The sequence below is a fragment of the Legionella lytica genome, assembly GCF_023921225.1.
Lineage (GTDB): Bacteria > Pseudomonadota > Gammaproteobacteria > Legionellales > Legionellaceae > Legionella > Legionella lytica.
The window spans coordinates 2,753,754-2,802,500 of sequence record NZ_CP071527.1; the positions used below are offsets into that span (position 1 = coordinate 2,753,754).

Genomic DNA, 48,747 nt, shown 5'->3' on the forward strand with positions numbered 1-48,747 from the left:
CCAACGCCAATAATTACGAAACATTCTATGTGATGTTCAATGCATTAATGCTATCCCACCTCTATCCAAATGCTGATGCACGCAAAGGCTTTAAAGAAGAGCATATGCTTTCAGCGTTGCCCAAAGATGATTTGGAAAGAATACTCACAAAAGGTTATGAGTTTGAAAAAAATGCTCGTATAGCGGTAGTTAATGGGTTAGCAGCCAATGGAAAAAGTGTTATTAACGTTTCAGCATACAAAGTTGAAAAAGAAACTCCAGCTTCGGCTACAGAACGATTCAAATCGTTTGCTGAGCTGAAAAAAGAGCTTGAAGGCATCATCACTGCAGAGTTAGTTTCTAAAGGAAAAGGAACAATTAATGAAGTACAAGCTCGCGCAGCTCAACTTAATTTCCTAGAAAAAATTGGTACTTTAGTGGAGAGTTTGGACATTAAAGATACTGAAAAAACAGCTATCCTTGCAGGAGCTATGTATCTGGTTCGTAAAGAAATTCAAAAAAGCTATGCGGACAGCTTAATTCACTGTATGCGTTCTCCCGATAACTCGGAAATCCACAAAAAACTTGGTGAGCTACTCGGCGCAGAAAGCATATCTCATCTGGATCATGAATCTTTATTGCACGCCGCAAATAATTTTATTCGCTATGCTACCCTGGAAAGCAAAAACCCAGAGCAAAAAACATCAACTGTCAAAGTAATCAATGAGTCCCATCCATTTGTCAAAATTGAGGGATTCAAGTTATCTGAAGTACTGAATTTGTTCTTCGAGGCAATTTGTTCTAGCCGTGACAGCGCATGCAAGCAGATTTTCATTACGATGAAACAAAGTGAAAAAGTGGAACAACCTGAAAATTCAACCTCAGGTTATTCTTGGAATCCTGCTAATTTAATTAAAGGATATTCACTGAGTATATTCGGAGGCAAAAAAGGAGAAACTCCTGATACAGCCCATACTGATAGCTTACCTTTAGATGCTCCCAGCACATCAAGCGTACACAACGGCTAGGCCGTTCGCTTTTGAGTAGTCGCTGTTTTGCGACTACTCATATTTGCTCCTCATTATAGTGCATATTATCCCTTTAGATTAAGTTCTTAAATTTTGTTACAATGTCGTTTCTTTAATATTGTTGTATCTTGCACTAATGAAAATTAAATTAATAATTAAAAATATAATTCCCGCTTTAATGCTTTTTTCCGCCCTACCTACAGTAAGTTTTGCACTACCCTCAATGCAAGCCTCAACTGATGAGCCACAAAAACTAAGCAGCCATAAGGCACCCCATTCAACAACCAAAAAGCTCATCTCAGTTACTATCGATGATTTACCCTTTGTTGGTGAGTATCGAAACTTTCATTTAAATATGATGATTGAAACCATGAGCAAACAGCGAGTTCCGGCAACAGGCTTTATTATTGCCAGCGAGGTACGTAAAGATAACTGGGAAATTCTCCGCAAGTTTCGTGATGCAGGTTTTGGTTTAGGTAATCATACATTGACACATGCCAATCTTGGTCGACTTGGTACCAAAGAGGCAATTCGTGAAATTGGCGAAGCTGATGCAATTTTATCCCCTGTATTAACAGAGCCCAAATATTTTCGTTATCCTTATTTATCAATGAATTCAGGACAAAAGAAAGATGCGCTCCTTTGTTTTCTTGCAAAAAAGAATTATCAAGTTGCGCCCATCACTGTAGATTCTAAAGACTTTGTCTTCAACCAAAGACTACTCGCCGTTCCTGAACTCAAGCGACGTGCTTACCTTGAGGAATTAAAGCCTTTTTATTTAGATTTTATTTGGCAACAAACTCTGCGAGCAGAAGAGCAACACAACAGCCAACAAGCCCAAATTTTATTAATCCACGCCAATCTGCTTAATGCCTATGTGTTACCAGATATAATTAAGTTATATAAAGAAAATGGCTATACCTTTGTCAGCCTGGAAAAAGCGTTAAAAACATTTAAGTCATCAGCTCACTGTTCCAAGCCACAGCTTCATCCGCAACCACAGCCTAAACTGGGGAAAAATACTAAAGATATTGAAGCCTTTGTCGCCTGGGATTAATTTGTCACTCGTTGCGATTTCCCCAATGTAGGCTGGGCTGTAAAGCCCAGCGCCGGCCTCTGGGGTCGCACGAGTACTGTTTAGCAGGCTTACAGCAAACATAAATTTAATTACCCTAAAGACCCCATCTATGGTACAATTACCCATATTTTATTCACATTGACCTCTTAAAACACGATTTGAGCTCCATCTCCATTTTTATTTAAGGAAATACCATGAGTTTTACATCCTTAGGTTTAATCGAACCTTTACTACGCGCCGTTAATGAATCAGGATACACCGAGCCCTCCCCTATTCAAGCACAATCCATTCCTGCCATTTTACGTGGCCATGACATTCTTGCCTCGGCACAAACGGGAACGGGTAAAACTGCAAGTTTCGTATTGCCTATTTTACAAAAACTCCACGAACAACCTCGCGCCAAAGGCAATCATGCTAAAGTATTAATTCTCACTCCTACCCGTGAACTAGCGGCTCAAGTGTATGACAGCGTGAAACAATACGGCGGCTATACACCTTTACGTTCAACCGTAGTTTTTGGTGGCGTAAAAATTAATCCACAAATGATGAAGCTCCGAAGCGGTGTTGAGATTTTAGTGGCAACTCCCGGACGCTTATTAGACCTACACCAGCAACGAGCTATTCAATTCAATGAAATTAACACCCTGGTTTTAGATGAAGCGGACCGCATGTTGGACATGGGCTTTATCCATGACATCAAACGTATCATTAGCATGCTGCCCAGACATCGTCAGAATTTATTATTTTCCGCAACCTTTTCTGATGGCATTCGTACTTTAGCGAAAGGATTATTAAACAATCCTGTTGAAATCGATGTATCGCCTCGAAATACAACCGCCATTAAAATCAAACAAACCGTACATCCTGTAGATAAAAGCCGTAAGGCAGCTTTGTTAAGCCATTTAATTCATAAAAATAAATGGGGACAAACTTTGGTTTTTGCAAAAACCAAACACGGCGCTAATAAACTGGTAAAACAATTGTCTGAAGAGCATATTTATGCTGCAGCCATTCATGGCAATAAATCACAATCACAACGTACTAAAGCCCTGGCTGATTTTAAATCAGGGGAATTGCATATCCTAGTCGCTACAGACATTGCTGCTCGCGGAATTGATATTGACCAACTGCCTTGCGTTGTTAATTTTGATTTGCCACAAGTAGCAGAAGATTACGTGCATCGTATTGGTCGTACAGGTCGCGCAGGCGCCTCTGGTTTGGCGGTTTCTCTAGTTTGCGCTGATGAAGTTGGCCAATTACAAGCGATTGAAAAATTAATTAAACGCAAATTAGATCGCATGGAAATTGATGACTTTGAACCTAATCATCGCCTTCCCAGTTCCTCATTGCCAACTCAAGTGAAGAAAGGTCCTCCGAAAAATAGAAAGCCATCGCCAGAAAACAAGAAAAAGGCAGAAAACAAGCGATTCGGAAAAAATAAGATCAAAGTAATGGATAAAAAGTGACTCTTGTGGTAAAATTCGCGCCTTTTTAACCATATCTTATTGATAAAAGGCGCTTTTTATGCAATCCAAATTAGATGATTTTTTTACCACGCCACCAAATGAAGAGGATAGATTTCGTTCAAATAACTCAACTAAGATAACTCGCGACTTCGTGTATTCAATTCATTCGCTAGCAACTTTAGGAACGTTATTAACAGAAAAAAAACAAGGTAAAGAAGTTCCTGACTTACGCTATCTGGTTGATGTAAATGGAGTGGCATGGTTTGCTAGAGAAACACACAATGATGCCCCAATCGCTCCTGCTCATTATAAAATGACAGGCTCTCCTCGAAACGCTGCTTATTGTAAAACAGCAGGTAATCTCTTTTTTAGTGAAGACTATTCTACATTGATCAGAATTAATCATAAAAGTGGCGACTTCCGCCCATCATTTGATTCTATTAAATGGATTTTAGCAATTTTTGTTGCTAATGAAGACCGACTTCCATTTAAATTACCGGAAATTCTAATTATTGATGAATTAAACCATACAGGTAAAGTAATACAAAGTCACCAATGCTCAATTGCCGACATTAAAAAATGGTTAACAACTTTTGCACTAACTTTAAAATTAGAAGCGCAATACTCTGAAACTAAAGAAGTGTCCTACAAAAAAGAGGGGGCTAGCCGCTTGGCTGATATTAAGAAAGAGGGCTTTGTTCAAATACCAAGAAGGCTAGCATTTGGAGACGATGATAAAGAAAACTCTGTTCCTTTTGATGACAATAAAGTATCCAGAAAATTAGCATTTGAAGACGATGTTGAGCCCGAGGCGCCAAGCATGCCAGCTCTATTAGACCTGCCCGTGAGAACCGCGAATACTTATAGGGCATTAAAAAATTCGTCATTACCAATGTTTGGCACCAAGAGGCTGACTCACCCAGGAGTTAGCCAGCCACAACTGACCCCGCTGTTCTCTGGACAAGAAGTACCAACACCACTCTATGGTGAGGAATCTGGCCCAGGCACCCCACCACCACTGAAAAAAAGAAAGCCGAGACAACCTAGGCATATTGACTTCGTGAGTTCATTAGCCGAGTCCAGTGAATCAAAGCAGGGAGCGGAAACAAGCACTCCAGAATCATCGCTTAAAGGGTATTTTGATTAAGCCTTTAGATACTAGCTACGTTATTCTGAGCGCAGAGAAAGTTCTCCTGAATATGGCATAAGTTTTATGAAATAGTATAATGCCTCATTCAGGAGATCATTCATCTTAAACGCATTTGGGTGACGTAGTTTTTCCCCGGATCTAGAGGGTAATTTGGATTCACAAAAAACATCAGGCTTTACTTTAATCGAACTATTAATCGTATTATTCATCATAGCAAGCTTTGCCATAATGGCTTATCCCTCCTATGCATCTTTTCTCCTAAAAACCCACCGCGTAGATGCTTTGACCAGCTTAACTCAAGAACAAATGCTACTAGAGACATGTTATGCACAAAACCATTCCTATGCTAAGAACTGTGAACACTTAGTCCGCTACCCACATAATTCTCCTCAAGGCTATTATCTTCTTAATCTAATAAAACCAAGCAAATCGACATATACTCTTAAAGCAATAGCAACAGGAGCCCAAACAAAAGACTCGCATTGTACTGAGTTTTTAATTGATCAAAACAATAGAAAAATAGCTGTAGACGGTGATGGTGCAATACAAAATGATTGCTGGTTACTGTAAATAAAATTTCCTTTACAGGCACTTCCTAATTTCCTACTATGCATGCTGGAGAGTCCAACACTGAAATTTAAATGGAAATTTTTTGCTTTTTCCTTGGCGTACTATATACCTACACCTTTCATCTTTATTTACCTGCAACTACCTTACTGCTGTTTTACATTACCCCTAGGTACCCCATTATTCTCTTTTTTCTTTTGGGTTTTTGCCTAGCGTGGGGGCATCAATGGTTTATCATGCCCAGAGGCCTTCCCAATAGTTCCGTCATTCAACATGCCACCATTCAGGGACGAATTGCATCGATTCCCCAGCAAAATCCACATAAAACACAATTCGTCTTTGAGTTAGAACAATTCAATCATCACCCGGCTCAAGGCTTAGTGCAATTAGCTTGGTACACTAAAGCCCCGAAATTACAAGCTGGGCAACATTGGCAATTTTCAGTAAAGCTCAAAAAGCCACGCAATTTCCTCAATCCCGGCAGTGCCGACTATGTAACCTCTCTTAACAAGCGTCACATTATATGGACCGGGTATATTCGTACTCGGGGTGCACAATTAATTAAAGAAAAGAACACCAACTTTGATTGGGTCGAATTACGAGCCTCTCTAGGGGATAAATTGACTCAATTAGCTCCGAATCAGCCTACTGCAGGAATTATTGAGGCATTGACCTTAAATTTAACCCGACACATTAGCCAAGAATCCTGGGAGCTCTTCCGACGCACAGGTACCACTCATTTATTTGGAATCTCAGGTGAACATATTGCTCTCATCTCCGGACTTGTTTATTGGCTTAGTCGCTGGTTATGGTCGCGCAGCTCCAAAGCCTGTCTCTATATACCCGCTCCCTATATTGCCAGTAGCTGTGGTTTATTTATCGCCTTATTTTATGCTTTTTTAGCCGGGTTCGAACCACCCGTGCAACGCGCGTTAATCGGCTGCTTCTTTTACGCCATTTGCAGCCTGGGTAAACAACGTTTTACCCCTTGGCAAATATGGCGTTATGCCCTCTTCGTGGTGCTTTGTATCGAGCCACATGCAGTATTTATGCAAGGATTTTATTTTTCATTCATCGCGGTAGCGTGCTTATTTTTAACCCAACAACGTTGGCGACTCAAAAGCTATAAAAGTAGCCTTGCCATACAATTAAGTTGTTTAATCGGTTTAATGCCGCTTACCTTGCATTGGTATTCTTATGGGTCCATTAATGGGTTTTTGGCTAATTTATTTGCTATCCCCTTAGTGGGTTTTGTTATTGTCCCTCTAGCCTTAGTAACCATGCTGATTAACACTTCTTCTTGGGCAGCATTGGTCATGCATCCATTGTCTTGGTCCATCAGTTTTTTATTACAGGGATTGCATTGGACTGAGCAACTAGCTGCAGTTAATATCAGTTATTCATTGCATTCCATTGAATTCACCCTAGCCTTAATGGGCGCTTTACTCATGTGGGTTTTATTACCCATCAATCCTTTTCGCTGGTTCGCGTGTTTATGGTTGTTACTTCCTCTATTTCCCCCTCGTCCCAATATTCAGCCCGGGGAGGCATGGGTTAATGTTTTAGACGTAGGTCAAGGACTCGCTGTGAGTATTCGTACTCAAAATCATACATTGCTCTATGATACCGGAGATCGATTTTTTCAAGGCAGCGACCTAGGAAAAATGGTCGTTTTACCCTATCTTGACACGTTAAACATCAAAAGCCTCGATGCCATTGTTATCAGCCATCCAGACAAAGACCATCGCGGTGGGCTGCAATCAATCGAAGCAGCAATTCCAGTAAAACAACTATTGGTGAATGAACCACGCTACTACCACCATGGGATAAAATGTCATAACTACCCTGAATGGCAATGGGATCAAGTACGTTTTCGTTTTTTGCCCATTCATGCCCACTTTAAAAACAAAAATAATAATTCCTGCATCCTGCAAGTCGCAAGTGCCAATGGGCGTGTATTATTAGTTGGGGATGTCGAAAAAGAAGCAGAAGATTATTTAGTAAAAACTTATGGTACTCAGCTTGCATCAGAAGTCTTAATCGTTCCACATCATGGCAGTAAAACTTCATCCTCCTATCGTTTTTTATTGGAAATTGCCCCTCGTTATGCAGTCGCCTCCCTCGGCTTTGACAATCGTTTCCACTTTCCTCACAGCAAAACCTTAATCAGTATGAACACCTTAAACATTCCTTTATACCGAACCGATGAATGTGGCATGACCCAATTTATCTTACCTGCTCAAGGGGACATGAAGCCTCCACAGTGCTTTAGTGGCATCCATGCAAAATAAAGCGATTTTGGCCATGAAAGTAGAAATGTAAATAAACCCTGGACTATAATTTTTAAAACAAATATCTAGGACCTAATGATATGCCTCCAAGCGCTGATGATACGCTAACTAAACCAGAGCTGAATATCTCTTCTTCGTCTTATCCTAAATCGGATCATTGCGATGGTAAGCTTTTTTTCAATCCTGGACTCAAAACGACCAAAAGTTGGGGACAAGTATGGAAAATGCTTAGAGAGCGTAAAGGTAAAAACCCATGGCCCAGTTTTGTAGAAAATAAGGCTATCCCAGAGCTTGCAGATCAATTAAAAACCGACGAGGTATCAATTACTTATGTCAATCATGCCAGTCATCTAATTCAATTACATAATATGAATATTTTGACTGATCCTGTTTTTGCCAAAAGAGCAGGTCCAATGTCATTATTAGGCCCCAAAAGAGTTCGTAAACCTGGTATTGAATTAGATGAGTTACCAGCAGTTGATGTAATACTTATTAGTCATAATCATTACGACCATATGGATTTAGTTGCACTCAAGAAATTACAACAGAAATTTCAACCCTTATTTATTGTTCCCTTGGGTAATCGCAAGTACCTAAAAACAAAATACTTTCCTAAAGTAATTGAGCTGGATTGGTGGCAAACCCAAACATTAACCAAGATGCATTCGATTACTTTAGTTCCTGCACAGCATTGGTCCATGCGCGGATTTAAAGATACCAATACAGCACTTTGGGGTGGTTTTTGGATTCAATGTGATGCATTAAAGGTTTATTTCTGTGGTGATTCAGGTTATGGTTCTCACTTCAAATTGATTCAAGAACGCTTAGGTGCTCCAGACATTAGCATATTGCCCATAGGATCTTATGAACCACGCTGGTTTATGCAAGAGCATCATATGAATCCTGAAGAGGCGATTTTAGCCAGCATCGATTTACAAAGTAGTTTAAGCATCGCAACGCATCATCAAACGTTTCGATTGTCTATGGAAAAAATTAATGATCCTGTAATTAACCTAAACCGCCGTCTGATTGCTCACGGACTCACCACAAAAGAATTCATAGCACCTGAAACAGGCGAAACAATTACGTACTGCAAAAGCCTTAAACTTGATCCGACAAGCCCGATAAACACGTAGGATTTATTGCATCACATAACACGGCTACGAAACTTAATTCAAGATCGCCCCCAGATTGCGCCACGCTCCATCCAGGCTACATTTCCCCTTGTTATATCCTGAACCTGGTGAGGGCTCTCTGAGAGATCCCTCACTACGTTCGAGACATTAACTTGCTACTTCTACGTTCGCGCTATTTAAATTCCCCGTATTTCTTTTTAACTCAAAAATACGGTATAAATTTAACGGCAATAGCAGTGAATGCAAAAGAAAAATAGGATGCAAGTCACTCCCAAGAGCATAGAGAATAAATGCAACATTGGAGCTAATTGCAATTAAACGTAATGTTAAAATTTTCTTAACATAAAACGTTGCAAAAACTAAGAAAGAAGCAACATATCCTATCAGTTCGATCATTGAGTCCATTTCAATACCCTCACTCTTAGAATCCTCACTGTTCAACATACACCTAGTATGATAAGCCTGCAAGCGCTTCACCAGATTATGGTTCTCAAATCTTCCATTTCAGACAACTCTAAATCAAATCGCCAAAAGATTGTTATATTTTTGGCTGGAAATTGGCTCAAAGCTCTTTTCTTATTTCCCCAAGAAAGAACCGAAATTAAAACACATAGTCTATATTTAAATCATAACAAGAGGATTAAAGGTTTAGGGAATAAATGTTAACGCCAATAAAATCTAGTGGATCATTCTTCAGTTCCAAACGATTACAAATAGATAAAGTTAATGAGTTCGTTCGGAAAATTAATAAGCACTATAAGTCAGATCCACAAAAGGCATTAGATTATGCGCAAGAACTTGATGACTTTTATCAGAAAAGACTGCAGAAGGATGATTTAACACCCACCCTTGAAGTATGGTTTATCGAAAACCCGATAGAAAATATACAAAAGAAAATTCATCATCAAATAAGCAATAACCAATTACGCGACAAAATTTTGGACCTGACTACCCAAGTACAATTACCCACTATTTATGATAGTTATACAGGAAAAGACAGCTTTAGGACTCTCATGGAAGATGAGCTTGGCAAAGTCGATGATGGTTTTAAAGTAGTCTCAATAAAAAGTAATAATAATCCTATTGTACAAGTCAATCATCAAGATAATAGTTTTGTGGTCCGATTTTTAAGAATGGATAAAAATGACGAGGACTCAGGAGTTTCTCCTCGTCTTATTCGAGAACAAATCCAAGATTTACCGCAAATCCCCCAGCCTTATTTATTAGAATTTGTTGCCGCAGATCAACAAGAAATAACGTATCTAGAATACAGTGAATTTTATGCATCAGGTAATTTACAACAACATTTTGATACGTTAAGACACAAAAGAGACTTAAAATACATCCCCACTGCTGATATTGAAAGAGAACTGTTTGGTTATGCCAAAAAACTAGTTGAGTTTTTTATTGCCGTTAATGAAAAAGAAATTTGGTATACCGATTTAAAACCTGGGAATGTATTATTAAATAAGGAACAAGGCATTGTTATTAGTGACATCAAAGGATTAATTGCATCTTCAGAACTTGAAGTCCACAGCAACCGCACAAGCACAAGCCAAGCCTATTTTCAATCCAGCGTCTTCAATAAAAATAAGATCGACCTAAAAATGCTCCAATGCCAAACATTAGCCACAACACTTTTTGAGTTGGCTTGTGGCGAACTACCAATGCAATTTTCAACCCCCAACGGCGGCTGGCGTAATATTTATAATTTTAATCAACCATTTTTTCATAGTGAACAAGGTAAAGAGTTCCAACAGTTGATTAAAGACTTATTGTCTAAAGATCCCCCCTCCATGCAAGAAGCATTAGAATTCATCAACAAGCATGAGTTAAGTATCAACCCAACATTACTGGAAAATACATTGACTACAGAGACGGAGAGTTCGGAGGATTCAGTGAGCATGATCGAACTGTCTGCTTCGGAGGAAGCAAACTCTTATGCTCCCAAAATGTAACCTGCGAGAAATGAAAAACTACATAGCCCGTATTAGCACAGCATATACGGGCTATATCCGCAATAGAGCTCCTTGCTTAAGCAAGCGCACGCTCTGGCAAAAACGTAATCGCTTCGCGCTCAAAAGAGGTCTTAATTGCCGTCAATAATTCATCACGTACCAGTGCTAAATCAGTTTTTGACCAATATAACACTTTCAATTCAACTCCCTTATCTAGCATTTGCGATAATAAAATTTTAGTCCCCGGCTTAGGTAAAATATGGACACACTCATCACAAATATCTCTAAGCAGCATTTTAATGTTGCTAATATTGTGAATCGAATCAATTCGTAACACAATTTCATCCCGTTTTTGCGGGTAGATACTCAGGTTAGTAATTTCCGATTTTATTAAAGCTTCATTAGGTATACGAATCAAACGATTGTCACTGGTTTTAATCTTAGTGGATAACCAATCAATGGTTTCAACAGTTCCTTTAATGTCTTTAATCGAAATAACATCCCCTACTTTAAAGGGACGTTCAAAAAGCAGAAAAACCCCGCTAATAAGATTTGATGCGGCAGTTTGGGATGCAAAACTTAGAGCAACGGTAAATAACCCGGCCGTGCCTAATAAAATAGTGAGTTTAAACCCCATTTCATGCAGAGCAGAAACCAAAAACAATAAAAATAACCCATAATAAACAACACGGCTAAAAAGCATTGCGTGGTGTTTGGAAAATTTATTTTCAATGAATTTTCCAACTAAGGCACTGATTTTTTTTGCAAAAAAATAACCAAAAAAAAGGAGCATTAAAGAAAAAGCAATGTGATCCCACTTTAAATGCTTCAAGTATTCTAATGTATTTTCCATAATATCTCGATGTAATCAATAAAATGCACAATAATACCACAAAAACGAGAGGCTGGGTGACTTGTAGATTGTGCCCCTAGCCCAATCTACTCTTGATAGAAGTATTTTTGCTGTATGAATAAATTAAAAAACCGTGAAGAAACAGCTCACGGTTTTTTACATTTACTTGCCGGATTAGTAACAGGATTCTTGCAACCAACAATGGCCATAGCGGTTACATACGCGAACAGTTTGGCATCCGGAGTCATAGTAATAGCCGCCAGGAACACCAATGACTACACCAGGTCCCCACCAACCACCACCTCCATTATAGTATCCATGCCAACCACCACCGTGCCAGCCACCGCCACCACCGTGCCAGCCACCGCCACCACCGTGCCAGCCGCCGCCACCACCGTGCCAGCCGCCGCCACCACCGTGTGCGCTACATGCCGCACTAGCAAATAGGCCTAGAGCAAAAATCGCAGTACGCATAACATTACTCATCGTATTTCCACTCATGATACATCCCCATTTTTATTTCTTCTTTAATTTTATTATAGCTCAAATTGCCTTTAATAATAACATTATGTACAGGATGAAATAGCCTTTTATTGTTTGGTTCCAAGGCGCAGGTGTGTAATAATGCGGGCCCATTTTTCCATATTAATCTTGCTCTTAAAGAGGGACCTGCCAATGGCTTTTGCAAAGGAAATTCATGTTTCCAAGAATACTCTGAATCCGAAACGACTGCCCTTGCATCGAATCGAGCACGCATGCAAACAATTAGGCACATTGCAACAAGACCTTGAAGCCGCAATTGATTCATTTATTGACAATAAGAGCCTCCTTTCTCGTGCAGCAGCATATTGGGGACAATCGCCGCTATGGATACAAATCAGCGGTGGCTTATTATTGACATTCTCACTATTACTATTCAGTATGGCAATCAGCCTGGTGGCTTTAGTCTGCTATACCGCGGTTACGTTCTTACTAAATGAGCATCACAGCTTATTTAGGCATAACACCCAGAAATTTAAAATCATCATGCAAAATCTTACGACCTTGCTGGGCACTCTGATTGATTTAATCAATAACGTTCATGAGCAATTCAGCAATGTAATAGAAAACATACAAGAAAAAAATCAACATTATCAGCAAACTATTGGCACATTAAATGAGAAGGTTTCAACCTTAACCGAACAAATAAATGAATTAACTGAAACACAACAAAAATTACAACTCATTGTAAACACCCATGAATTAACAATCGACCATTTAAAAGAAGCAAACCAAGAGCAATCTGATTTATTTCAAACCACTCAAAACCAATTGACTCAAGTCACTGAGCAATCAGAAGAAATCCAGACCCAGCTGTCTGAAAAAATAGTTCTATTAGAAAAAGTGCGCCTCCAAATGGAATCAGAACATGAACAAATGATTCGCACAGTATCTACACTTAAAAACACGGTCATTTCGTTATCAAACCCTATATTAGCCAATGAAGAGCATCAAGAACTACTGAAACAAAAATTGCAGGACTTTATTACTAGTCAAGAAAAAGATCTTTCCCAATTTGCTGTTAGCATCTCTCAAATAAATCTGGATCTTGATATTACGCAAAAACAGTTGCACGAATCGCTACAACAACAAGTAAAATTAAAAAAAGACCTAGAAAACCAAATAAGAGAATTTGAGCAACTAATAGCATTCTATGAACAACCGGAAAATAAAACCGTTCGGGATGATCAATCATCCTTAGAAGCCTTTAAAAAGCTTAGCTTCCTGATGCAACATCAAACTACTTCGTCATTGATCCCTATCGTGTCCAATGAGAGTAATTTAAAGTTATAATAAACCGTGTTAAAAATTGCATTTGAAATGTAACTTTATTATCATTAGATCCAATCTAGAAAATTAGTAACTTTCCAATACACGCCCCACAACATGTGTCCTCTATATTGTTGAAGTTACACCAGTTGGCAGTAGATTATGACTACACTGACCAAAGCACATATTGAGACACTCGTAACTCACTTTTATCAAAAAGTACAAGCCGATGCGATGCTTGGACCGGTCTTTAATGACATAGCCCAAGTCAATTGGGATGAGCATATTCCCCTACTGTGCCAATTTTGGAATAGTGTCATGTTAAAAACCAATGAATATCACGGTAGCGCCTACCAAAAACATGTTGAACTCAAAGGACTCACTCAGATTCAAGAAACTCACTTTATCCGTTGGCTAAATTTATTCCAACAAGAGGCGGTAAATCATTTACCCCAAGAAGCTGCTGAAGAAATAACTCAAAGAGCTAACCTAATCGCCGAATCATTAAAGTTTGGTATGTTAAAAAAGGAGGAGTGATGCAATGATAAAACCACTAACTCGTGATATCTTATTGACTTTAATAGTAAAATTTTCTTTGTTGTTCGTGCTGTGGGCTGTCTGTTTCAAAAACGTAGAAAAACCAAATAAAAATACGGAGCAATGGTTATTAGGCAGCACCTATGCCAAAGAACCATCTAAAGCTCCAAAATAGTTTTCTATTTATGCGACTCTGATCCGGATTCGCTTTTTACAAGTGAGGTGAACCATGATACCTGGAAGTGACCTTGTAGATCTTTCCCGTCTACAATTTGCTTTAACCGCTCTTTATCATTTTCTATTTGTCCCGCTGACCTTAGGCCTGTCGTTAATCCTGGCTATTATGGAAACAGTTTATGTCATGACTGGGCGGGATATATGGCGAAAAATGGTTAAATACTGGGGCATGCTGTTTGGAATTAATTTTGTTCTTGGGGTGGCAACAGGGTTAACAATGGAGTTTCAATTCGGAACAAATTGGGCCTATTACTCCCATTATGTCGGCGATGTCTTCGGCGCCCCATTAGCGCTAGAAGGAATCATGGCATTCTTTTTGGAAGCAACATTTGTTGGTTTGTTTTTCTTTGGCTGGGACAGATTAAGTCGCGTACAACATATGTGCTGTACCTGGATGTTGGCTTTAGGCACAAATCTCTCTGCTTTATGGATTTTAATTGCCAATGGCTGGATGCAAAACCCTGTAGGTGCTGAATTTAACTTCGAAACCATGCGTATGGAGGTTACCGACTTTGCTGCGGTTATCTTTAATCCAGTGGCTCAAGCGAAATTCGTACATACAATTAGCGCAGGTTATGTAACTGGATCTATTTTCGTGTTATCTATCAGCGCCTATTTCTTATTAAGAGGCCGTAACCTTGCCTTTGCGAAACGCTCCATGACGGTAGCAACAAGCTTTGGACTGGCTTCTGCCTTAGCCGTGGTAGTCTTAGGCGATGAAAGTGGGCATTTTGATTATGACGTCCAGCAAATGAAATTCGCAGCAATTGAAGCGATATGGCATACCGAAAAGGCTCCGGCGGGACTCACCTTAATTGGCCTTCCCAATGAAAAAACAATGACAACGGATTTTGCAATCGAAATCCCTTATGTATTAGGTATAATTGCCACTCGCAGCTTTAATCAGCCACTCGAAGGTATTACCGAACTCATTGCCCAAGGTAAAGATCGTATCAAAGAAGGAATGCTTGCTTATGAAGCCTTAACCAGGCTACAAAAGGATCATAACGATCTCCAAGCGAAAGCTGACTTTTTAGCGCATAACGCCCATTTAGGTTATGGATTGCTATTGAAAAAGTATACAGAAAATGTCGTGGATGCCACTGAAGAGCAAATTGATAAAGCAGCCCATGATCTCAAACCTAATGTTGTTCCACTATTCTTTTCATTCCGCATTATGGTTGCCTGTGGGTTCTTCTTTATTTTACTCTTTGCGGTAGGCTTCTACCTGTCTGCAAAACATAAATTACATACTTCTCGCTGGTACCATCGTATCGCGTTCTGTGCACTTCCCTTGCCTTGGCTTGCTGCTGAATTAGGCTGGGTTGTTGCGGAATATGGTCGCCAACCTTGGGCGGTACAGGGGGTATTACCTACGATGATGGGAACTTCTTCTGTCAGTACGACCCAAGTACTTACATCAATCTCCGGTTTTGTGCTCTTTTACAGCGTGCTGGCCGTGGTTGAAGTTTACTTGATGGTTAAATACATCCGTCTTGGCCCCGATAATATGGCTCACTAGGAGAAGATGATGCCTTTAGATTATGAAACATTACGTGTTATATGGTGGGTACTGCTTGGTGTATTACTCATTGGTTTTGCTGTATTTGATGGCTTTGATTTAGGGGTAGCGATGTGGCTGCCCTGGCTTTCTAAAACCAATATGGAACGCCGGATTATGATTAACAGCATTGCGCCGACCTGGGAGGGAAATCAAGTTTGGTTTATTCTCGGCGGGGGTGCTATTTTTGCAGCCTGGCCAGCCTTATATGCCCTGTCGTTCTCCGGGTTTTATTTAGCTATGTTTTTGATCTTACTTGCATTAATTTTACGTCCAGTAGGATTTAAATATCGCTCTAAAGTTAATAATCCACTATGGCGTACAGTTTGGGACTATGCGTTATTTATTGGTGGCTTTGTCCCGGCACTTATCTTTGGGGTAGCGATAGGTAATGTATTACAAGGTGTACCGTTCCACTTTGATGCGCAATTACGTCCATTTTATACGGGAACGTTTTGGGCTCTGCTTAACCCCTTTGCCTTAGTTTGTGGGCTTTTATCGGTATTCATGTTAGCCATGCACGGGGCTTTTTTCCTTAATGTTAAAACAGAAGGCCATATACAACGGCGTGCTGTTCGCGCAGGAAGAGTTTGCGCCCTACTTTCAATCATTGTTTTTGTTGCAGCAGGATTTTGGTTGCATTATGGCATCGATGGCTATGCGTTAACCGCTGCTGTACCTCATGATGGCCCCTCTAATCCGCTTTATAAAACCGCAGCCCTACAAGCGGATGCCTGGTTTAATAATTATCGGAATATGCCAATCACATTAATTGTGCCTGCTATGGGAATATTGGCCGCGCTTTGCGCCTTGCTCACCACACGTTGGGCGAAGCTTGCCTTTGTATGCAGCGCCCTGTCAGTGATTGGGATTATTGCCACTGTAGGTGTGAGCATGTTTCCATTCATACTCCCCTCCTCCACCAACCCTGAGCAGAGTTTAATCGTTTGGGACAGTTCCTCAAGCCAATTAACTCTGTTTATTATGCTGATCGGAGTTGCCATATTCCTGCCCATTGTTTTAGCCTATACCGCATGGGTTTATCGAGTTTTGCGTGGGAAAGTAACTGAAGAAACGATTACTAAGAATCAAGAAACAGCCTATTAGGAGGTTATTTTATGTGGTATTTTTCCTGGATTTTAGGCACTGGATTGGCCTGTGCTTTTGCAATATTAAATGCGATGTGGGTTGAACTGCGTGATAGTGATAAACGCCTAGATGAGGCGCAGTCCTGATACAAAACAGAAGAACTCGCTACACTATCATCCAGGCTACATTTAGAAGTAGCCTGGATGCTTGCAACCGGGAAGTCATGAGCGTAGCGAATTCCTTAAATAAGCAGCAGCCAGTCCACACAAATAATTACAATCCAACCCAGCGTATAAATTGATTAGAAGCATTTAAACTAATTGTTGGTCTTCCTTCAAAAGAAATAGTAAAACTAGTTCCCTGAGTGCCGTTTGGCTTAACTTCTTTGATCTTGCCTAAATTAACCATCTGCATTTGCGTTTCAAAATAACCACCACGGACTTCTTTCATCGTGGGAATCACAAAGTAAATTGAACTTAGATCAGCGGCATGATTATTTGCTAAATAATTCAGCTCAGAAGTACTTAAAGCTATATATTCCGCATTATTGATTTGCCGCCTTAACATGCGTTTTAGGGGTGCAGTAGTGTGAAATATACGCTGATAAACATCAGCAGAAATCACCGCTACAGGGTTAGTTTCAGCCGGTTTACCTCGATAACCACTACTAACAAATAGAATCGCCTCACGCTGATCGTCAGGGGCCGTAGCAGGCATACTCAAAGTCATTTGGTTGGTAAGATGAGATGCTATATCTTTATCACAATTTAAAAATCTTGATTTGCTAAACCAGTTATCGCTGGGGTAATAAATTACCAATAAAGATTTATCTTTAATCGTATTAATAATAGCTTTAGAGTTTTCTAAAGGTAAGGCTGGACATCCCCAACTACGGCCTGGGCGCCCGTATTTTTTAATAAAGCTCTCTTCAACATACCAGCCTGAGTGCATCACCACAGAGCGATTTGACGCATTGTCATTAAAACTACGGTCTAAACCATCCAGACGCAATGACAGTCCATCACGTCCATAATAGGACTGTAGTGTTTGATAGACCCCGATACTGCTGGCTTTGCTATTGTATTGATTGGAAAAATAATTGGAAACTAAGGCACCTGATTTAATACCATGAGACACATAGGTGTGAAATAATAATTTCCTATCCTTTAAATCAAAAACCCACAAGCGCTTTTCATTTGAAGGCATTGAATAATCAATAATAGTGAGAATATGGTTGTGATCCACATTATAGTCATTTGCGCATTTTAAAGTCATTAATACTTTATTAATAACTTGTTGATTTAAATGAGGTGCTTCATTATGAAGCATGAAATCCAAATCATTAATCGCTTGAACACTGGCATGGCCTGCGGAACAAACAGGCACTAATCCACGAATAAAGCGAATATCCTCATTCACCTGTTTTTGCTGCTGCTCAATAAACTGTACTGGTAATGGCGGCAAATAGGATGACACGGCTAAAGCCAATAGCAGAAGGGCGCTCATGACATGTCCTTTTATTATTATTATTAAGTCCTGTACTGTTTAATATAGCTCAAATTTAACGGAGTGATGGTGGAAAAGTTAGATTCAGGAAATGAATTTGGATGTGAGATAGAATGAGTAAATTGGCTCAAGCAATATTGAGCTAAACTAAACTCGATGTGGGCCGGAGCCCAACAAATCAGGGTACAATTGGCAGTGAAGGCCTAGCTCTAAGGTTTGATTTGCAAATTATCTAAGACTAGGGCGAGGGGTTTCTTCATGTGCCTGCTCATAAGAACCTGATGCAAGAGCACCTACTAGATTGACGCTATGTAATACCACATCAGCGACTTCAGCAACCCCAAATACTCCTTGGCTAGTCGCATCAGCATAAATAGCACCTAATCTAGCACAATTCGCTCCAGAGGTAGCTAAGCGCCCCCAGAAATTATCTTTATTTTTAAATGCCAGTATTGTTAAACCGTGAGTAGCAAGATCAAAACCAAAACGGAATGAAGTGCTTGGGTCCATTATCATTTGAACTGCAGCTAAAGTAAGAGCTCCAGCATTTAAAATCTGCATCGTTTTATCAAAGCTGCTCTCTTGGCTAAACAAAGTAAACATACGAATTTTCCTTATCATCATTTATTATTGGGCAAATTTTAAACAAAAAGAAAAGATAAAACAAGCACTTTTTTAGCCAATTAGAAACTAGGCATTTCAATAGACACGTTTTCAATATCTTCATCTATATCCAAAACTAGTTGCATCGGTTGAGGATTAGTAGCAAATAAACGCTCCAAATTTTTGACCAATAAACGAGTGGAACGCTCGCCAACTGCACGATAGTGCGGTTCAACCCGTCTGCTCTCCATCTCCACATCAAACTGTTTTTTTAACTGCTTTTTGATACTCACATCAACATTTTCATCTTGTTCAATTTTCTTAAGAGAACTATCGACAGCTTCCTGATATTTGGCATTTAACTTATCAAGCTTGTATTTACATTGAGTGACAGTATCTACCATTCGTGCAGCATCGCTTTTAAATAACCAGCAAATTTGTGCGAAAAAGTTGGAAAGCTTAACCCAAAAGTTATTATGCACCTGGAGAAACTGCTCCAAGATTTCTGCATCCGCTTGATATTTATGAAGAAAATCTTGATTCTCTTTCACAGAACGCAATAAACTACGATATACATGCACCGCATGTTCTGCGAGCATCACCGTGTGCTGTAACTGCAGAAGCCCCCCATCGGATTCGCTTAAAACCAGACGTTTTAAATCATCATCCTGCTGGAATATCTTATTATTAATAAGGGTAATTTCTTCTTGTTGGATTTGAATAATACCATTGAGCCCGGTAATGGTATCCATTAACACTTGTTTTAACGCCTCTTTGCATTCACTATCCCAAGTAGATGGCATCCACTTTAAAGCCGCATCTTGTATTTTGTATGGAAGGTAGCGATAACCATGCGTTACCGGCACAACGAGCCAGCTAAGACCATAGGACATTTGCTGCGACAGATTTTTTTCCTCGGTGGCGGTGGTCAATTGCTTTACCTTCGTCTCGAAATCAGTTTTTTGCTCCTCTGACAAGGTGTCCAACAAGATCTGGTAGGCCGCTGCGTTTTTACCAATCAAATCTAAAAAATACATACGCCCAGAAACACAACGCTCATTTTCGATTACCACCTTAAGAAAGGCTTTTAGTGATTTAATTCTTAATCTAAGCTCCTGGTTACTGCTTCGTAATGTCATTAAACGCAAAAGACCGGCAGAAGCCTGGCCCATTGTTTCTTCAACTACCGCCAGCCTCTTGTAAACCTCAAGCTCGTCAACGTTTCTGGCCTGCTTATTAAGAGGTTCTGCGGTAAGCAATGAGAGACAATGTTGATTGAGACTCAATTGAGCAAGCTCAACAACATTCAACTCTTCTTCTCCATCTGGTTTAGGCACAAGAATCGCAGCCTTTGCTTCTGCCTTTTGCAGTAACTTATCAATATTTTCGCGTATCTCGGTTATAGGAATAACCCAAGATACCATTTTTAAAGTCCAGCCTCTCAACGATTGCAGGGTGGGCTCTCCCAAATTAAGGATAAGATACAGGGTAAAGAGTAAATTTGCCGTCAGTGCTTTATCTGTAAATACGGAGTCATCTAAATCCAAGATAGTGTTTACTATCTGCAGTAATTTCCTCACATCTTCTGTTAAGGGTATTTTAGTATTAAAAAGATGCCCAGTAATGTCACTTAAATCCTGTAGTGCATTACATAAATCTTCATTTCCAGCAGGCTGTAGTTGCTCTAGGGCTTCATCAACAGTCAATTTAGCAAATAATACGGCGCCTCGCTCCCGAGCATCGTAAATATCCAAACGAAGAAATAACTCGGAGTTGAAGCTATTTGCGAACGCCTCTTTAATCGCCCCCAAATTATTAACTGATTGAACGTAATTATCCATTAACAGGGCGGTTTGTAATTTTGCTTGCCCAGACTCAGTGTCTGCTTTAGTACCTAGCCACTGTTTGCCACGCTCTTCTTTACTTTGCATAGCCCCTCTGAATTCCAACCAGCTTAAAATTTTTATTCTATCCGAATAAAGAACAAAACAAAAGCCAAGTGTCCCAAATTAATCCAAAAATCACCTAGAAATCAACTATTATTATATAGAAGAATCTCTAAGGAAAATAAATAATGACCACTAAAAAAGGAATCTATATTTTTGCCCTAATCGGCCTACTCCTTGGATTTTCATTGGATTACGCGTACCGCCTACACGAGTCAGCATGGGCTAGCTCATCAATCAATAATGGATTCTCGATTTTATTTTCGTGCATCTACATTATTACCTTCTCAACCATTTTCGCACTGCTCTATACCCTAGCTTATAATGAAACTCATCGTCTGCGCTTACTCGTCACCAGTGTCATTGGGGCGCTGATTCTGTCTTTCTGTTTCCTCGGTAAAACAGGAGATGACTTGACTGAGCATCTACTTATATTTGCCTGGGCGTTCCCAGTATATGTTTATATTGGGTTCTCCTTTCATTATGCCATCCATCATGATAATACTTGGAAAATAAACTACTCTACGTTATTCGCTGCCGTATGGAACATGTTCATTCTCTTATGTATCGCCGGACTATTTACCAGTCTGGCTAATTTACTTGTTTTACTAGCCGCCCTACTCTTTTCTACCTTAGGTTATGAATATTTATGGAACTTATATTCCAATGACATCCATTTTACTTTAATTTTAAACTCTACCTTATTCTTTATTGGTTTAGGGGTTGGTCAACAGAATATAAATATTATTTACAACTTACGTTTTTTATTGCTACGCATGATGTATTACCTCTTACCCTTCTTCGCATTAACCAGTATCGTCTATTTTATTCTCTATCAAATAGGCCCTGCTGCCGCTCAAACCTTACCCGATTACATTAACCCTTTGCCCATTCTCATCACGCTCGTATTTATAGGTATTTTATTTTTTAATGCCTACTACCAGGACGGAGATGTAGAAAAAGAAACCGCAGCTCCTATATGGTTAAAATGGCTACTCAAAATTTACCGAGTAATTTTATTGTTCTTAATTCTAATGATGCTGCTAGAAATTTATCGTAAGAATGCATATATGGATATCAATGGAATTATTTGCTTACTGGCCGTCTTTTTCTATGGCCTCCTGTATGCACTAAGTGTCTTTGTTTCTGCTGAGCGAGAAAGAACCTGGATTCAATCAGGCAATATTGCCATTGCCTTATTTTTTATGGCCTCGCTCTTTGTATTAAATCTTCCCTACATCCCCCTAGCATTTGATGTGGGAAAGAAACCGGCACATATCACACCAATATTCAGTTTGTCTGAACCACAGAAAAATAATGCATTATCAGAAGGAGAAAACAATGGTTAGTCAAGGAAGCAGTCGTGGGGATTTTCGCACAGTTTATCAAGGAAAATCTGTAGATGATCTCATCATTGAATACATGGAACAACATGCGATTCCTGGAATGTCCCTTGCCATTGTGCAGGCTCCATATATTACGCGGGTCGTTGGCTATGGATTAGCAGATACCCAATCTAAACGCTTGGTTTCAACCCGTACTCTGTTTAATATTGGACAAATAACTACTGCATTTACGGCAGTAGCGATTATGCAGCTCCAAGAAGACGGAAAATTACACTTGGATGATTCCATAATAGGTTATCTACCATCCTCGGTACCACAAGCATGGGAAAAAACCAGTATTCGCCATTTACTAACACACAGTTCCGGAATACCTGATTACACCGTCTGCGAAGGCTTTTCTTACCACCAGCAATACCCTGCTGCAGAGATTATTAACTTTATTAAAGAACAGGCGTTATTATTCCCATCAGGAACTGAAACCCAAACTAGTGCCTCTAATTTTTATCTACTCGGACTCATTGTAGAACAAGCCAGTGGTATGAGTTATGAAGCTCATGTGACTAAAAATCAAATAGAACGTATGGGTTTACAACGAACCGTTTTTATCAATAGCTTATCATCTGTGGAAAATGAAATGGGCAATGGTACAAACCCATTTAAACATAGCGAATTTTTAAAAAATCCAATTTTTGTTGATCCTACAGAACATGCCATTGGATATTCAGCGGACAATGCAACCGCTCGCGAAGTAACCTGGAGCTCTTCTTTTGCCAATAGCGGCATCCTCGCATCTGCCGAAGATATTAGCATTTGGGATATTGGTCTTGCGGGTGGCATTCTCATTAAAAATGTTGAAAATAGAAACTTCTTATATCAAAGCCCTCTGTTAGATAATCAACAAAAAATTTCTGGAAATGCAGGTTGGTCGTTTCCAGGCCACCCTGGACTGATGCACATTAAGGGAAATATTTCCGGGTTTTCCGCTTTTTTGAGCCGTTTTACCGCAGCAAATGAATTAGTCTGCGTGACACTTTTAGCCAATAAAGAAAACTTAGCGGATCTAGATATTTTAGCCCGTAAAATTGCTGCAGCCTTTGACATTAACTTAGCGGCAATGAATGGTGGTTTAAAGGCAGAAACATTACAAAGTCCCTATTCAGTACAACAGACTATTGAGCGATTAAGCTCTATAGTAACCAAACAAGGGGGTAAAGTTTTTGCCCATATCGATCACAGTGCCGAAGCCCGTAAAGTCAATCAATCCTTATTACCTACCGAGGTTCTTATTATAGGAAATCCCGCGAAAGGAACTGCCTTAATGCAAGAAAATCCGGCCATCGCTCTAGATCTGCCGTTAAGGATCATGGTTACCGAGGATCAAAATGGCGAAGTTTGGCTAAGCTTTGCTGATCCAATAAAATTACAAGAGGAATATCATTTGAATGGCAATGAAGCGAAACAAATAGCCCTCGCCTTACGCAATTTATGTGAAAAAGCGGTTTCAATTCAAAGTAAATTTTAGCAATTATTGCATGCTTAATAGAAATCTCCGAAAATGAGATTTCTATTAAGCATGCAACTAAGGAACGAACAATGGCCAATATCCTGTGCATCGCACAATTTATCTCCAAACCAGGCAGGGAAGAGGAGCTATATAAAGCACTATTAACCCTGCTGGAGCCAACTCGAGCAGAGCCTGGATGCATCAGCTACAATCTGCATCAAAATGTGGAAAATTCAAGTATATTCACGATGACCGAATGCTTTGAATCCAAAGAAGCATTTGATTTCCATTCAACCCAGCCTTATTTGCAATATTTCAGAGAACAAGCAAAAAACGCGATTGAATCGGTGTCCTTAACGCTGGGTACAAAACTGTAGCCATTGTAGATTGGCCCCCTGGCCCACCAATACCTCTATCAAACGAGAACTCGATGTTGGACCACGGGCCAACCTGCAGATCAGTGTAATAATGAGGCCCCTTCCTCCTGAATAAATACATCCCTTTTTTTTCCAAAAATTAATTGGTACACTCTAGCGAAAATAGCCCTCTGTCGGATATAAAATTGACTCTCGATGCAAATAAATCTGATGCTCTTGATGCGCACATGGATGCGTTTTTAACCAAGGAAAAAGTGGTTGTCATTATTCCGACATACAACGAAGCCTCGGTCATTGAAACCACCATAGAACAAGTCTTTGCGGCAACCAGTTCTATTCCTAATTATGAGCTACACATATTAATATTTGATAGCGCCTCTACTGATAACACCCAAATCATTGTTCAGTCACTACAAACGCGCTACCCAAGATTGCATTTATGTTCCGAATCAGCCAAATCAGGACTAGGCTCTGCTTACTTGCAAGCGATGAACTATGCACTCAATGAAATGAATGCAGATATTGTCTTCGAATTTGATGCTGATTTATCTCACCAACCTAAGTATATTGGCCCTATTTTAGAACAATTAGAACACTGCGATTGTGTTGTGGGCAGTCGCTATGTCCCAGGTGGAAGTATTCCTAAAGACTGGGCTTTTCATCGTAAATTATTTTCCGTTTTAGGTAACTACATTGCCAGAGTAGTACTTACGCCTAAATATAAAGATTTTACTAGCGGCTTTCGTGCAACACGCCGTCAGCACTTATTAAAAATCCTTCCGCAACGATTTTTAACCAATCATTATGCTTATAAATTACAGTTACTATGGTTACTTCACAAAAATAAAGCGCAAATCCGCGAGTTTCCCATTGAATTTATTGATAGGGATTTAGGAGACAGTAAACTACCTAAAAATAGCATTTCTGACTCTTTACGGGTTGTATTTACCCTTCGCTATTACGAACTCAGGCGCTATTTAAAAATGTGTCTAGTGGGATCTATGGGCATGGTTGTGCAATTTGGAATTTATAATCTATTGCGTAATTACCTACATCTTTCACCATTTAGTGCCTCACAGCTTGCCGTATTTGCAGCCATTATTAATAACTTTATTTTGAATAATAAAATTACTTTTCGCGCACGCTACTCCGTTTCGCGTGCACTAAAAATGCAACGGCTAGCCCTTTTTTCAATTTATTCGATTAGTATCATTTACCTACAAAGCTATTGGCTACGCTTAGGCGTCCTCTGTTTTGGTGATGGAGCACTGCAAGAAAATATAATTATGGGGGTTGGTATTGGTTTAATGTCCCTTTTAAATTATTTCACATATTCTCGCCATATCTGGGGAGACAAGCTTGCACTTAATAATTAGAGGCGGCAGCTAATTCCATGACCGATAAACATGCTACCTGGCTTCTTATTGCACTCTACTTTGTGGTGCTATTAGGATTGGCCCCTATCAATTTATTATCATTTGATACCTATTATTATTGGGAATGGAGTCGCCATCTCGCCTTATCTTATTACGATGGCTCCCCGATGATCGCCTATCTCATCAAACTATCCACCTTAGCTTTCGGCCAGACACTTTTTGCATTGAGCCTCGTAGGCATTGCGATTACCGCACTGACCAGCTGGATTATCTATAAAACTGCGCGTTTTTTCTTATCAAAAGAGGCCAGCTATATTGCCACACTATCTTGGCTATTTTCCCCACTAGTCACACTGGATATATTAAAACAAACTACCTATGACACTCCACTAACCTTATTTTGGGCCCTAACCCTTTATTACACGGTAAAATTCTTAAAAACAAACAACCATAAAGAACTCTATCTGATAGGAGCTAGCGCCGGCTTAATGATGCTTTCAAAATATTCAGGCATCGTATTAATCTTTTCCCTACTCATCTTCTTAATTTCCAGCCCCTATCGCTCGATTTTTAAAAACAAACACTTTTACTTAGCCTTATTACTATCCATCGCTATATTTAGTCCCGTCATTATTTGGAATTACCAAAACCAATGGCAATCGTTTATTTATCAACTCACCACCCATCAGCTCAAAACAGAGGTTAATCCATTCGTTAATGCAGGCAAAACCTTCCTCACCCAATTTCTTCCTTGTTTAAATGTGATGCTTCTTCTTCCATTTTTATGGGGAACAAAAAAATTGGATGCTAATAATGAGTTAATCGTAAAATTATGTCGGATTGTAAGCATTACCTTTCTGTGTTTTTATTTATACACAGCAAGTAAAGCAGAAATTCGCGAATATTGGCTAGCACCGTACCTAATCAGCAGCGCCTTATTGCTAGGATATTGTTTTGAAATTTTTCCCTATCGTAAATTAGCCAGTGCGTTGATTGGAGTCTATGCCCTAATAAGCTTTTTTATTGTTATCGATAATACGCATACTTATCCTATCGTTAAAGCGAAAAAGCTTATTCCTTATCACCTAATCCAACAATTCAACGAGGATTATCCTCAACTAACTAGTCCTGTTTTGACTTCAGGTTGGTTTGCCGCCCGCATGTTATTTTTCCTTAAAAATAATCCCCCGGTTTATACCTTAGGTTGCGACACACAACAAAATCAATATGCTGAATGGAGTGCCGCGATTAATAAAAAAATTAGCGACAAAACCTTAAAGGAGGCCTTATATATTGATATTTATGACCGTAGTGCGTGTTTAGCGCAACATTTTACTCAATGCGAAAGAATACCTACACGAACCTATGCACTCAAACATAATGAGCATGAGCTTTATGTTTACCGTTGTATTAATCCCTGACCTGGCATCGAAGTGTGAATGCTTATATAACTTACAGAGACTCAAATTATCGCGCCTTAACCAGGCACCAACCTATTAAAGGAACGAGTTTAATTTTCGCTCTTCTGTATTTTGATTGGGAGATGACGCCTTAATTTCTTTTATAAATTGATTCAATAATAGATAGAGACTATTATTTTTTGCACTGGACTCAACAAAACCAGGTATTAATCCAATCGTTTTTGTTCTCGACACAATACCCTCCTTAATGCTCTCAAATAGCGTTATGAGTTCATCTGAAGATCTACCGGGATCGCTACTCAATTGCTCAATCAAATCATCAACCCGTTTGGCGATAAATTCATGTTCCAAACAATAGCTCTTCAATCGCTCAATAAATAAACTTATGTTTTCTGGTAATTCTGGTTTTTTTGATTGCTCGACTGCATACTCAGGAGCAAACACCGCCAAAAGCTCGAGGAATTCTTGTAACTCTTGCTCCGCTTGCTTCAATATTAAATGGAAACGGCTGCTTGGCGAAGAATAGAAAGAAAAAGAATGAACTGCGCTGTATCCAGAACGGATTTTTGTTCCTTCTCGTTGAAAACATTCTATAAGTTCAGCTAATGATGTCTGGGGATTACGAAGTTTTTTTAATAAATTATTAATAGCCTCTAGATGCTGTTCGTTACAGCATTCATAAGTATATTCCTCCAACTCCTTTATAAGAGATGAAATTTTTTGCATTTTCGATTGCATTAATTCATCAGAAGAATCCACAAATGAAATGCCATCCAGTTGGTTTAGCACTAGTGACTTCTCTTCTTTGTTTAAATTAGAAGCTATATCTTGGAATTCCATAAATGAGCCAATAAATACACTGAAATTAACCGCAGAAAGAGCTTGTCGTCTAGATGTAAAGGGAAGAAGCTCAAACCACTGACAAAATAATTCTTTATGATTAATTAAATGAGCAAATCCACCTAAAATTTCACTCCTATCATCTAAGTGTTCAAATAACATAAGTAAATGCTCGCTATCCCTGACCCACATTGTTAGGGAGCCTTTGCAATGCTCGAGGATAGCCTGATGCATTAAAAATTTATCTTTCCATTGCTGCAAAAATTTTAGCAGCCCACCAAAAGATAAGAGGACTTGGCTATGCTCGCAATACCGCTTAAGAAAATAAAGTTTGCTCGTCGTATCCCAATGTTGCTCCCACCTTACATAGGTATGAGGATTAAACCAGTGACTTAATTGTTCAAAAAGACCATCAATTATCAATTGTTGATGTCCTTTAATTCGATATGTAAAGAGCTGCGCAAAATCAAAGCCCTTAAATAGTTCATGGAGTCTGGGTTGTAAATAAGTAAACAGAGCTGCAAGCTGATTCGCATTTAACAAAGTCATCACCAATAGACTTTGCTCAGCAGATTGGACTCCATCACCCAAACAATTTAAGTAGGATTGATCAAAATTAGCCTGCAAGGTTGGCCTTAATGCATTGTAAATCGCAAAATAGTATTCCATGTTTTCACGGATAAGTTTATTAAGCTCCTCAGAACGAGCCTGGATAATAATTTGCTGATTTTCTGCAGAAAAGTAACGTAACACCTCATGTATTTCTTGCACATCAAAATCAAGCTGACCTAATCGCGTATGGATACAGCTCACCACGGCCGCAAATAATTTGGGATTTATAAGTATTAACGGCAGTAAATCATCCATCTGCTGAACTTCTGGAGCGATTAGTTGAGCAAGAGACTGTACTGAATAACCTGAAAATGTCATTAATACGACCACCTGACTCCACAACTTACTATCATCTTGCCCAAGACTTTGAGCACGTATTGTTAAAGCCTCTAACGCTTCATCACGTAATCTCTTTAAATTGGGGAGCGCTTGAACTTCATCCAGCCCATTAATCTGAATCGCATACAACTCTTTATGCTGGGTTAAATATTCATCAAGTGACTCTGAAATTTGCTGTGCACAAGGAAAAATATCTGCTTCATCGTGCAGACGTACTTCCTCATCAGTCAGCTCACATCCTAAACATCGTGCAAAAAGGGTTAAAAAATAGCATTCTAAAGACGCATTAGCATAACCATAATGCTGCAACGTCAAAGGTGCTACTTGTGCTTTAATATTTTCAGGCAAGGCTCTCCATAGAGTATAAAAATTATGAATGGGAGTAGCGAGTACCTCATTATCCGCAACAAGCTCTGTTCCAGCATCACCCACGGCCCCCCGTTTCAAGTCCTGAATCAGTTTTCTAATAGCAAAGCCAATGCTCTGATCATCAAATTGCCGGTTATGGCTTTCTCTTAACGCCCGCATGTATCGAAAACTAGCCTCCCCACCTATTTGTTCTAGAGTCAAAAAATCATGTCCCCCTAATTTGTAGCGAAGCGTTGTTAAATGCTCCTGAAAATCAGGAAAAAGTACATTAGTATTCACCTCAGCACTATTAAAAATTTCTGCTACTGGAATTAACTTCGTCTGAGTTTGATCTAAAGCATAAAACTCAAGAGGAAAATGCCCATCCTCTTCTGTATCTTCTTTAAATGAAAACATCAAAGGTCGGCATAATTGCTCAACGGATGGCATTAAAATCGCCCAGACCGATTCATCAGGCTTTGCAATGGCCTCTGCAACTTTAAGACAAAGCTGATTAATGGGTAAAAAAGGATGGTTCAAATAGGCAATACTGCTGTTTTCTCCTAATAAAGCTCCTCGCTCACTTAAATACCCTCTAATGCGCTCTTCGAGCTTTTCTAGATCCGTTTCAAAATTAAATTGCTCAGCCAAATTCTTAAAAAAATCAAAGCCAGCTTTAGTTTCTAACCTCATCCAATATGTTTCTTTTTCAATTAAAGAGGATGAAAAAACAAGGGGTAACTTTTGGCATTCATCAATAAGTTGAAGCAACTGAGCTTTTGATAACATGAACCTCTCCTAAAAATGGAGGTCAATTATACCAGCATTTTGTCTATAAAATAAACAAACAGGGGTAAATACGATGAACATGAACCATGATTAGGTTGCGTTACATCAACGCAAGGTTATTTATTTTCCCAGGCAGCTAGAACCCAGCCAGCAATAGAACCTACCCCCAAAACCAACAGGATTGCTGCCAATGACCACTGCCCATAACCTTTAACCGCAGCAATAATGCCACTCGTTAATGCAGCAGTTAAATCTTGCAGGCTGGAATACAATGCAGCTACAGTGCCCGCCATATGTGGAAAAGGATTAAACGCCCCCGCAAAGGCATTAATAAAAGTAAAACCGGCCCCCATACAAAATATGGCAACTGGAAGTATAATGCTCCAGATCGTCGTGATACCGAAAAAGGCTAATCCCAACATACAAGCCCCACCGACCATCATAAGTAATGCCCCAATAAAGACCATGTAAGGGATACCTTTACGCATCACTAATTGGCTATTAATAATGCCACTAAAACAAATACCTGCAGCAATAAAAATGGTTAATTGACCAAACTCCATAGGACTATATCCTAAAACATCCTGAAAGAAAAAAGGGGCAATGATTAGATAGGACACAATGCCCGCACAAGCAAAACAAGAACAGAGGGTATAGCCTAGAAATACTTTAGAGCGTAATAAAATAAAAAAATTTGCTCGCATTACCCTCAACTTTGTCGCATCGGGATTAAGATTTTTATTCGTTTCAGGCAGGGCCCACAACGCGAGCACCCAAATTACTAATCCAAAGCATAATAAAAATAAGAAATTAGCGCGCCACCCAAATCGCTCTTGAATGTATCCGCCTAAGATCGGTGAGGCAACGATAATAAAAACACTAACAATCCCAACATAAGACCCAATTTTTGCCAAAGTTTTTCCGGTAAATAAATCGCGGACTAAGGAGCGACCGACCGAACTGCAACAACCAATTCCAAACCCCTGTAAAAAACGCCCCAGAATCAACATCCAAACTGACGTAGCAAGAAAACAGCATAAACTACCTAAAATACTTAATCCAATCCCAAACATTAATGGTGGTTTGCGGCCAATTTTATCAGATAAAGGCCCATAAAATACATGAGAAATTCCTAGACCCAGCATAAATAACGACAACGTCATTTGGATTGCTGCCTCACTACTATTAAAAGCTTTGGTAATCGCAGGTAGCGATGGAACGTATTGATCCGTGGTTGTTTGCATTAAAACCATGAGCAATAACACAACAAAAACTAAAAAAGGTGAGACTATCCGGCGATCGTGTTTGAGCATTAAATGATCCTTGATGTTCATCAAGTCGCAATCAAAAATCACGACTGAAAGTCAAATTACATCATGCAAGAGAACAAAATAGCAAGACAACTCGTACATAAAACAACAGGAACGCTAATTAACCCCTGCTGATACGTGCATCACGGAATACATCCTCAACCAGAGTATTAGTACGATAAATCGTAGACAGAGCAATATCATCCAAACTTGCCTCATCAAGTGCTGATAATTTCTCCATCAGCCTTTCACTGTAATTTAGCGCATCCACAATAGTACATCGTTTCTCAATATCCTTATTTATTAAAGCCTGTACCAACTTGATAATCGCCTTGTGCTGAAGTAAAGCTGAATGAAGATTAACTAGTATCTGCGATGAGTCTGCAACAAAATTTGCGGCAAATAAATCAGGAAAGAGCACGGCAATAATGAGCCCCATGCCATAAGTGTCATTTAAAAAACCTGTTCGATGCACTGGGTCTCGATAAAGTTCTGTATACATCGTCTTTTTAGTAGAGCCTTGCTTAAACACTGAACCAAAATCAATTAATCTCATTGCTTGCCCCGGCACATCAAGAATAAAATTCAACGGTTTAATATCATTATAAGTGCGATAACGAGAATGCAACTGATTCAGATCGCTCAATGCAGTAATAATACATTTTAAACGTGTGTCAAAAGACAAACTGCTCAGTTGCTCTCGAGAAAAACGCCCTAATGCCTGTCCTGGCTGCCAAGAAGAAACAACAAAGGCTGCCTCACCTTCAGAAAAGTAAAGACTGGTTCTTGAAAATAGCCTATGGCATTTGGCCTCACGTCGCGCAGCCTCTTTTAAATTGGCGACAATACCTGAGTGTATCTGCTTAACACAATAAGCAGGCTCCACATCGTTAGGCGATAAATAAGCCTGCTGAATGGTTCCTTGCCCGCCTCGAGCAAAGAGCGTATTGTCACTACGAAACCAAAAACTATGGTTATCATTTAATATAATCTGGGTTTTTGATGGGGTATGAGATCTCTTTGTCGCAATGCTCACTTCAGAAGGAGCAACAGCTTTGTATTGTATTCGCTGCAGTGCAGCTATCAATGAATGCATATTAAATAACTTATGTTTTGCCAAATTATCGACTAGCATGCTAACTCGTTTTACATTATTTTCTGATAACAGGCATAATTGCTGAATAATATCCGAACTTAACATTTGAGCATCATAGTGATGCAAGAAGCTGATTAACATACATCGAAGCTCGAAAGACACACTTACCTTTTTTTCAAGTAATTTTTTATCGTGAGTCTCATAAGGTTGATCCTTGGAAAACTGCTCCAGCAACTCAATAAAATCCCTTACGTGACTGTGCCTGCCAACGTTGTATAAATGAGCTAACTCAGTAACAGAAATGCCCAATTTTCCGGCGTTCCATAGCTCTTTTAATAGATAATTCCTACCCATTATTACAGCACAGGTAGCCGGGGTATACCCGGCCTTATTCTTGAGTGCATTGAAGGAACATTGTTTTTCATTCAACAACCAAAAAACAACGTGAGAAAAACCATTCATTGCCGCAAGGTGTAACACGGTATCTCCATCCGCATCGACACAGTCTAAACTATAGCCTTTTAGATCCAGTAATTGGAGAATATCTAAATAACCAAACTTGGCAGCTAACCAAACCGGGTTTTGTTGCACATTACCTTTCGCATCGCTCAATGTCCTCTCATCGCCGCATATTGAGCCAAGGTTAGCTTATATTTTGGATCTTTGGGGCCTGAACAACTAATGAAAGTCATTGTAAACGGAGTCAGCGAATCCAAATCACCGCGATCTATATTTTGAAAAATTTCCTCGATGTCTTTTGCAGATAATTCGTATTTATTGACCACCGTAGTATTAGAAATTTTGTTTTGCTTATCAAACATGTAAATACAATCCTTGCATTATAAAATAAACATAGTGGTCGGCGGCTGATATTCAAAATAACGCGATAAAGGAGAAGTTATATTGATGCCAATCAACGGCAATAATATTACATCGTGGGCAAAATGAACTCAACAACTTAACCCTTTACCTCCGCAATGGTTCTGCTATGATAAGTTCCAATAAATAGGCGATTATATTTAAAGGATTAACACCATGACGCATGACGATCATAAAAAAAAATCTAAGGGACACATAGTCCTCTCCTCTCATCCCTCAGTGCACTCTGCACCATCACTAAAAATTAAATGGGGTGCTCCCACCGCTAAAGAGCGTGGGCCAATTATTGCCTCTTTAACTAATATTCGTAATCGTAATGCCGTGGGCACTCATTCTGGTTCTTATTCAGTGTATCGTGCCCTAGCCGTGGCAGCTGGTGTTTTAGATCCAGAGCATGTTCCCGATCTGACTGACACAACCCCACCTGTAACTATTGGCCCACATGCGCAATGGAGTAATCCACAAAAAATTATTTCATTAGCTCCCTGGGGGCACATGGTTGCCACAGAATTTGCGGAAGAGATTCAGGCCGGTTATGACATCAGACCAACCATTGCCGTGACCAGAGCCCATATTAATCTCCCCGAATTGCATACCGCCATGCAAAAAGGACGGCTCAAACCCGATGGAAAAATATTAAAAGAGTCAGGCGATGTAACCGTCACTAAAGCAGCAATCGAACCAGTTTGGTATTTACCAGGAATTGCTGAGCGTTTTCAAGTTTCAGAATCCGCCCTACGCCGCACTCTATTCGAACAAACTGCGGGTATGTTTCCAGAGTTAGTAACCCGTACCGACCTTGATGTCTTTTTACCCCCGATTGGAGGTCTTACCGCCTATTTCTTTGGTGATGTGACAACTATCCATGACCCTAAAGTGGAACTAACCTGCCGTATTCACGATGAATGTAACGGTTCTGACGTCTTTGGTTCAGACATTTGTACCTGTAGACCTTATTTAACTCACGGCATTGAGCTATGTATTGAATCAGCGCAAAAAGGTGGGGCAGGACTTATTGTTTATAACCGCAAAGAAGGTAGAGCCTTAGGAGAGGTCACTAAGTTTTTAGTATATAACGCTCGTAAACGCCAAAAGGGTGGTGACACGGCCGCTAAATACTTTGAGCGTACCGAGTGCGTTGCTGGAGTGCAAGACATGCGTTTCCAAGAACTGATGTCTGATGTGCTGCACTGGCTGGGTATTACTAAAATCCACCGCTTTGTTTCGATGTCCAATATGAAATACGATGCCCTCATCAAGTCGGGAATCGAAGTTCTTGAGCGCGTCACCATCCCTGATGAATTGGTCCCTCCTGATGCCCAAGTAGAGATGAACGCAAAACGTGCTGCCGGCTATTATTCACCAGAGCGTATCGTTGACATTAACGAATTGGCAGAAACAAAAGGACGTGAGCTTCATGAATAAGGAACAAAAAAAACAAGATCCAGTATTAGCAATGCTTCGTGACCCGCGTACCATACGTAATCGTGCTCATGCTATTTTAGAGCTTGCCAAACAAAACAAACTCAATCACTTTAGCTTGCAGCCAGAACAAATGGCTGCTACTGCTTCGTTTGTTACTGAAGTAATTCAAGAACAATACCCTAATTTAGATATCCCCTATCACAGTCGCTGGCGTCATTTTGAAGCCGGAGGCATTGATCGTATTCAAAAAATGCAAGAACAGCTCAGCTCACTTAGTCCTGCAGAGCGAGGTAAAGTTCTTTATGAATTGGTAATTATCAGTGTGTTTCTGGATGCAGGAGCAGGTCCTTCCTGGCGCTATAAAGAGCAAGCCTCTGGAAAAGAATTTTCACGTTCAGAAGGACTGGCTATAGCCAGCCTGGACCTTTATCAAAGTGGTGGTTTTAGCGCTCATCCTCAGGAGCCATTCCGCGTAGATGCTCAACGCTTAGCCGAATTTAGTGAACAGGATCTACAACAGGGCTTTCAAGTCAGTAGCAACAATCCTCTTGAGGGGGTTTCAGGTCGCGTCGCTTTATTAAACCGCCTAGGTAACGCGATACAAGAAAATACTGAATATTTTGGCCAAGCAGGACGTCTGGGTGATTTCTATACCTATGTCAGTTCTATGGCAACACACGGCCAATTGGAAGCTGCACAAATTTTTCAAGCAGTACTTGGCGCCTTTAATACGATATGGCCTGCGCGACTGAGCTATCAAGGTGTAGGCTTAGGTGATGTGTGGCTACATAGTGCATTAAAAAACCAGGCTCCAGGTTCTGAATATGTTCCATTCCATAAATTATCACAATGGCTCACCTACTCACTTATGGAACCCTTAGAACAGGCAGGAATTCAAGTGACACAACTTGAAACATTAACCGGCTTACCCGAGTATCGTAATGGGGGCTTATTGATTGATACTGGTTTGCTTCAGGTAAAAGATCAAAATGCCCTACGACAAGCTCATGATCCTAGTTCTGAACTCGTAGTGGAATGGCGAGCCCTAACCGTAGCATTACTGGATGAGCTGGCTGATTTAATCAGAGAAAACCTACAAAAAAGTACTCAAGAGCTACCACTCGCAAAAATCTTGCAAGGAGGTACCTGGGAAGCAGGACGGCGTATTGCCAGGGAAAAACGTAATCAAGGTACCCCTCCGCTACAAATTATTAGCGATGGTACTGTATTTTAGGAGTTATCATGCAAAATCAAGAAGTTGTGGTAGTAAATCATCCGTTAATTCAACACAAATTAACGATTATGCGCCAAAAAGAAACCAGCTGCGTAAAGTTTCGTACCTTGATGCATGAAGTGAGTATGTTAATGGCTTACGAAATTACTCGCGATCTGGAAGTAGAATATGCCGAAATTGAAACGCCCATGACGACAATGCAATCCCCTGTCCTCAAAGGTAAAAAAATGGTGTTTGTTTCTATTTTACGTGCCGGAAATGGTTTAGTCGACGGCATGTTGCAGCTTGTACCAACTGCTCGCATTGGTCATATTGGTTTATATCGTGATCCCAAAACATTAGAAGCCATTGAATATTACATTAAATTACCTGAGCACATGCACGATCGTGATGTAATTGTTGTCGATCCAATGCTCGCTACTGGAAACTCAGCCGTCGCTGCGGTTAAAGAAATTAAAGAAAGAGAACCTAAATCCATTAAGTACCTCTGCCTACTTGCTGCTCCCGAAGGCATAGCCACGTTCCATGAAGAACATCCCGACGTCACCATTTTCACTGCCGCGATTGATGAGAAATTGAATGAGAAAGGATACATTATGCCAGGCTTAGGGGATGCTGGAGACAGACTCTACGGAACCAAGCTAGATTATTAGTTCAGGATCATAGCAACTGTCTTGAATTAAAATTCAGGACAGTTGCTACGATGGTTAACAAACCCTTATAACCGGGTTGTCACCAACCCGGTTACATTTTTATCAATGCTTTACAACCCTAACCAATCTGTAGTATTAAAGAAATATCCCAGCATAAAAATATCATCTATGTTGAAAAAATAGGCATATATTGGTAGTATTATGTACAATTAGGGCTTTTTGTATTAGCACCAATAATACAAATCCCATTTTAAGGTAGGATGTATGGCGATAAATGAATCTGTAGCAGTTCCAGTAACAGGAGCAAATCCAAACGCAACGATTTGGGAAAAACAAGATACAGTTTGGATGCTGAGTCTTTATGGTACTGCAGTAGGAGCAGGAACCCTTTTCCTACCTATTGACGCAGGTTTAAATGGCATTTTACCCTTAATTATTATGGCAATATTAGCCTTCCCAATGACATACTTCTCACATCGCGCCTTATGCCGGTTTGTTTTATCTGGCTCCTCTGCGCAAAACAACATTACTGATGTAGTTGAAGAACACTTTGGTACTTTTTCTGGCCGCATTCTAACTGCCTTATATTTTTTTGCGATTTACCCCATCTTGTTAATGTATAGTGTCGCAATTACCAACACGGTAGAGAGTTTTCTGGTGAATCAAGTCGGCGTCACCGCGCCACCTCGAGCTCTTTTAGCAATTATTCTCATTCTTGCCTTAATGGCAATCATCCGTTTTGGTCAAGAATTTATTGTAAAATCAATGTCGCTCATGGTTTACCCCTTCGCGACTATTTTACTATTTCTATCTTTATATTTAATTCCTAATTGGAATAACGCCATTTTACAAAATAGTAATTCCTTACATGCAAATGGTGGGCATGGACTCCTGATGACCCTATGGTTAGTTATTCCCGTCATGGTATTTTCCTTTAATCACTCCCCCATTATTTCTTCGTTTGCGGTCAATCAAAAAGAGCGTCATGGTGCTGAAGCGGATAAACGTTGCACCAAGATAATGAAATACAGCCATTTAATGATGGTTTTTTCAGTCATGTTTTTTGTGTTCAGTTGTGTATTTAGTCTTTCTCCTCAAGACTTAATGCAGGCGAAACAACAAAATATCTCTATTTTGTCTTATCTTGCGAATCATTTTAAAACCCCATTGATCGCATGCATCGCACCAATTATTGCCTTTATCGCCATTTCCAAATCTTTTTTAGGGCACTATCTAGGAGCTAAAGAAGGCTTAAGCAGCATTATTGTTAACTCATTAAAATCATATGGAAAAACGATTGGTAAAGATAAGCTGCAACTGATTATTGAAGTGTTTATGGTTATTACTTGTTGGATCACTGCCACCATTAATCCGAACATACTCAAAATCATTGAAACACTGGGTGGACCCGTAATTGCCGTACTGTTATTCGTTATGCCGATGTATGCTATTGCCAAAGTACCTGCAATGCAAAAATACGCTACCCACAAAATCAGCAATCTGTTCACCATGATCATGGGCGTGATTGCAATTTCTGCAATTATTTACGGATTGCTTTAAATACATATCGTAGGCTGGGCTGTAAAGCCCAGCAAAACAAACTCGCACTACTCCCAAAATGCTGTGTTCATCAGCCCAACCCACATCCTAATAAAGGCTACGTTTCGTGCCTACACTTGCCTCCACACATCAAGATATGAAACAATTGAACAAATTACTCATGCAGTTGCATTAAATGCACAGTGAATTTCATTATTTACCCATAGAAAACATCCAAGCAGGTCACTATCAACCTCGCCAAGACTTCAATTCCGATGCCTTAAAAGAACTAGCTCAATCCATTGCTTCTCAGGGCTTAATCGAACCACTTATAGTACGTTCTATAGCCAAAGAGCGCTATGAAATTATTGCCGGTGAACGGCGTTGGCGTGCCGCGAAAATAGCGGGAATGCAACAAGTACCCTGTTTAGTCGGTAATTACAACGACAAACAAGCCTGCGCCCTTACCTTAGTAGAAAACATTCAACGTGAAGATTTAAACCTTATAGAAGAAGCCAGTGCTTATCGGCGCTTGATGGATGAATTCAACTACCTTCAAGATGAAATCGCCACGTTAGTGGGCAAATCACGCAGTCATATCGCCAATATCTTGCGTCTATTAAGTCTGACTCCTTATGTTAAGGATTATCTGCGTGAGCGAGTTCTATCGCTAGGACATGCCCGCACCTTGATTGGCTTAAGCCCAATCGACCAAGAATATTTAGCTGACCAAGCGGTGCAGGAGCAGTGGTCTGTTCGTCAACTAGAACAGGCTGTGAAAGAACAAAAAAATCAAAACTCAACGCCACTGAAGAATAACAAAAAGGACCGCGACATTGAGCGCTTACAAACTATTTTGGCAGAGCAAGTAGGTGCTCCTGTAGAAATAGTCGACGATAATGGCGATGGCGGCTGGCTTAAAGTGAAATTTTTTAATAATGACACGCTTGCAGGGCTTTTGGAGCGACTGGGCTTACGATATGATTAGGATCTGCTTCCCAAAGCAACCCCTAACCCTAATAAAAACAATTATCCTAGAAAAAGGAACCAACATTGATAAAACGGATGCTAACTGGCTTGTGTTTGCTGGCATTATCGTCAGGCTCTCAAAGCGGCAGTGTACAAAGTGACGTAGACTCATTAATTAAGCGAGTAAACCCTAATGTCAATCTTGGCATAGTCGTTATTGATTTAACGTCTGGGGAAACTTTATATCGCCGTAATGCAGACCGTTTTTATATTCCTGCCAGTAATATGAAACTGTTTTCTGAAGCTGCAGCCTTAATGGTGCTTGGCCCAGATTATCATTTTACCAACCAATTAAGCATCAGCTCTGGAAAAGTACAGCAAGGTGTATTACATGGTGATATTTATCTAAAACTCAGTGGCGATCCTTCCTTCTCTCGTGATGATTTAAAAGAATTACTTTCCGCTTTAAAAAATTGGGACATTCGCGCGATTCAGGGCAACGTTTATATTGATAGCAATTTAGCCAATGTAGATACTTACCCTCCGGGATGGTTGAGCACGGATTTATCTTATAGTTATGGTGCTCCCAATGCTCCCGTAGTGATTGATGCAAACCGTTTAACCGTTACGGTAAACCCAGGAGCGAAAGCTGGAGATCCAGCAATTGTAGAGGCAAACGATGATGGGGCTGCCATTAGCATTAATAATCAAGCAATGACGAAGGCAAGTGCGGAAGGTTGTGGCGTTGGCTTTTCATTAGATCAAGACAACCACCTAACTGCCCGTGGCTGCATAGGGGTAGGTCAAGGAGCAGTGCAACAGCGCATGGCCATAAAAAATCCTCTAGCTTATGCTCAAGGAATGATTCAAAATAATTTAACCCAAGTCAATATTCAACTTAATGGCCATATTCAGTTAGGTAAAACACCTGCTGGAGCATTATTAATTGCTAACCAACGTTCAAAAGCCTTATCGGAGTTGATGGCAGATACACTCAAGCCCTCCGATAATTTATATGCTGACAGTTTATATTTACATGCTGCGACCAAACTCAATGGTGCTCCAGTCAACTGGAAAGAAGCCGAGCCTCTTATCAAAAGCTTTTTACAAGCACAAACTGGAATTGATTTTAGTCGTTCTATATTTACCGATGGCTCGGGATTATCTCGCTATAGTTTGGTTACACCTGAACAAACTATTTCATTATTAACGTTTTTATATCAACGCTTCCCTCTTGCTTATGAGTACATTGCTGCTTTACCCGTTGCGGGCCGTGATGGCACGCTACAAAAGCGATTCCGTGTACCAACGCAACAAGGTTTTGTGCGAGCAAAAACCGGCACAATGACTGGAATAAATAGTCTATCTGGCTATTTATATACGGCTAATGGCCATACCTTAGCTTTTGCTATGTATGTTAATAGACAGCCTGGAAAAGCTTCCGGTCCTGGACGCCCAGTATTAGATGCTTTATGCACTTATTTTCTCAAGCTTAGCCCCATAATAAATCACGCGCCTCAGCTTGTGACAGCACATAAACCCGTTAATTTTCAATTAAACCCCAACCAAATAGAACGCCAAAAAGTGCATCAAGCAAAATGGAGACGCTTAGAATCAGCAATACGCACCGCCCTACGTGGGCAAGCAGTGAATATTATCTACCGTGGCGATGAATTAGTGGTCACCGATAATCAATCGGATGCCAATAAAGTTTGGGGATCGCTGCAATCCGTCGTGCAAAAATATCCTTTTGCGGTGATGTTATCCTCCAAAAACTTGGCGATTAATCCTGCAACGAAACCTACTCTACTGTGGGTACAATCTACGGATACGACCAACCAAGCTGAACGCGTGTGGACAATTAAGGAATCCGCCTAATAAATATCCACATAGAACAAAAATAGCCTTTTGAGCATGCTTAGGTGTATAATTATGAGGGCATAACCAAGTGCCTTCATCCTGGCTACATTAAAATGACATAATTTACCTTCTATTTGGAGAAAAAATTGAGCCTTATAATCCGTATTGTACTCCTCACCTTTTTTCTGCTGAGCCCAACCTTTGCAGCGTCAATACAGTTTTTAACGGTGAGTGATATTCATTACGGTGATAAGAATGGACTAGGTGACGGCAAAGATACCGGACCTGAGCTGCTTAAGCTTACCGAAAATAAAATAAAGGAATTGAGCCCTTCGGTAAATTTTATCCTTTTTTTAGGTGATATCCCGGCCCATGCCCTGCTGTTTGCTTCAGCGAAAGCAGAATATGAAAAAACCGTTTTTCAAAGCTTATATCGCAGTGACGCAGCCCAAAAACCTATATTTTATATTCCAGGGAATAATGATTCTCTTCAAGGTAACTATCAAGTTTTTGAAGCAAATGGTATTTCCCCATTGACCTACGCCACTGATTGGGATGGTGCTTGTGCTCATTGTAAAGGATTAATCATTGATGACAGCCATATGTATCACGATGGCTACTATTCCAGTTATGTTATTCCTAATAACAAAGAAGTAATCCTATTAGCCTTAAATGCTACTCAGTGGACTAAAGTATCTTGGTTAAGGCATGGATTTTTCTCTAAATACAAAAACCAAGATGCCGATGCACGAACTCAATTAGCCTGGTTAGAAGAACAATTAAAAAATCACAGCGCAAAACAACTACTTATTGCGATGCATGAACCTCCTGGACGCTCTTATCTAGGCGAGCCTATTTGGTATGAACAATATGAACAAGAGTTCATAAAAATTCTTAATAAGTACAGTAACCTATATGGGCAAATCACTTTACTTAGCTCTCACACCCATATGGAGGAATTCCGCAGAATTCGATTAGATAATGGAATTAATTTGTATGATTACGCCACTCCAAGTATCAGCCGCAATCACCATAACTACTCAGCGCTAAAAATATTTAGCTTAGACCCAGAATTGCGAATCAAAGACTTTACCACATACTACACAAGTATTTTGCATGAATGGAATAATGAACAATACCATGCTCTAAGTGCCCCTGATCCTATTTTTCCTAATTGCCAAAATCAAACATTGGCAGAATGCTTAGATCAATTAAGCCCAGACCAAGTCTGTGAAGATTTGGATAAAGGAGCATTTTATGGAGTAAAAAATCCTAACGTTCCTGATAACAACTGTAAAAAAATCTTTACTGTAAACTAAAGCATCATCTCACTTTTCTTAAAGTAAGCTGGACTGTAAAGCCTAGCATCGAGAAGTCGCATAAACATGATTGCTGGGCTTTACAGCCCAGCCTACATACGAAGATAACAACATCAACCGACAGTGGAGAGGCTTATAGAAACATCATCCGAAAGCTCTTCCTCATCATTTTTCTGCGAGTTATATTTATCTTTATAGTCCTTAAATTTTTCTGTGCCATCCGCTTTATATTCGGATGTATTTGGATTTTCTTGCTCAGAGGATTTAATAGGAGTTTGTTCTACTTTTTCAGTAGCCTCATTTCCATAGCCAAAAAAGCGAATAGTAGATGTAATACTATGACCTATAGTCGACACCATTGTAGGTACTCGGGAAACCACACTGATTGCCGCCGCAGTCATTATTTGCCCCATTAACTTATTATGGTTTTGGATTGTATCTAGCCCCAAATACTCATCAATTGCCTCAGAATACCCCATTTGTGAATTCAGAATATACGTATTACAAGCATGGTAACCGGGAATATTTTCAACATTGATACCTTTACTTTGAGCAATTGATTCAACCGCTGAGCCGGTATGCACTAATTTTTTTGCCTGAGCCGCAATATCACTAAGCTCTTTTTGATAAGGGTCAATAGTCAACATAAGGTAATTGAACGCCTCGCCTCCGGCGATTATTAAATTCTCTTTTGTTAAATATCCTTTGATACTTTGACCGACAAAATCACATCCTTGTTGTAAATAACTACCTTCACATTTAATCTCTTCTTCCTTTGTAACCTCTTCCTTCTTAATATTTTCGTGATGGCTTTTGTGTCGATTTCTCTTTCTTTTGCTCATGATAATCCCAACAAAAACACATTATATACATTAATTATACACAAAGATCTTTTGATGCGCACAAATACAGCTAAATCTGTGTTTGCCTTCACATAGTATTTCTACGTATTGATTAATAGATCATACAATTTATATACTAATTAAACAGAACCATCTTGGTGATAAAAAATGAACTCATCTACTCGAATATTTATTGTCGGCCATCCTGGCGCTGGGAAAGCTTTATTAGCAAAAACTATTGCCGAACGTCTCGGCTGGCACTATATCGATGCGGATACAGGGTTAGAATATTTTTCAGGGCTTTCTATGAATGAAATGTTAGGAGAGCTTGGTACAAAAAATTTTCTTAATTGCCAAAAAAATGTTTTAACCTCCCTACTAAAACGAGAGCATATTGTAGTTACTACGGATGCTACTATTGCGTGCCATGATGAAATCAGCCAGTTACTAAGTGATGAGCATGTGATCTATTTACAGGTTAATCTACCAATCCAAATGAAACGTCTGGCTAAAAGCCAACAGCCCTTTTTATTAGATGATATGCTTGAAAAATTCCTACAAAAACTTCATGTACAACGAAATCATCTCTATGAAAAAATGGCCACATTAAAAATTAATAGCAATGACCATAATTTGGAGGCACACGTAGATTCAGTGCTCCAGTTACTTGCGTCTTCAATTGATAAGCCCTCCTCCGCATTAAATATAACCGAGCGTTGTTTTTATCATAAACAATCCCATGAACTAACTCAGTTAACAGAACAACAAGCAAACTGCCTTAAGTTATTAGCCCAAGGAAAAACATCAAAAGAAATTGCGAAACGGCTAAGTATTTCTTTTCGTACTGTAGAAGCAAATATGGCTAAAATTATGCAAATTTTGGGTTGCTCCTCAAGTAAAGAGCTTATAGCTTTGTATCATCAAAAACCATAAATTATTTTACATCTATCTCCCCTGCACATGGATACCGCGGCGGTATCCATTATTAGACGTGAGGTTACAAACAACTAGGCTACGTATAATCTGATAAATTATCAGTTGGTTAGCAATTCACTTCCTGCTACTATAATTTTATTTCTCAAAATTTTAATTATGAAAAACAATCAATTTGATCTAATCGTTATTGGTGGTGGCAGCGGTGGTATTGCAAGTGCAGTGAGAGCAGCAAAGCATGGTGCCAATGTAGCTGTAGTTGAACCCAACCATTTAGGTGGGACCTGTGTTAATTTAGGCTGTGTACCCAAAAAAATGATGTTTAATGCCTCCATGATGGCAGAAGCAATAAATCGCGCACCGGATTATGGTTTTGATCCCGTTGCCGTTAAATTGGATTGGAATGATTTAGTTAGCAAACGAAATGCCTACATCGATCGCCTAAGAGCAAGTTATACAAAGCGTTTTGAACAATTTAACATTACGCAGATTCATGGTTATGGTGCATTTCATGATAAAAATTCGGTACTAGTCGATGAACAAATTTACCATGCGGACCATATCATTATTGCCACTGGCGGGGAGCCGGTCATTCCCATGATTACCGGCATGAAACATGTGATTGATTCTGATGGCTTTTTTGCATTAACTAAACAACCTGAAAAAGTAGCCATCATTGGTAGTGGTTATATTGGAGTAGAACTGGCCGGAGTATTAAATGGTCTAGGTTCTGAAACACATTTACTTATGAGAGGTGAAAAGCCTCTGAGCCGTTTTGATCATGTTTTAGGTGATACTCTTTTAGAAGTTATGCAACAACAAGGGATTCATATCCATCAAAATCATAAAGCATGCGAAGTCACCTTGCATAGCGATGGCAAAAAGGCCATTGTCTGCCAAAGTGGTGCCCTGCTTTCCGAACTGGATGTGATCATTGCTGCCGTGGGTAGAAGGCCGAGAACACACACATTAAATTTAAATGCAGTAGAGGTTAAAACCGATGAGCAAGGTTTAGTTTTTGTTGACGCATTTCAAAATACTAGTACAAAAGGAATTTATGCCATTGGCGATGTGACTGAGGCACCAGCCTTAACTCCAGTAGCGATAGCGGCCGGACGAAGGCTTGCCGACCGCTTATTTGGCAAGCAACCAGATGCACATTTAAATTATGACTATATATCATCTGTGGTATTTAGTCATCCTCCTGTAGGAACTGTGGGTCTAACCGAAGATGCGGCAACACAAAAATACGGTAAGGAAGAGATTAAAATCTATCAGACACGTTTTAATTCCATGTACTATGCTTCAAGTGATGATAAGATTCCAACAGTAATGAAACTAGTCACGCAGGGCAAGGAAGAGCGGATTGTTGGCCTGCATGTAATCGGCTTAGGTGCAGATGAGATGCTGCAAGGTTTTGGTGTAGCAGTAAAAATGGGTGCCTGTAAAAAGGATTTTGATAATACTGTAGCTATTCATCCAACCAGTGCCGAAGAATTTGTAACTATGGTGTAAAAACAATGAACCACTCTATTCGTAATTTCCAGGGTAAAAGCCCTACCCTGGGCAATAAAGTTTATATTGATCCTCAATCTGCCGTAATTGGTGATGTTACCTTAGGAGATGATGTTTCTATTTGGCCAATGGCGGTTTTACGCGGAGATGTAAATTTCATAAAAATAGGAAATGCCTGTAGTATTCAAGATGCTGCAGTCCTCCATGTTACCCATGATGGCCCTTATACCTCAGGTGGTAAGCCTTTAATTTTAGGTCAAGGTATTACTGTGGGGCATCAAGCGGTATTACATGGTTGTACAATTGATGATTATTGTCTCATTGGAATGGGAGCACTGATTTTAGATGCAGTTCACATTCAACATCACGTCATGGTTGCCGCAGGTAGCGTGGTTTCGCCAGGAAAAATTCTAGAAAGTGGTTATTTATATCTTGGCAATCCAGCGCGCGCAGTTCGAAAATTAACAGCCACCGAATTAGAGCAGTTAGAGTATTCTGCTCTGCATTATGTTCGCTTGAAAGATAAGTATTTAAACCAAGAATAAGCCGCAAAAGGCAGCCTGGTTGCTTGCAGCCAGGTTTTTTTGTGTTTTATTTAGAGTTGCTCGTATAGCCGTTACATCAATATGCCTTGCGCCCTGATATTGCAGATAGCTTGAGGCACTGCACTCTGGCTTGCTTACCTGTGTTTGCCATGACGGAGGTTTTGGATTATTGGCAAAAGGTGGCCTGGTTGTTTGTAACCAGGTTTTCCTTATGACCCAGATTTTATTTTAATTGCGTTGTGTGTGCAACCATATGGGGCTATGTGCCGTATGGGATATCGATGTTGGGCCATGGCTAACCTACGCGTCATTGTCGCGCCGTGTGGTGTCAAAAGGAATTAAATTGTGTTGGTGTTGATTTTGATGGTTCAGAAACAAAAAAAGCGGCTAAAAGCCGCTTCTCTGTTCTTAATAAAACCCTGGCGATGACCTACTTTCACATGAGGAGACCTCACACTATCATTGGCGCATGTCTGTTTCACTTCTGAGTTCGAGATGGATTCAGGTGGTTCCAGACCGCTATTGTCGCCAGGAAAACTCGTTTTATGCTCATTGCAGCCATTATACCGCAATTTCGCATTAGGTAAATAAAGAGTGCGCTTTTTTTGCGCTTCGTAACACTCGCTATTCTGTAGTGCTTTGTTCCCAAAGCAACTCAGATTATATGGTCAAGACAATCAGCCAATTAGTACAAGTTAGCTTCACACATTACTGCGCTTCCACACCTTGCCTATCAACGTCGTAGTCTTCAACGGGCTTCATGGGAAAACTCATCTTGAGGGAGGCTTCCCGCTTAGATGCTTTCAGCGGTTATCCCGTCCGAACTTAGCTACCCGGCGATGCGACTGGCGTCACAACCGGTACACCAGAGGTTCGTCCACTCCGGTCCTCTCGTACTAGGAGCAGCTCCTCTCAATTTTCCTACGCCCACGGCAGATAGGGACCGAACTGTCTCACGACGTTCTAAACCCAGCTCGCGTACCACTTTAAATGGCGAACAGCCATACCCTTGGGACCTGCTTCAGCCCCAGGATGTGATGAGCCGACATCGAGGTGCCAAACACCGCCGTCGATATGAACTCTTGGGCGGTATCAGCCTGTTATCCCCGGAGTACCTTTTATCCGTTGAGCGATGGCCCTTCCATACAGAACCACCGGATCACTAAGACCAACTTTCGTTCCTGCTCGAGCCGTCGCTCTCGCAGTCAAGCACCCTTATGCCTTTACACTCTTGGTACGATGTCCGACCGTACCGAGGGTACCTTTGTGCTCCTCCGTTACTCTTTGGGAGGAGACCGCCCCAGTCAAACTACCCATCATACACTGTCCTCATCCCCGATTAGGGGACCAAGTTAGAACCTCAATAATAACAGGGTGGTATTTCAAGGTCGGCTCCATATGAACTAGCGTTCATACTTCAAAGCCTCCCACCTATCCTACACAGTTATCATCAAAGTCCAGTGCAAAACTATAGTAAAGGTTCACGGGGTCTTTCCGTCTAGCCGCGGGTACACTGCATCTTCACAGCGATTTCAATTTCACTGAGTCTCGGGTGGAGACAGTGTGGCCATCGTTACGCCATTCGTGCAGGTCGGAACTTACCCGACAAGGAATTTCGCTACCTTAGGACCGTTATAGTTACGGCCGCCGTTTACTGGGGCTTCGATCAAGAGCTTCTCCCTAAGGATAACCCCATCAATTAACCTTCCAGCACCGGGCAGGCGTCACACCCTATACGTCTTCTTACGAATTTGCAGAGTGCTGTGTTTTTAATAAACAGTCGCAGCCACCTGGTCTCTGCGGCCCTCACCAGCTTTGTTACGTAAAGTAACTAACCAGCAAGGGCGTACCTTCTCCCGAAGTTACGGTACCATTTTGCCTAGTTCCTTCACCCGAGTTCTCTCAAGCGCCTTAGTATTCTCTACCTGTCCACCTGTGTCGGTTTGCGGTACGGTTCTCTGTAAGTTATGGCTAGCAGCTTTTCCTGGGAGCCGGGCATCAATGACTTCGCTGTACACCGAAGTGTCAGCACCACATCACACCTCAGGGTTAGCAGTAAACCGGATTTGCCAAGTCTACCCCCCTACATGCACGTACCAGGACAACCAACGCCTGGCTCATCTAGCCTTCTCCGTCCCCACATCACCACTTACAAAAAGTCCAGGAATATTAACCTGGTTCCCATCGACTACGCTCTTCAGCCTCGCCTTAGGGGCCGACTCACCCTGCTCCGATTAACGTCGTGCAGGAAACCTGGGACTTCCGGCGTGAGGGCTTTTCACCCTCATTATCGTTACTCATGTCAGCATTCGCACTTCTGATACCTCCAGCAGACTTCTCAATCCACCTTCATCAGCCTACAGAACGCTCCCCTACCACGTGCACTTAGTGCACATCCGCAGCTTCGGTGACTAGTTTTAGCCCCGTTACATCTTCCGCGCAGGCCGACTCGACCAGTGAGCTATTACGCTTTCTTTAAAGGGTGGCTGCTTCTAAGCCAACCTCCTGGCTGTCTATGCCTTCCCACATCGTTTCCCACTTAACTAGTACTTGGGGACCTTAGCTGGCGGTCTGGGTTGTTTCCCTCTTCACGACGGACGTTAGCACCCGCCGTGTGTCTCCCGTGATTCAATTAGCCGGTATTCGGAGTTTGCATCGGTTTGGTAAGCCATGACAGCCCCCTAGCCGAAACAGTGCTCTACCCCCAACAATCATTCACGAGGCGCTACCTAAATAGCTTTCGGGGAGAACCAGCTATCTCCGGGCTTGATTAGCCTTTCACTCCTAGCCACACGTCATCCGATAATTTTTCAACATTACCCGGTTCGGACCTCCAGTTGGTGTTACCCAACCTTCATCCTGCACATGGCTAGATCGCCCGG

At 40.4% G+C, this 48,747-nt stretch carries 40 protein-coding genes and 2 rRNA genes (2 of these 42 running past the window's edge); 29 read left to right on the forward strand and 13 right to left on the reverse strand.

The features are described 5' to 3' along the window. The 7 genes from J2N86_RS12130 to J2N86_RS12160 all read left to right on the forward strand — a co-directional run. Nucleotides 1–1,007, forward strand: partial view of a hypothetical protein gene (locus J2N86_RS12130; RefSeq protein ID WP_252579723.1) — the 3' portion only. The gene continues 490 nt to the left of window position 1, outside the view; the window shows 1,007 of its 1,497 coding nt (coding positions 491–1,497); its start codon lies beyond the left edge, outside the window; it ends in the stop codon at nucleotides 1,005–1,007. A 136-nt stretch (nucleotides 1,008–1,143) separates the two neighbouring features. Further along, entirely contained in the window at nucleotides 1,144–2,064 is a 921-nt protein-coding gene (locus J2N86_RS12135; protein WP_252579724.1) for a polysaccharide deacetylase family protein, read from the forward strand. Between the two features lie 215 nt (nucleotides 2,065–2,279). After that, on the forward strand, nucleotides 2,280–3,551 hold the full coding sequence (locus J2N86_RS12140; RefSeq protein WP_252579725.1) for a DEAD/DEAH box helicase: 1,272 nt from the start codon (nucleotides 2,280–2,282) through the stop codon (nucleotides 3,549–3,551). A 58-nt stretch (nucleotides 3,552–3,609) separates the two neighbouring features. Further along, a complete protein-coding gene (locus tag J2N86_RS12145; protein WP_252579726.1) occupies nucleotides 3,610–4,698 on the forward strand; it encodes a hypothetical protein in 1,089 nt (362 codons plus the stop codon). 153 nt (nucleotides 4,699–4,851) lie between these two features. Then, complete coding sequence (locus tag J2N86_RS12150; RefSeq protein ID WP_252579727.1) at nucleotides 4,852–5,271, forward strand: type IV pilin protein; 420 nt, start codon at nucleotides 4,852–4,854, stop codon at nucleotides 5,269–5,271. 71 nt (nucleotides 5,272–5,342) lie between these two features. Continuing rightward, nucleotides 5,343–7,559, forward strand: a complete 2,217-nt coding sequence (locus J2N86_RS12155; RefSeq protein ID WP_252579728.1) for a DNA internalization-related competence protein ComEC/Rec2 — start codon at nucleotides 5,343–5,345, stop codon at nucleotides 7,557–7,559. An 80-nt stretch (nucleotides 7,560–7,639) separates the two neighbouring features. Continuing rightward, complete coding sequence (locus J2N86_RS12160; RefSeq protein ID WP_252579729.1) at nucleotides 7,640–8,695, forward strand: MBL fold metallo-hydrolase; 1,056 nt, start codon at nucleotides 7,640–7,642, stop codon at nucleotides 8,693–8,695. Between the two features lie 147 nt (nucleotides 8,696–8,842). Here J2N86_RS12160 and J2N86_RS12165 read toward each other — a convergent pair whose 3' ends face one another. Further along, nucleotides 8,843–9,100 (reverse strand): hypothetical protein, encoded by a 258-nt coding sequence (locus J2N86_RS12165; RefSeq protein ID WP_252579730.1) that lies wholly within the window; start codon nucleotides 9,098–9,100, stop codon nucleotides 8,843–8,845. A 254-nt stretch (nucleotides 9,101–9,354) separates the two neighbouring features. On the opposite strand from J2N86_RS12165, the gene J2N86_RS12170 reads away from it, so the two are divergent. Continuing rightward, the gene (locus J2N86_RS12170; protein ID WP_252579731.1) at nucleotides 9,355–10,653 is read left to right on the forward strand and encodes a protein kinase domain-containing protein; all 1,299 of its coding nucleotides are present in this window, start codon (nucleotides 9,355–9,357) and stop codon (nucleotides 10,651–10,653) included. A 76-nt stretch (nucleotides 10,654–10,729) separates the two neighbouring features. Here J2N86_RS12170 and J2N86_RS12175 read toward each other — a convergent pair whose 3' ends face one another. Both J2N86_RS12175 and J2N86_RS12180 read right to left on the reverse strand, forming a co-directional pair. After that, nucleotides 10,730–11,506 carry a mechanosensitive ion channel family protein gene (locus tag J2N86_RS12175; RefSeq protein ID WP_252579732.1) on the reverse strand — a complete coding sequence of 259 codons (777 nt, stop codon included), beginning with the start codon at nucleotides 11,504–11,506 and terminating at the stop codon, nucleotides 10,730–10,732. 174 nt (nucleotides 11,507–11,680) lie between these two features. Beyond that, nucleotides 11,681–12,007: a hypothetical protein gene (locus tag J2N86_RS12180; RefSeq protein WP_252579733.1), complete on the reverse strand. Its 327-nt coding sequence runs from the start codon at nucleotides 12,005–12,007 to the stop codon at nucleotides 11,681–11,683. 174 nt (nucleotides 12,008–12,181) lie between these two features. On the opposite strand from J2N86_RS12180, the gene J2N86_RS12185 reads away from it, so the two are divergent. From J2N86_RS12185 to cydX, 6 genes are all read left to right on the forward strand, one after another. Beyond that, the gene (locus J2N86_RS12185; RefSeq protein WP_252579734.1) at nucleotides 12,182–13,339 is read left to right on the forward strand and encodes a hypothetical protein; all 1,158 of its coding nucleotides are present in this window, start codon (nucleotides 12,182–12,184) and stop codon (nucleotides 13,337–13,339) included. Between the two features lie 138 nt (nucleotides 13,340–13,477). Further along, complete coding sequence (locus tag J2N86_RS12190) at nucleotides 13,478–13,852, forward strand: group III truncated hemoglobin (RefSeq protein WP_252579735.1); 375 nt, start codon at nucleotides 13,478–13,480, stop codon at nucleotides 13,850–13,852. A gap of 4 nt (nucleotides 13,853–13,856) precedes the next feature. Further along, entirely contained in the window at nucleotides 13,857–14,027 is a 171-nt protein-coding gene (gene cydP / locus J2N86_RS12195; RefSeq protein WP_252579736.1) for a cytochrome oxidase putative small subunit CydP, read from the forward strand. 54 nt (nucleotides 14,028–14,081) lie between these two features. Next, nucleotides 14,082–15,611: a cytochrome ubiquinol oxidase subunit I gene (locus J2N86_RS12200; protein WP_252579737.1), complete on the forward strand. Its 1,530-nt coding sequence runs from the start codon at nucleotides 14,082–14,084 to the stop codon at nucleotides 15,609–15,611. A 9-nt stretch (nucleotides 15,612–15,620) separates the two neighbouring features. Next, nucleotides 15,621–16,757: a cytochrome d ubiquinol oxidase subunit II gene (gene cydB / locus J2N86_RS12205; RefSeq protein WP_252582451.1), complete on the forward strand. Its 1,137-nt coding sequence runs from the start codon at nucleotides 15,621–15,623 to the stop codon at nucleotides 16,755–16,757. Nucleotides 16,758–16,768: 11 nt separating this feature from the next. Further along, complete coding sequence (gene cydX / locus J2N86_RS12210; protein ID WP_252579738.1) at nucleotides 16,769–16,885, forward strand: cytochrome bd-I oxidase subunit CydX; 117 nt, start codon at nucleotides 16,769–16,771, stop codon at nucleotides 16,883–16,885. Between the two features lie 127 nt (nucleotides 16,886–17,012). Here cydX and J2N86_RS12215 read toward each other — a convergent pair whose 3' ends face one another. The 3 genes from J2N86_RS12215 to J2N86_RS12225 form a co-directional block, all read right to left on the reverse strand. Beyond that, nucleotides 17,013–18,245, reverse strand: coding sequence for a murein L,D-transpeptidase catalytic domain family protein (locus tag J2N86_RS12215; protein WP_252579739.1), 1,233 nt, complete (start codon nucleotides 18,243–18,245; stop codon nucleotides 17,013–17,015). A 228-nt stretch (nucleotides 18,246–18,473) separates the two neighbouring features. Beyond that, complete coding sequence (locus tag J2N86_RS12220) at nucleotides 18,474–18,848, reverse strand: hypothetical protein (RefSeq protein WP_252579740.1); 375 nt, start codon at nucleotides 18,846–18,848, stop codon at nucleotides 18,474–18,476. An 80-nt stretch (nucleotides 18,849–18,928) separates the two neighbouring features. Further along, nucleotides 18,929–20,779 carry a hypothetical protein gene (locus tag J2N86_RS12225; protein WP_252579741.1) on the reverse strand — a complete coding sequence of 617 codons (1,851 nt, stop codon included), beginning with the start codon at nucleotides 20,777–20,779 and terminating at the stop codon, nucleotides 18,929–18,931. Nucleotides 20,780–20,922: 143 nt separating this feature from the next. Here J2N86_RS12225 and J2N86_RS12230 point away from each other — a divergent pair, with 143 nt between their 5' ends. The 5 genes from J2N86_RS12230 to J2N86_RS12250 all read left to right on the forward strand — a co-directional run bounded on the left by J2N86_RS12230 (nucleotide 20,923) and on the right by J2N86_RS12250 (nucleotide 26,818). Continuing rightward, nucleotides 20,923–22,143 (forward strand): hypothetical protein, encoded by a 1,221-nt coding sequence (locus tag J2N86_RS12230; protein ID WP_252579742.1) that lies wholly within the window; start codon nucleotides 20,923–20,925, stop codon nucleotides 22,141–22,143. Further along, complete coding sequence (locus J2N86_RS12235; protein ID WP_252579743.1) at nucleotides 22,136–23,662, forward strand: serine hydrolase; 1,527 nt, start codon at nucleotides 22,136–22,138, stop codon at nucleotides 23,660–23,662. The genes J2N86_RS12230 and J2N86_RS12235 overlap by 8 nt, the downstream gene beginning before the upstream one ends. A gap of 71 nt (nucleotides 23,663–23,733) precedes the next feature. Further along, a complete protein-coding gene (locus J2N86_RS12240) occupies nucleotides 23,734–24,021 on the forward strand; it encodes a putative quinol monooxygenase (protein WP_252579744.1) in 288 nt (95 codons plus the stop codon). 185 nt (nucleotides 24,022–24,206) lie between these two features. After that, nucleotides 24,207–25,397 carry a glycosyltransferase family 2 protein gene (locus J2N86_RS12245; RefSeq protein ID WP_407658959.1) on the forward strand — a complete coding sequence of 397 codons (1,191 nt, stop codon included), beginning with the start codon at nucleotides 24,207–24,209 and terminating at the stop codon, nucleotides 25,395–25,397. Nucleotides 25,398–25,414: 17 nt separating this feature from the next. Continuing rightward, entirely contained in the window at nucleotides 25,415–26,818 is a 1,404-nt protein-coding gene (locus J2N86_RS12250) for a glycosyltransferase family 39 protein (protein ID WP_252579745.1), read from the forward strand. A 75-nt stretch (nucleotides 26,819–26,893) separates the two neighbouring features. On the opposite strand, the gene J2N86_RS12255 is transcribed toward J2N86_RS12250, so the two are convergent. From J2N86_RS12255 to J2N86_RS12270, 4 genes are all read right to left on the reverse strand, one after another. Next, nucleotides 26,894–29,746: a hypothetical protein gene (locus J2N86_RS12255; protein WP_252579746.1), complete on the reverse strand. Its 2,853-nt coding sequence runs from the start codon at nucleotides 29,744–29,746 to the stop codon at nucleotides 26,894–26,896. A gap of 116 nt (nucleotides 29,747–29,862) precedes the next feature. Continuing rightward, entirely contained in the window at nucleotides 29,863–31,059 is a 1,197-nt protein-coding gene (locus J2N86_RS12260) for a multidrug effflux MFS transporter (protein ID WP_252579747.1), read from the reverse strand. A gap of 118 nt (nucleotides 31,060–31,177) precedes the next feature. Beyond that, nucleotides 31,178–32,764 (reverse strand): ankyrin repeat domain-containing protein, encoded by a 1,587-nt coding sequence (locus J2N86_RS12265; protein WP_252579748.1) that lies wholly within the window; start codon nucleotides 32,762–32,764, stop codon nucleotides 31,178–31,180. Further along, nucleotides 32,761–32,973 carry a hypothetical protein gene (locus tag J2N86_RS12270; protein WP_252579749.1) on the reverse strand — a complete coding sequence of 71 codons (213 nt, stop codon included), beginning with the start codon at nucleotides 32,971–32,973 and terminating at the stop codon, nucleotides 32,761–32,763. Before J2N86_RS12270 ends, J2N86_RS12265 begins: the two co-directional genes overlap by 4 nt. A gap of 214 nt (nucleotides 32,974–33,187) precedes the next feature. Between J2N86_RS12270 and J2N86_RS12275 the strand changes: the two genes are divergently transcribed. From J2N86_RS12275 to J2N86_RS12305, 7 genes are all read left to right on the forward strand, one after another. Continuing rightward, nucleotides 33,188–34,456: a GTP cyclohydrolase II gene (locus J2N86_RS12275; RefSeq protein ID WP_252579750.1), complete on the forward strand. Its 1,269-nt coding sequence runs from the start codon at nucleotides 33,188–33,190 to the stop codon at nucleotides 34,454–34,456. Further along, the gene (locus J2N86_RS12280; RefSeq protein WP_252579751.1) at nucleotides 34,449–35,690 is read left to right on the forward strand and encodes a URC4/urg3 family protein; all 1,242 of its coding nucleotides are present in this window, start codon (nucleotides 34,449–34,451) and stop codon (nucleotides 35,688–35,690) included. The genes J2N86_RS12275 and J2N86_RS12280 overlap by 8 nt, the downstream gene beginning before the upstream one ends. A gap of 8 nt (nucleotides 35,691–35,698) precedes the next feature. Continuing rightward, on the forward strand, nucleotides 35,699–36,343 hold the full coding sequence (gene upp, locus J2N86_RS12285) for a uracil phosphoribosyltransferase (protein WP_252579752.1): 645 nt from the start codon (nucleotides 35,699–35,701) through the stop codon (nucleotides 36,341–36,343). 264 nt (nucleotides 36,344–36,607) lie between these two features. Next, nucleotides 36,608–37,903, forward strand: coding sequence for a serine/threonine transporter (locus J2N86_RS12290; RefSeq protein ID WP_252579753.1), 1,296 nt, complete (start codon nucleotides 36,608–36,610; stop codon nucleotides 37,901–37,903). 175 nt (nucleotides 37,904–38,078) lie between these two features. Further along, nucleotides 38,079–38,870 carry a ParB/RepB/Spo0J family partition protein gene (locus J2N86_RS12295; RefSeq protein ID WP_252579754.1) on the forward strand — a complete coding sequence of 264 codons (792 nt, stop codon included), beginning with the start codon at nucleotides 38,079–38,081 and terminating at the stop codon, nucleotides 38,868–38,870. A gap of 68 nt (nucleotides 38,871–38,938) precedes the next feature. Beyond that, a complete protein-coding gene (gene dacB, locus J2N86_RS12300; protein WP_252582453.1) occupies nucleotides 38,939–40,729 on the forward strand; it encodes a D-alanyl-D-alanine carboxypeptidase/D-alanyl-D-alanine endopeptidase in 1,791 nt (596 codons plus the stop codon). 128 nt (nucleotides 40,730–40,857) lie between these two features. Beyond that, nucleotides 40,858–42,030 carry a metallophosphoesterase gene (locus tag J2N86_RS12305; protein ID WP_252579755.1) on the forward strand — a complete coding sequence of 391 codons (1,173 nt, stop codon included), beginning with the start codon at nucleotides 40,858–40,860 and terminating at the stop codon, nucleotides 42,028–42,030. A 113-nt stretch (nucleotides 42,031–42,143) separates the two neighbouring features. Here J2N86_RS12305 and J2N86_RS12310 read toward each other — a convergent pair whose 3' ends face one another. Further along, the gene (locus tag J2N86_RS12310; RefSeq protein WP_252579756.1) at nucleotides 42,144–42,872 is read right to left on the reverse strand and encodes a hypothetical protein; all 729 of its coding nucleotides are present in this window, start codon (nucleotides 42,870–42,872) and stop codon (nucleotides 42,144–42,146) included. Nucleotides 42,873–43,040: 168 nt separating this feature from the next. Here J2N86_RS12310 and J2N86_RS12315 point away from each other — a divergent pair, with 168 nt between their 5' ends. The 3 genes from J2N86_RS12315 (at nucleotide 43,041) to J2N86_RS12325 (ending at nucleotide 45,865) form a co-directional block, all read left to right on the forward strand. Further along, nucleotides 43,041–43,805: a shikimate kinase gene (locus J2N86_RS12315; protein ID WP_252579757.1), complete on the forward strand. Its 765-nt coding sequence runs from the start codon at nucleotides 43,041–43,043 to the stop codon at nucleotides 43,803–43,805. A 159-nt stretch (nucleotides 43,806–43,964) separates the two neighbouring features. Further along, a complete protein-coding gene (gene gorA, locus J2N86_RS12320) occupies nucleotides 43,965–45,320 on the forward strand; it encodes a glutathione-disulfide reductase (protein ID WP_252579758.1) in 1,356 nt (451 codons plus the stop codon). Between the two features lie 5 nt (nucleotides 45,321–45,325). After that, the gene (locus J2N86_RS12325; protein WP_252579759.1) at nucleotides 45,326–45,865 is read left to right on the forward strand and encodes a gamma carbonic anhydrase family protein; all 540 of its coding nucleotides are present in this window, start codon (nucleotides 45,326–45,328) and stop codon (nucleotides 45,863–45,865) included. A 417-nt stretch (nucleotides 45,866–46,282) separates the two neighbouring features. Here the strand turns inward: J2N86_RS12325 and rrf are convergent. Together rrf and J2N86_RS12335 are read right to left on the reverse strand one after the other, a co-directional pair. Then, a 5S ribosomal RNA gene (gene rrf, locus J2N86_RS12330) occupies nucleotides 46,283–46,398 on the reverse strand. 131 nt (nucleotides 46,399–46,529) lie between these two features. Beyond that, nucleotides 46,530–48,747 (reverse strand): 23S ribosomal RNA (locus J2N86_RS12335) (it continues 682 nt past the right edge of the window).

What these genes read in the sequence shown, in the direction of transcription:
- J2N86_RS12135 (WP_252579724.1), top strand. Translation starts at nt 1,144, where the DNA reads ATGAAAATTAAATTAATAATTAAAAATATAATTCCCGCTTTAATGCTT.
- J2N86_RS12140 (WP_252579725.1), top strand. Translation starts at nt 2,280, where the DNA reads ATGAGTTTTACATCCTTAGGTTTAATCGAACCTTTACTACGCGCCGTT.
- J2N86_RS12145 (WP_252579726.1), top strand. Translation starts at nt 3,610, where the DNA reads ATGCAATCCAAATTAGATGATTTTTTTACCACGCCACCAAATGAAGAG.
- J2N86_RS12155 (WP_252579728.1), top strand. Translation starts at nt 5,343, where the DNA reads ATGGAAATTTTTTGCTTTTTCCTTGGCGTACTATATACCTACACCTTT.
- J2N86_RS12160 (WP_252579729.1), top strand. Translation starts at nt 7,640, where the DNA reads ATGCCTCCAAGCGCTGATGATACGCTAACTAAACCAGAGCTGAATATC.
- J2N86_RS12165 (WP_252579730.1), bottom strand. Translation starts at nt 9,100, where the DNA reads ATGGACTCAATGATCGAACTGATAGGATATGTTGCTTCTTTCTTAGTT.
- J2N86_RS12170 (WP_252579731.1), top strand. Translation starts at nt 9,355, where the DNA reads ATGTTAACGCCAATAAAATCTAGTGGATCATTCTTCAGTTCCAAACGA.
- J2N86_RS12175 (WP_252579732.1), bottom strand. Translation starts at nt 11,506, where the DNA reads ATGGAAAATACATTAGAATACTTGAAGCATTTAAAGTGGGATCACATT.
- J2N86_RS12180 (WP_252579733.1), bottom strand. Translation starts at nt 12,007, where the DNA reads ATGAGTGGAAATACGATGAGTAATGTTATGCGTACTGCGATTTTTGCT.
- J2N86_RS12185 (WP_252579734.1), top strand. Translation starts at nt 12,182, where the DNA reads ATGGCTTTTGCAAAGGAAATTCATGTTTCCAAGAATACTCTGAATCCG.
- J2N86_RS12190 (WP_252579735.1), top strand. Translation starts at nt 13,478, where the DNA reads ATGACTACACTGACCAAAGCACATATTGAGACACTCGTAACTCACTTT.
- cydP (WP_252579736.1), top strand. Translation starts at nt 13,857, where the DNA reads ATGATAAAACCACTAACTCGTGATATCTTATTGACTTTAATAGTAAAA.
- J2N86_RS12200 (WP_252579737.1), top strand. Translation starts at nt 14,082, where the DNA reads ATGATACCTGGAAGTGACCTTGTAGATCTTTCCCGTCTACAATTTGCT.
- cydB (WP_252582451.1), top strand. Translation starts at nt 15,621, where the DNA reads ATGCCTTTAGATTATGAAACATTACGTGTTATATGGTGGGTACTGCTT.
- cydX (WP_252579738.1), top strand. Translation starts at nt 16,769, where the DNA reads ATGTGGTATTTTTCCTGGATTTTAGGCACTGGATTGGCCTGTGCTTTT.
- J2N86_RS12215 (WP_252579739.1), bottom strand. Translation starts at nt 18,245, where the DNA reads ATGAGCGCCCTTCTGCTATTGGCTTTAGCCGTGTCATCCTATTTGCCG.
- J2N86_RS12220 (WP_252579740.1), bottom strand. Translation starts at nt 18,848, where the DNA reads ATGTTTACTTTGTTTAGCCAAGAGAGCAGCTTTGATAAAACGATGCAG.
- J2N86_RS12225 (WP_252579741.1), bottom strand. Translation starts at nt 20,779, where the DNA reads ATGCAAAGTAAAGAAGAGCGTGGCAAACAGTGGCTAGGTACTAAAGCA.
- J2N86_RS12230 (WP_252579742.1), top strand. Translation starts at nt 20,923, where the DNA reads ATGACCACTAAAAAAGGAATCTATATTTTTGCCCTAATCGGCCTACTC.
- J2N86_RS12235 (WP_252579743.1), top strand. Translation starts at nt 22,136, where the DNA reads ATGGTTAGTCAAGGAAGCAGTCGTGGGGATTTTCGCACAGTTTATCAA.
- J2N86_RS12240 (WP_252579744.1), top strand. Translation starts at nt 23,734, where the DNA reads ATGGCCAATATCCTGTGCATCGCACAATTTATCTCCAAACCAGGCAGG.
- J2N86_RS12250 (WP_252579745.1), top strand. Translation starts at nt 25,415, where the DNA reads ATGACCGATAAACATGCTACCTGGCTTCTTATTGCACTCTACTTTGTG.
- J2N86_RS12255 (WP_252579746.1), bottom strand. Translation starts at nt 29,746, where the DNA reads ATGTTATCAAAAGCTCAGTTGCTTCAACTTATTGATGAATGCCAAAAG.
- J2N86_RS12260 (WP_252579747.1), bottom strand. Translation starts at nt 31,059, where the DNA reads ATGCTCAAACACGATCGCCGGATAGTCTCACCTTTTTTAGTTTTTGTT.
- J2N86_RS12270 (WP_252579749.1), bottom strand. Translation starts at nt 32,973, where the DNA reads ATGTTTGATAAGCAAAACAAAATTTCTAATACTACGGTGGTCAATAAA.
- J2N86_RS12275 (WP_252579750.1), top strand. Translation starts at nt 33,188, where the DNA reads ATGACGCATGACGATCATAAAAAAAAATCTAAGGGACACATAGTCCTC.
- J2N86_RS12280 (WP_252579751.1), top strand. Translation starts at nt 34,449, where the DNA reads ATGAATAAGGAACAAAAAAAACAAGATCCAGTATTAGCAATGCTTCGT.
- upp (WP_252579752.1), top strand. Translation starts at nt 35,699, where the DNA reads ATGCAAAATCAAGAAGTTGTGGTAGTAAATCATCCGTTAATTCAACAC.
- J2N86_RS12290 (WP_252579753.1), top strand. Translation starts at nt 36,608, where the DNA reads ATGGCGATAAATGAATCTGTAGCAGTTCCAGTAACAGGAGCAAATCCA.
- J2N86_RS12295 (WP_252579754.1), top strand. Translation starts at nt 38,079, where the DNA reads ATGCACAGTGAATTTCATTATTTACCCATAGAAAACATCCAAGCAGGT.
- J2N86_RS12310 (WP_252579756.1), bottom strand. Translation starts at nt 42,872, where the DNA reads ATGAGCAAAAGAAAGAGAAATCGACACAAAAGCCATCACGAAAATATT.
- J2N86_RS12315 (WP_252579757.1), top strand. Translation starts at nt 43,041, where the DNA reads ATGAACTCATCTACTCGAATATTTATTGTCGGCCATCCTGGCGCTGGG.
- gorA (WP_252579758.1), top strand. Translation starts at nt 43,965, where the DNA reads ATGAAAAACAATCAATTTGATCTAATCGTTATTGGTGGTGGCAGCGGT.
- J2N86_RS12325 (WP_252579759.1), top strand. Translation starts at nt 45,326, where the DNA reads ATGAACCACTCTATTCGTAATTTCCAGGGTAAAAGCCCTACCCTGGGC.